We start from the raw sequence: 55,777 nt of genomic DNA on the forward strand, positions 1-55,777 counted from the left end.
TATAAACATTCTACTAAACGATTGTTTATATTTAGTTTTAATGGCGTTTTATCGCATGATTATTCCCCTGTTCCAGAAACATGTGCCCCAGCACAAAATGTATTGTGTGCACTCAAGGCTTTGTGTAGCGACCCTTGTAATATAGTATACGTGACGGGTGGTATAAACATGCAAACGATGGAAAAAAACCGTCTGCAAATAATGCCAAAAGAAATTACCTCATCCATTAAACCGATGCTTACCGCACTGAAAAATCAGTTAGAGAAAATTGATAACAAACTACACAAACTCATCGAAAGTTGTGACGAATATAAAATCAAGAATGACATTATTCAAAGCGTTCCTGGTGTCGGAAAAGTTGTTGCGTTTAATCTGATAAGTGAAATTCCAGAGCTTGGCTATATCAACAACAAAGAGGCATCTTCGTTGGTCGGTGTCGCCCCTTTTAATCGTGAAAGTGGCTCGTATAAAGGTAAGCGAATGATACGTGGTGGACGGTCACAAATAAGAACTGCGATGTATATGGCTATGATGTCAGCCATTCAATGTAATCCAATATTTAAAGCCATATATCAACGATTAATTACAGCAGGAAAACCAAAGAAAGTCGCAATAATTGCCTGTATTAGGAAGCTAGTTATCACACTTAATTCGATGGTGAGAGATGGTGTCTATTGGGATCCTAAAATGAATTAATATTAAGGTTTGACACCATAGTCACTTGTTAGGTTTACTTATAAACCGCTAGTACAACTTTTTCACTTTTATCTAACTCGATAACACATTGATTAGTGACAAAATTGAGCTTGCTACTAAACGCAATAATTGCCCCGTTTTCATTGATAGTATTTTTATAGCTAGACAGGTTTGCTGTTTCTAATTGCCTAATTACACTTGATTTCTTTACACCAACAGAGAAATTACCGCAAAGATAGAAAATTTCATCTTTAGCTATTTTCCAAAAAATGGCACCTGTAATGATGAATACTAATACAACCAAAAGGCTGATAAGTATTTTTTTATTTTTCGATTTCATACTGATGCTTCCAGATATTCCTGTAAACCTAACGCCAAGTTAAGCGGCGCAAAATAGTTTGCTAAAATGTTGAGGTACGAAACGCAGCAAACTGTTTTGCGTCCGACTTTAAGTTCTTGTTATGTTTACATTTACGCCAGTTTATATATATATATTTAAACCATTACCTAAAGCATGAACAAAAGATGTGAATATATACGCTTTATTTTCGCCGTGTTTATTATTTTGTTTATTGTAACAGTAAGCGAAAACAAGTCCTGCAACAAATGTATATGAAAATGTGTACCACCCACTAGAATCTTTTAGTAAATGATAAGCACCTAATACTGCACCACTAACAAAAATAAAGTAAACGTTCGTTATTTTTATTTTTTTACAAAGGCGATACAGTAATACACAAAAAAACAATGTTTCAAACAATGGCGAAAGAATAATAGGTGAGAGAATGTTTTCGAAATTTTTAACAATATTTTGATTTCTAAAAATTAGAGAGTATGACCATTGTTCTGACTCCATTGTGTTGTGAATTAATATGTAAAGGGTTGTAATGAATTTGGTCGTCAGAAAGACCAATACTGCGTAAAACGGTAACTCAATTAAAAGCAGATCTCTATACTTGTGCATACACATCCTTGTAAACATAACGCCCCGTTAACGGGCGAGCGTAGTTTGCGAGTCCGTGCCAGCGTTGTTTGCTGGCGTTTTCGTTAAACGGTTTGTTAGGTAACACTACTCATCCCAATCAGGATATTGCTCTGGTTTAATACCACTTTCAAGCGCTACTCTAGGGTAAAAAGTGTCAGGCTTTTCACTAAAACGTTTTTTCCGGCTTTTGCTTATTTGAAACAACCAGCTATCGCCGTAATCAAACATATAAAAGAGTTTTTTGCCTTTTGCTTTTAAGAATATTGTATCAACTGTTTCTTGAGTTACTTTGTCGTCATCGCATGATATGCGTTCCGAACTTCTTGAATAGTAAGAGTTAGCAATACAAAATTCATACATGTGGTCATTGTCAAAGCCTATCGCACTTAAGATTGCCTGATGTAATTCATCCAAGCTGTGATCAATAGGAATTTCCAATGCACATTCCCATTCATTGTGAGCATGCATGCCATCTAGTAATTTTATTTTTAAAGTTTCAATCATACTCAGAGCTTACCGTGATACCTAACGCTTTTTATAAATGGCGCGCGTTTTTTGCGCGTCCAGTGAAGGCCGTTTTTTGGCCGTAACGATATTTAATAAACTTGTTAGCCCTTATGTTAAGTCTACTGGATATTTGGCTACAGACATGCCAACAATTAAGACAACTAAGAAAGGCATTGCATGACACAACAATGCCGGACATTCTTTTACTGCTGCTTTAGTTGGGACGAAAAAATAAGGATCATGTTTATCTAAAAATCTATAAAAAGGTTTGAATACTGGTTTAAGCCATACATGAAAGTAGTAGCTCCCAATTGCGATGACTTGTGCCTGAAGAAGCATTACAAACATTTCTAATCCTATCGCATCAATAAACAATCCTAGAGCGATCAATTCAGGTTTTGACAATAAAAGGCAGACCGTAAAAAAAGCTAAAATTTTCGATAATGTTTTAGGGGACTTCATTAATCTTCCTTAAAAGGGCTAACGCTTCAAAGCAGCGGCGCGCGCATTTTGCGCGTCCGATGGCTTTGTTTGTTAGGGCTGCGATTACGCATGCCAGTTGATATCGATTTTTTTATGTGTTGCAACACAGTCACGTAAATATAAATTTATGAGGCTTTGATAAGGAACACCAGACTCTTCAGCCATACTTTTGAAGTAAGAAATAACATCTTCTCCAAGACGCATAGTCACAGATTTTTTTAATTTACTTGCGTAAGGGTTTTTACGCGATTTCATTGCTGATAAATCATATTCATCTTTCATAATTAATGCCCTCGCAGATAATTTTTACTTTCATTTTTTGTCGCTTTTCTAGCGGAAATAACTCTAATTGTGTTTCCATCATCACGCTCACAGTGACAAACGAGCAACAAGTTGGTTTGATTGCTCATTCCAAGCATCAAAAAGCGGTCTTCAGTTTTGGAGTTATCTTGATCAAAGAACTGAAGCGCAAATTCATCAAAAAATACAGATTTAGCTTCCTCAAAAGAAACTCCGTGTTTTTTAATGTTTGCTGCAGCTTTAGCCGCATTCCATTCGAATTTAATCATATGTACATTGTATGTACGAGAGGTGGGATTGTCAAAGAAGCCCTAACGCTTTTTATAAATGGCGCGCGTTTTTTGCGCGTCCAGTGAAGGCCGTTTTTTGGCCGAAACGAAGTTTAATAAATTTGTTATGTGTTGGATTTATCCCAAATGTTTTTACCTGTTTTTAACTTGTAAATAAGGTGAATACCAGAGATTGAGGTGACTAAACCACAAAAGGCCCAAAAATAATCACCTGTCTGAATCCCTACGATTAAACCAAAAATCCCAATGATAAAAATAAATATCTGACCAAACATTCTAAATCTCCATACTCTATTTTTTTACTCTGAGTAAATTACTATAAAAGTTTATATGCAAAAGATTATGAAACACATAACGCCCGGTTAAGCCGCCGGAACGGAGTTGATTGTTTTGCGTTAGCGTAGCGATTAAACGCAAAACGAGCAACGCAGTGTAGGTCGGCTTGAACCGTTTGTTAAGTGACTAATCTCTAACCAATGCGTATGAATCTACCTTGTTGCCTACAATTTTAAACACTAACCACTCGGAATCTATGGCTATTGCTTGGCGCTCACGACCTAAATAATAAACCATATCATAACTCTGAAAATATGGCGTATCATCAGGCTCTCCGAGCAAGGCTATAACAGAAGATTTATTCATCCCATTAATGATCTCATTTTCAATTAAATCATCTACCATTTTTAAGCGAACTGATTCCCAGCTCATAGTAGGTTCAGTGTTTTTCCAGATAGTGGAATCAAATTTTTGAGGCTCAAAATCAATAGCTCCAATTGTGAACCAATAGTAGAACGCAGAAAAACTTAAAACAAGGAGTAAGGCTAATGTTCCAAGGATTACTCCTATAATCTTCAATGACTTCTTCATGTTCATGAGTGAATACACCTAACGCTTAACATATGGGGATTTTAGGAGCGCTTTACCAGCGAGTAAAATTCCCACCATGATGTTTTTGTTATACGTTTTTACCACAATTTTAAAGCCATCAAAGAATAAAGAACTGCAAAATTACTATATGCAATGAAAGGACAAACTAACGATTCCAAAGTTTTTGTTTCTTTATGTGCATTAGCCGCCTTAAGAGTTCCATACACAACGGGAGCTGGATAGCTAAGTAGCAGAATCAGTACAACCCAATTAATTATTTTTGCCATTGAGCCAGGTGCGTCGAACAGAAATACTGACATATACAGCGCTACTGGCCAAAGCAAAAGACTTAAGCACGATAAGGCACTTAAGCCTAAGCATAAAAATGTTATCGGGTTACCGTACATCCATGATTCCCATTGAACGTATAACGCCGCTATAAAAGGCGCGCGTTAGCGCGTCCAGTGGAGGCCGTATTTTTGGCCGGAACGATTTTTGATAGCTTTGTTATGAGTTTTTCTTGCACGATTTTTTGCTCTCGCGTTTGTTCCGCCAACTGGCTGAAAACGACCCTAATTTGCTTCGTACATTTTTGAATACTGGCTTACTTGGTACTTTAGGTTTACGCCAACGATACAATGCAACTATCAGCTCGAACAAAAGTAAGATGACCCAAAATACCACCTCAGTAAATAATATAAATAGAGGAGCTACCACTTCCGCAGCTGGTGCCAGAAGTGCTGACACTAATTCAACGACAATCATAATTATAGCCATGATTGCATCTACGATTATTTCAAAGAAAGCAGTTCACTCCTGTTGACTCATAACAATATTAATAGCCGGAAAAGTTCCGTGTTTAAACACGGAACTTTTCCGGCTTTCTACATGACTCATTTCTATCACAGCCACTAACCCTTTGTACAGGTTAACTTTATTACCGACTCCCAATTTTACAACTGGGGAAACACGGAACTTTTCCTAGATCTTGCTGTTATCCGGAAGTCTTACCTGAACTGTGTAAAAACACAGTTTTGTTGTGAGAACTTATTAAGACTCACGTAGAAATAAACTCTAATAGACTAAGACAGTTATCGGCGAAGCCGATGCTTTTGATTACCCTCGACTCAAAGCTCGCCGCTAAACTACTCATTTTTGTAGGGCAATCGCCAAGGACAGGCAATTGAGTAATGCCTCGTCTGGAACGAATCATTACGACCTGCAAAAATGAGTAGTTTAGTGGATGAAGAGTTTTGCCCTCGAGCGGCTTTTTTTGCTTACTTTTTGCAGCTGTAGGCGAAAAGTAAGTCGTTCAGCAAAGATGCTGTTTGAAAAAAGCCATGGATGGCGGTAAGCGACAGCGCATGCTTTAACTGCTTGCGCGAGATGCCAATCGAAAAACCGCATGCGACCGACATGGATGTCGGAAGGTAAAATAACGCAGGAGTAGTTATCGGACAGCGCATTGATGCAAGCGCCCGCTAGGGCATATAAACCATCCCAATATGCATAATCCCCCCATCATCATACACCTCACCAACCTCAACAAACCCCAACCGCTGATAAAACTCACTGGCATCAATCTGTGAAGACAAGGTAATTTTTGCTAAAGGATATTCACTTTGAATATCCTTTAGCATAGTGACCATCAAAGACTTACCCAAGCCGAGCCCCCTAGCCTGCGCAGCCAACACCACTCGCTCAATTTTCACTTCATCTAACTGCAATATTTTTCTATATCGAGCGTAGACAATTAAGTTGTCTTGTTGACCAAAATCCAAATAATGCATGGCCGATTGGTCATAATCATCGAGGTCAGAATAAATACTATTTTGTTCAATAATAAATACCTGTTGGCGTAATTTCGCCAAAGAGTAAAGCTCATTTTTAGTTAATTGTTCAAAGGTTTTTGTATACATATTGGCATGTGACTAGCGAATTGTTCGTTCTGTTGTTAGCATACGTCAACAGCTAAAAACTTCATATCTTTTCGTCACTTACTTCTAAGGTAACTTTAATGGATCCCTTTACTTTTATCTCCCTCGGCCTGTACTTTTTAGTGATGCTTGGCATTGGCTTATATTCTTTTAAACAATCCAGTACTGACGTTGAAGGTTATATGTTGGGTGGCAGAAGCTTAAGTCCTAAAGTAACCGCTCTTTCAGCTGGCGCATCGGACATGAGTGGATGGATGTTAATGGGCTTACCGGGTGCAATGTATGTATCTGGGCTTTCTAGTGCTTGGATTGCAGTAGGTTTAGCCATTGGTGCTTATCTTAATTATTTGTGGGTGGCCCCTCGTCTGCGGATTTATACCGAACTGGCAAAAAACGCGCTGACTATTCCTGATTATTTTGCCAACCGGTTTAATGACACAAGCCATAGCTTAAGGCTTATCTCTTCTATAGTTATTGTCATATTTTTCACTTTGTATACCTCTTCAGGCGTAGTTGCCGGAGGAAAATTATTTGAGTCCTCATTTGGTTTAAGTTACGAAATGGGCTTATATGTTACTGCAGGTGTGGTTGTGGCCTATACCCTATTAGGCGGCTTTATGGCGGTCAGTATTACCGACTTTGTACAAGGCTGTATCATGCTTGTCTCTTTAATACTGGTGCCTATAGTCGTGTTGTTTGACCTCGAAGGATTTAGCGGCGCGGCAACACAATTGGCGACTTATGATGCGGACTTTTTAGACCTATTTATAAACGCTTCCAACGGGCAAGCGATGACGGCCATAGGCATCATATCGCTACTGTCCTGGGGATTAGGTTATTTTGGTCAACCCCACATTATTGTGCGTTTTATGGCAATCCGTTCGGTACATGATATAAAAACGGCGCGCAGAATAGGCATTAGTTGGATGTTAATTACTATTACAGGCGCCCTTGCCACCGGAATACTGGGCCTTGCCTATGTGACAAAAACTCAAGGTGATATGCAAGATCCAGAAACCATCTTTATTTACCTGTCACAAATACTTTTTCATCCATTAATTAGTGGCTTTTTATTAGGGGCTATTTTAGCGGCAATCATGAGTACTATTTCATCACAATTATTAGTCACCTCAAGCTCGTTAACCGGTGATTTTTATCAAGCTTTCTTACGTAAAGATGCCAGCCAAAAAGAATTAGTTACTGCAGGCAGAATATCTGTTGCGTTGGTGGCCTTAGTTGCCATTTATCTGGCCTACGACCGCAACAGCACTATTCTCGACTTAGTCAGTAATGCTTGGGCAGGATTTGGTGCCGCTTTTGGTCCTTTGGTACTGATTAGCCTAGTCTGGAAAAGAATGACCAAATTAGCGGCGATATTAGGTATGTTGTCTGGGGCTACTACTGTATTAATTTGGATTTATGTACCTATCACTATAAATGGCCAAGTATTAAGTAATTGGATTTATGAAATTGTGCCGGGCTTTATAGTCTCTAGCTTGACCATTTTTGTTGTCAGCTTGTTAGGAAAACAAGATGACCAACTGGTAGCTGATACGTTCGACGAAGTACAAACCACCCTTAACCAACTTGATTAGTGGGTTAGAATATTCCACATAAGAATGTGGTCTCTGAGAAAATATAAGTCGATTTTAGCCAAGACGTCGCTACTTGAACGGCAATCCCCTTTCAAGTAGCGAAAGCGCAGTACAAAATCGGCTGTAGCTTTTTCGAATGACGAGGTTTAAACAAGCTTGTTTAAACCTCGCTGAATGGTCACTTTTTAACCGAATTGGTATTACCTACTTTTTCAGGTCATTTGGGACTGTAATAGCACAAATAAGAATACAACTTAAACTCGATTTTTGTTATTGTTCTAAACATAGAATTTTTTAATATAAACAACTAATTTGCGTGAGAAAGCCATGTCTAATTCGATCCCGACCGTATCCCATTTAAAGCAACTTGAAGCTGAAAGTATTCATATTTTTCGCGAAGTGGCAGCTGAATTCGACAATCCAGTAATGTTATATTCTGTGGGTAAGGATTCATCAGTATTATTACATTTAGCACGTAAAGCCTTTGGTCCAGGAAAAATTCCTTTTCCGTTATTACATGTAGACACCACTTGGAAATTCCATGAAATGATTTCGTTTCGTGATGAGATGGCCAAGAAACATGACCTGAACCTACTAGTACATATTAACCCTGAAGGTTTAAAAATGAATGTCGGTCCATTCAGTCATGGTAGTTCTAAACATACAGACATCATGAAAACACAAGGCTTAAAACAGGCACTTGATCATTATAAATTTGATGCGGCTTTTGGTGGAGCTAGGCGCGACGAAGAAAAATCTCGAGCTAAAGAGCGTGTGTATTCTTTCCGTGATGAAAATCACAGATGGGATCCTAAAAATCAACGTCCAGAATTATGGAACGTATACAACGCTCAAATAAACAAAGGCGAAAGCATTCGTGTATTCCCTATGTCGAACTGGACTGAACTAGACATCTGGCAATATATCTACATGGAAGGCATCGAAATTCCTTCATTGTATTTAGCCAAACCTCGCCCTGTTGTTAAACGCGACGGTGTGTACTTTATGGTTGATGATGATCGTATGCCCTTGGAAGAAGGCGAAACACCTGAAATGCGTTCTGTACGTTTTAGAACCTTAGGCTGTTATCCACTAACCGGCGCAGTAGAATCTACAGCAGCTACCTTGCCAGAAGTGATCCAAGAGATGTTATTAACCAAAACGTCTGAGCGCCAAGGTCGCGTGATTGATCATGACTCTTCAGGTTCAATGGAGAAGAAAAAAATGGAAGGATATTTCTAATGGCGAATAATATTATATGGCATCAACACGATGTAGATAAAGCGCGCAGAGCAGAAGCAAAAAAACAGAAACCTTGCGTATTATGGCTCACAGGCCTTAGCGGTTCAGGGAAATCCACCATTGCTAATTTGTTAGAAAAAAAATTAGCTGAACATGGCAAACACACCTATTTGCTTGACGGTGATAACGTACGTCACGGTTTGTGTGGTGACTTAACCTTCAGCGATAAAGACCGAGTTGAAAACATCAGACGTATTGGTGAAGTGTCTAAACTTTTTGTCGACGCAGGCACCATAGTGTTAACGGCCTTTATTTCACCGTTTAAAAGTGAAAGAGATTTTTGCCGTCATTTATTAGCGGATGGCGAATTTGTCGAAATTTTTGTTGATACTCCAATAGAAGAATGTGAAAAACGTGATCCTAAAGGCCTGTATCAAAAAGCCAGACAAGGCGATATTAAAGACTTTACCGGTATCGACTCGCCTTATGAAGCGCCAGAAAATGCAGAAATCACCTTAACTTATACTGAGCAAACGGCTGAACAATCTGCAGAGCAACTTTTTGACATATTAAAGCAAAAAGGAATTGTGGCTTAATGTTAAACCCAGAACTAATTCAAAGTATTGTTGATATCAGTCACCTAGCAGGCGACAAAATCATGGATATCTACCAGAAAGATTTTGCTATCTACGAAAAGTCAGATGAAAGTCCACTAACTGAAGCTGATTTAGCCGCCCACAACTGTATTGTTGAAGGCTTAAGTAAAGTATCTGAATTACCTGTTTTATCTGAAGAATCCGCAGATATTTCATGGCAAGAACGCAACAGTTGGGACACCTATTGGTTAGTAGACCCACTTGATGGCACCAAAGAATTCATTAAGAAAAATGGTGAGTTCACGGTAAATATCGCCTTAATCAAAGATGGCGTGCCGGTTTTTGGTGTGGTGTATGCACCCGTTTTAGAACAAACCTATGTAGGTGTGCTCGGTGAAGGTGCGTTTAAGATAACAGCTGGTGTAAAAGCAGCTATCTCTCCCAAAGCTTGGACCAAAGGCGAAACCTGGAAAATAGTCGGTAGTCGTTCACATCAAAGCCCTGAGATACAAGCTTTGCTTGACTCTCTAGAAGGCGAAACTGAGTTGGTGGCCATGGGCAGCTCACTTAAGTTATGCCTAGTGGCTGAAGGTGCCGCGCATCTTTATCCGCGTTTGGGCCCCACATCTGAGTGGGACACCGGCGCTGCGCAAGCTGTGGTAGAAGCGGCTGGCGGCAAAGTGACGATAATCGAAAGTGCGTCTGAACCGTTAAAAGCTGATGCCCAGCCCCTTAGATACAATCAAAAAGAATCCGTTTTAAATCCTTATTTTTTGGTGAGTTGCTAATTATGAATGGCGAAAATACATTATTACAGTCTGATATTTTGGGCTATCTAGATCAACATGAAAAGAAAGATATGTTACGTTTTTTAACCTGTGGCAGTGTTGATGACGGTAAAAGTACATTAATTGGTCGTTTGTTACACGACTCAAAAATGATTTTTGAAGACCAACTTGCCGCTATCACCAAAGACAGTAAAAAAGTTGGTACCACTGGCGACAAAGTAGATTTGGCTTTATTAGTGGATGGTTTACAGTCTGAACGTGAGCAAGGCATTACCATTGATGTGGCATACCGCTACTACTCTACTGATAAACGTAAATTTATCATTGCTGATACACCTGGACACGAGCAGTACACCCGCAATATGGTAACAGGTGCATCTAATTGTGATGTAGCCATCATCCTGATTGATGCGCGCGCTGGGGTTAAAACGCAAACCCGTCGTCATTCGTTTTTAGTGTCTTTGTTAGGCATCAAACACGTTATTGTGGCCGTCAACAAAATGGACTTAAAAGACTACAGCGAAACAGTCTACGAAGAAATCAAAGCAGACTATCTTGAGTTCTCTAAACAATTAGAAATTCCAGATATCCAGTTTATCCCGTTGTCAGCTTTAGATGGCGATAATGTTGTGAACGTTAGTGACAACACGCCTTGGTACAAGGGTGAAACCTTGATGACTATGCTAGAAAACGTTGAAATTAATGACGACATCAACGCAGACGATTTCCGTTTTCCTGTGCAATATGTGACTCGACCCAATCTGAACTTCCGTGGTTTTGCAGGTACGGTAGTATCTGGCCAGATTAAACCCGGTGATAGCATTACTGCCCTACCCTCAGGCAAGCAGTCTAAAGTGAAAGCCTTGGTTAATTTTGAAGGTGAGCAAGAGGTAGCCTTTGCACCTCTTACTACCACTATCACGTTAGAAGATGAAATAGATATTTCTCGTGGTGACATGATAGTCAAAAGCGACAATTTACCTCTACATAGCAACACTTATAGAACGAATTTAGTTTGGATGGATGAAGAACCTATGATGCCTAATAAGCAATACGGTTTTAAGTTTGCTACTAAATTTGTACCGGGTAGCGTCACAGATGTTGAATATCAAATTGACGTTAACTCTATGGAGCACAAAAATACTGTGCGTCTGGCGTTGAATGAAATTGCCGTAGGCAAAATCAAACTAACCCAACCTGTTGCATGTGACCCGTACAAGAAAAACCGCTCTACAGGTGCTTTTATCATCATTGATAGGGTAACCAATGGCACAGTTGGCGCTGGCATGATCATCGACGTAGCAGAAGATACTAGTGCAGGTCAGTTTTCTGAATTTGAATTAGAATTTAATGACTTGGTCAGAAAACATTTCCCTCATTGGAATGCGACTGACATTAGTAAACTGTAATTTTTAGTTAAACTAAATAAGAAAAAGAATAAGACAATATGGACATTAATCAGTATCTGGTATTAGCCATTTTTGCAGGTACTATATTGGCGCTTGTTACCACTAACAAGCGCCCGTCTTTGATCTTTTCAAGCGCACTTTTAGCCTTGATAGCTAGCCAACAACTAGTGATTGGTGATGTGATTAATAACTTCACTAATCAGGGTTTAATCACCTTAGTTTTACTTCTGTTAGTCAGTTCAGCTGTTGATAAAACCTCACTAATCAAACGTTTAGGTAGAACATTAGTTACGACTAGTTTTAACACCAGTTATTGGCGGTTATTTGGTTTAACCTTCTTCTCTTCCGCACTTTTGAATAATACCGCCATAGTGGCAAGTTTGATTGGCCCAGTAAAACAAAACCAATACCATCATGCATCTAGGTTGCTAATCCCCCTGTCTTATTCAGCTATTCTAGGCGGTACCGTTACCTTAATAGGCACCTCAACTAACCTAATTGTTGATAGTTTCTTAATTGAACATGGTCATGCTGGTTTCAATTTTTGGGACTTTACTCTGTATGGTTTAGTCGCTGGTTTGAGTTGTGGCTTACTAATGTTTATAATGACCCCATTATTGCCAGAAATCGCCAATAAAAACACAGAGTATAAAAGCTATTTTATCGAAGCTGATGTGGAACCAGACTGTGAATTAATTGGCAAAAGTGTCGAAGAAAACCACTTAAGAAATTTGCCTGAATTATTTTTGATTGAGATAGCACGTGACGGAAAACTGATCACACCCGTTACCCCTGAAATGGTTATTCAAACAGGCGACAAGTTGATATTTTCTGGCAACATTCAACATGTCGGCAACTTAAACCATATAAAAGGTTTAAAACTCTTCGCCGAGTCAAACGGCTTATTGCGCGAAAACCTCACCGAAGTCATCATTTCCAATCGAGCACAAATCATTGGGCAAACGATCAAAGCCCTTGGCTTTAGAGCGCTTTTTGACGCGGCTGTAGTGGCTATCAGGCGAGATGGTGAATCGTTATCTGGCAAACTAGGTGAAATTAAACTTCAGTCAGGTGACTTTTTGTTACTCGCCACTGGCCCAGATTTTATGCAGAGACATAACCTCGCCAAAAACTTTTTTATCTTGTCTGAAAAGAAGATGGAAACTAAGCTGAGTGGTCGACAGGATTGGATTACATTAGGCGGATTTTTAATCACAGTAGCCTTAGCAGCCACCTCCGTTTTGAACTTAGCCACAGGTTTACTGTTTTTTATAGCCATCTTAGTTTTAGCTGGTGTGACGTCGAACAACGAAATTAAGCGCAGTATCCCAATTAATTTGATTGTTGTGATCGTGGGTGCCCTAAGCCTTGCCACTGCTCTTGAAAAATCAGGTGTAATTGACCAAATAATGCAAATGATTGGCCCGTGGGCAGCCAGTGTAAGCCCCATATGGGCGCTAGTTATGGTGTACGTATTAACCTTACTACTTACCGAACTCGTCACTAATAACGCCGCTGCCGCGTTAATGTTCCCCTTAGCTTATGGACTTGTTCAAACCTTAGGCGTGCCAATTATGCCTTTCGCTTTAGCCGTAGCATTTGCTGCCAGTGCCAGTTTTATCTCTCCTTATGGCTACCAAACCAACCTATTGGTATTCAGCGCCAGTAACTATAAATTCATCCATTTTATAAAGTTTGGTTTACCCATATCCATTTGTTACTCAAGCATAGTGTTAACGTTACTGGCTTATACCTATGACCTTTAACTAGGTATTCAGAAGAGTGCGCTGAACAGCTTTTTAACAATACAAATACTCGGCGGCCATATACCGCCAATAATCTTAATATTTTCTTCTATTCAGCAATTTGAATATCAAATTCAGGCATCGCCTGAATCACTTTTTTGACCGTACAAGTATTGGCTGCGGCAAGTAATGCCTTTTTATATTTTTCAGGAAAACCTTCAGGCAATGACACCTTAATGGAAAAACGTTTGTGATATTTATCTTCGCCAATAGTCGAATGTTCTTGGGTAAGACTTATCCCTTGTGTACTGATGTCCCTTGCTTCACAAAATTTTCGAATATAAAAACCCGCACATAAAGGCATACTCGCCAAAAAATAATCAAAAGGCTCTGGGTGGGATTCATCTCCTCCTACCGATACGCTTTGATCACTTATGACCTGATGTTTGCCAAAATTGGCTTGTAATTTTTGTCCATCAAGTAGACTAACTTCTATTTTCATATCAAATACCTATTGAGTGATGTAAACCTAATACTAAACCCATACCAGCTCAAAATTCGCATTTTGAGCTGGTATGGGTATAGAGTGTAAATGATACTGGGATCAACAGAGTCATCAGTCAAGAACATATTCTGCTAATACGACATTAAGAAAGGAAATTGATTGCTACATTTACCGCTTAGTTTATTATGCGCCACCCAAAATATTTCAGCTAAAATAACTAAGCAAAAATGTCGACTAACGCACTATATAAAGACCTTTCAGGCTATTACGACTTAATGTGTGTCGATATAGATTACCACGCTCAAAGCCAGCACATTCAAAGGCTTAATCAGATTTTTGGTAACAAGGGCAATACACATCTTGATGTGGCCTGTGGAACCGGTCCACATATACGGCACTTTATAAATTTTGGTTTTCACAGTAATGGTCTTGATATCAATCAGCCCATGCTCGACATAGCTAAAGCCCGTTGCCCAGAAGCGCATTTTTCTTTGGCCAACATGAGTGAATTTAGCTTAATTGAGCCGGTAGATTTAATCACTTGTTTCTTGTATTCCATACATTACAACGAAAACATTGAAAAATTGAAAAACTGCATCGCTAGTGTACATAGAGCATTAAAAGCGAACGGAGTTTTTTGTTTTAACGTGGTCGACAAAAATCAAATTGATAACAAATTAATTGTTAAACACACCGCCAAACAAGAAAACGATTTATTTACTTTTAGCTCTGGCTGGCAATACTCTGGAAGTGGCGATAAGCAGTCTCTTAAAGTCAGTATTGAAAAAACGGCAGATAAAGAAACCCAAATATGGAATGACGAACATACAATGGTGGCATTCAGTTTTGCTCAATTGATAGAAATATTAAAACCTTACTTTGAAGTTCATGTATTTACGCACGACTATGAAAAGCTTATCTCATATGACAACAACTCAGGAAATGCCATTTTTACTTGTGTGAAAATTTAAACCTTGAATTAGATATGTCATAAAAAACTGCCAATATTAGGCGTTATGCGGTAATCCATTAACTATCAAACATGGCGTTAAATATTCTAATCTTCAATCAAATGTGAAGCTTCCATTTGACCAATCACCGTTAATCCCTTGCCGGTTTTTTTCGCTTGATACATTAATTTGTCTGCCTGGCTAACCATGTCACTCATCTTCACACTTTGTGGCATGTGAGTAATGACAGAGCCAATGCTCGCCCCAATCTCAATTGGATTTCCTTCAACATTAGTGATGGATGAAATCTGACTGATCAACCGGTCTAAATAACTTTTTAAATGAGCACTGTTGCCAATATCATAGAAACAAATGATAAATTCATCCCCACCAACACGAGCAATAATATCGCTAGTTCTCACATTATGTCTTAGATGGCTAGCGACTTCACAAATAACGACATCTCCAATGTGATGGCCAAATTGATCGTTAATAGGTTTAAAATTATCCAAATCAATAAACGCAATTGAAATACTTTTATTATTGCGGATCGCTAGTTTGTGTAATTTTTCACTATATTCATCAAACACTTTTCGATTAGGCAAACCAGTCAATGGATCATTTGAACTTGAGGGTTTGATTATTTCGTTACTCGACTCGATACAGGATAATAATAGGTATTTATCATCAAGAGGCGTGATGCCAATTTGAAGAGAGAATTCACCCCCACCTTTTTTTAGCCCGGTCACTACTCGTCCACTATTCATTGCCATGTTTTGTGGGTTAGCTGCATAGTTCTCCCTCAAAACCATATGTGACCTATGATATCTTTCTGGAATTAGGTCTTCGACATTATGACCAAGCGATTCTTCGTTATTGTAGCCAAATATATCTTCAGCTTTAGGATTGGCATAGGCTATCTTTCCGTCATCTTTGGCAACTAAAATAACGCCTAACGGTAATTTTGTGGCGATTGAAATGGCGAGATCTTTATTCAACGTTAATTTCGACATTATGAATGCAGTTCCTATTTCCAGCCATGAGACGACAATATATTGGCTTAAATATACAACCAAACGAAAAACAGCGAGTTATTTTTTGTTCTTCACTTGAACAACAAATATACGTTGATTATTTTAGTTGAAATTTTTATCAACCAGAAAGTTCTATATAACAATAATGTCATGGGAAATTTTAGTACGCAAAGTTTTAATCGCGAAATATAGCTCAATGTTGCTGAGCGATACCTACAGACTTGTATAAAAAGTTGGCTTTACCCGTTGCTTTGGTATTGATGTATTGCGCACCATAAGAGTTGTGCTAAGTAAAATTAACCAGCCATCCATTTTGTCTGCTTCAAATAAGTAGAGCTATTTGACAATATTACAATGGGTGACTGGATCATCCGATTTTTATAGGCACTAAGCACTGTAACGGCGAGATTTCAGAGGTGCTAATAGCAAGTAAAAAACCCATGCAAACCAAGACACAAAAATGACAGCTAGGATCCAAGCAAACTTTTCACCACCGCTAGTTCGATTAGACACACCTATAAGGATAATGGGAATAATCCAACCCACAAACAATATGACACCACATAAAAAACTAAACATGTTTAATACTCCATTTATACCAACGTTAGTGAAAATCTAGTTGGAATAAACATACATAGCAAAGACTGTTCCAGAATTAAAACTCAACATTATCAATTAGATAGAATTACTAAGACAAATCGACCTTGGGCTTTTTCGCCAAATGATCACAGTTTTCACCAATCGGTGTTCACTCTCAAATACAGTCTTGTCGCTAAACGTCCCCATAAAATTAAGCCGCATTGAATAGGAATTAATACTCAACCCTGTATTATCCCATTTTTCAGTGATTATCTAAAAGTGCCAGTGGGTAGTTTGAATGTGGATGAATAAAGAACAAACAACCGATTCCGCGATAAACGCATATCGAAAATCATTAAAACGCGCTTGCCCCAACCATATTGTGATTGATGGCCTATTCAACCCAACGAAACTGGATAACGTAGTCAAGGTTTTGCAACGACCTCATGCTTGGCAAACTCAAAAACATACCTACTCCGCCTTGTATGTTGATGACAACCAATGGCAAAAAACCAACACCGAACAACGCTTTGTGCAACGGGATGTGTGGCAACGTAATGCTGTTACCTCCAATAACGCCAGTGCCTATAATCTCGAATCAAACTTAGCTTTAGAGTTTCTAACATACTTACGCGGTAACGAATTTATGGCCGTATTATCACGCATTTTTAAAGTGCCACTTACCGATTTGAATGTGGCCGTGCCTGAAATTAATACTAACTACTTCCGACTAGGGCCCACCGACTTTGTTTGTGAACACGCCGATGACTCCCCCGGACGAGAAGTCTGTATGTTATTGTATTTAAACAAAAACTGGAACAAAGAAGCCGGTGGAGAGCTGATATTTACAGGTAAGAATAATAAACCGATTAGTATTGCACCACTGCATAACCGCTGCGTATTGTTTGATCCCTCATCAGAGGGCTCTGAACATTGGGTGAAGAGTTTAAACTCTGAATTTGCAGATACGTTTCGCTATAACGTTACCAGTTGGTATTGGTCTGAATAGTGTGTTTTCTGAAAGTGATTTAGGCACCGGCTTTAAAATAAATCGGCACTGTTCGAAAAACTTAATCAAAAAGCAGAAACTATATAGGGTGGCAAAGCAATGAGGAGACGCTTAGTGGATTAAGAGTTTTGCCCTCGAGCGGCTTTTTTGCTTACTTTTTGCAGCTGTAGGCAAAAAGTAAGTAGTTTAACAGGGCTGCCAATCGAAAAACCGCTGGGAAGCGGGTGCCCGTTAGGGCATAAATATCACAAACAGCGCCTAAACCGCCGTTTTACTGGATCCCTCAACAGCCCCATTAATCTCATCCATCTCCTGGGCAGTTAAATCCCGCCACTGCCCAACCTTTAGCCCTGCCAACCGTACAGACATAATTCGCGTGCGTTTAAGTTTGACGACTTCATAACCCAAATATTCACACATCCGCCGAATTTGTCGGTTCAAACCTTGGGTCAAGACTATGCGAAACACCATTTTACTTTGCATGGTTACTTCACAAGGTTTAGTCACGGTGTCTAAGATAGGCACACCTTTAGCCATTTTCTGAATAAAGCGATCTGTTAGCGGCCGGTCAACGGTCACCACATATTCTTTATCATGGGCGTTTTCAGCCCGTAGAATTTTATTAACGATATCGCCATCACTGGTCAAAAAGATCAAACCTTCAGAAGGTTTATCTAAACGACCAATGGGAAATATTCTTTGTTTATGCCCGATAGCATCGACAATATTGCCTTGAATATGTAACTCAGTAGTACAAGTGATACCTATAGGCTTGTGATAGGCGATATACACCCTATCTGCCTTATCAATTGCACTGGCTTGGATAAGTTGTCCATCGACCGTCACAACATCACCTGGGGACACTTTAGTGCCTAATTCCGGGATGCTATCGTTTATTCTGACTCTTTGTTGTTCAATTAATTTATCGGCTTCACGTCTGGAACTAAAACCAGAATCGCTGATAAATTTGTTCAGCCGAATCAAAGCACTCATGAGTTGACAAACAAGGGTTTGATTCGTTTAAGCATAGTCAGGTCAGTTTTACTTAAGCTGCCCGCTCGGATCCAATCTTTGAGCAAAGACAACAAGTCTAGGCTATCTCCAGATTGTAACTTTTGCGCCATCAATTGCATTTGAATCATTTGGCGTTTCTCTGCATCTTTTTTGAGTGAATCCTTTTGCGCCACTATTTCCATTTTTATGGTTAATTCATGTCTATCATTACCTTTAGACACTTCACGGAAACACTGTTGCCATTGTTTGTTTAAGCTAGCTGCGCTTGCGGGTATTTCGTCATCCGATTGCCACTCTTTTAACGCACTAAACAAATCTAGGTAGGTTTGACTTTTGGCAGCTTTTGCAAGCTCGGCCAATTTAGCTTGCTGTTGTTCAACAACACTTTGTACCCTTTGTTCTAACGCTCTGCGATCACGTGTTGGCAAGGTATTGATGGCATCAATAACTCCTTGTTTTTCTTGCATAGCACTTTGCACACTAGCCTTATCAGCAGCATTACCAAGTGATGCCTCAAACTGTGTGACTTGCTGTTTGATCAGCTCCACTTGCTCTCTCACTTTGGCAATCTGTTGTTGATTCACCTCAGATTTTTTAGCGAACAGGCTATCATTGGCCTTTCTGAACAGTGGCCACAATTGAGCTTCGGCTTTTTTGCCGGCATGCTCGATGGTTTTCCACGTCTGTTGTAATTTTTTGGCTTGTTCTATTGCCTCATCCACAGATTCCAACTCTGAGAGTTTTTCGGCTTTGGTTAACAGTGCCTGCTTTTGCTCAGCATTGTATTGATAGAAGGCCGATACTTTATCCCTTAAGGGGTTAAGTAATTTTTGATAACTATCGTATAAAGCATTACGTTGTTTGAAGTCCACTTCACCAATGTTTTTCCACTTTTGCTGCACACTTCCTAGCGCTTTCGCCAATTCGGTTACGCTTCCTTCTCGCTCACCTAGTGCTTTAATCTCCGCTAACAATTGTTGCTTAGCCAACATGTTTTGTTCACGTTGTTTTTGTTGTTGATCATAAAACTCACGGCATGGCGCAAATGCTTTTTCAATTGCACTTTCAAAGGCCACATTTAATGCATTGTCAGACTCTGAATCTATTTTACCTAAGCTATTCCATTGTGAACGCAACGACTTAATAGCGGTTGATTGGGCTTCAATCTCTAAAGGCTGGGCAATTAATGCTTCAACTTCAGTTAACAATGCGGGTTTGCGCGGGGCAGCAATGTATTCCTGCCAGTCTTTTAGGTTTTCAATTTGTTCTTTAACTGAAGTAAACGTACGTTCCAACTGCCCTTGTTGTCTCTCTGGTAACTCAGTGAACCAACGTTGTACTTTTTGGTAAAGAACCATTGCCGCTTTGAACTTACCTTGGTTTATCAGACTTTCAACCGCTCTGATTTTATTTCTACAACGAGACACATCGCCGTCTACTTGGTTTCTTAAGGCTTTTGTTGCTTGCTGCCATTGTTTTAGTAATTCGTTCCATTGCTGCGTTAATGCTACGGGAACATGTGCTTGGTAGCTGGCTATAGACGCACGCCATTGTGCTCTTTGCTCTCTAAGGTATTCTTCGGCGGCTTCAATTTGGCTGGCATCATTAGGCAATGCTAACCCAGCAAATTTTTCTATTAACTCTTGGCATGTTTGAATAGCCTGTTGAAAATCAGCAAGACTTTCCAGAGTATTTAAACTAGATCTCAACTGATTATTCAGTTGTTCTAAACGTCTATGCTCACTCGACTGAGTTGCTGGTAACTGGCGGGTTAAACTGTGTAACTTTTCAGTTTGCTGATGTATTGTTTTTACAAACACATCCACTTCAGATGTGCTGATTTCAGTGATTCGAGTGGTTAACTGTTTAGACACTTCAGCCAAACTTTGCTCTACCTCGGCCACCAAAGCTTGCATACTTTGACTTAACACTAGCTCAGCTTGTTGTGCTTCCCATTGAGGCTTCAACAAAGCAATTGTGCGCTCTACACGCAAAGAAATGTCGGAATGTTTTTGCTGGATTTCAGTTCGTTTAAGCTCTGTTAAACAATCAAACCGTTCTGCTAGTTGAGTGTACTGTTGGGTTAGTTCTGATTGTTGTTGCTGAATGTATAATAAATCGCTCTGATCTTTCAGCGCCAGCAAACGAGACAACACCATTTTCACTTGCTGCTCAACTTCAATCGGCGCTTGTTCTGCTGCCTGCCAGCTTTTAAGTGTGTCATTCGCCAATGCAATCACTTCACTTGCAGCTATCTTCTTCTGTACTTTATTAAGTAATTTACGAGTCTGCACACTATCGGTAAAGGTACTTAATATGGCAATTTGCAAACTCTCGTTTTGGCTATCAAACAACAGTTTTTCTTGTAATTGTGGCTTATCTGCTTTTTGCAGCAAACTCATAGCCAGTTGCATGTCTTGTTGTACCCAAGGTTGTACCAGTAATTTTTCGACTATGCGAATATCCCGCGTTTCTAATATAAACTTGCGTTTTTCATCTTCAGATAAGGCGCTATTATTCTCATCCAACAAGGTATTTTCAACGAACTGTTGTGATTTTTTTTGCACTCTTTCGTTTTTGGCAATCTCAGACATTTTGTACCACAGTACAAAGCTATCGAGTTTCTGTAAGGCAGCCAGACTGACACCTACATCTGAATCGTTAAAAGCCAATTCGTGCAACACAGACTTTTGCTGAGGATCTTGTTGATTTAGGTTTTCTATTGCTTGAAGGCGTACCTGAGGATCAGGATTTTGATGTTTGGAACGAAAAAGGTGCTTAAAGATCATCCTGTTTAAACCGCGCTATTGTTTGAATGTTATTAGAATTTTGTTTGAGTTCTTGCTGCAGTGATTCTCGGCTTCGGTGCACAATTTCGCCGTCTGGGCCAACTGTCATATGTTGATCTGATTTTAACACTTTGGCTTGATAATACATCACCGCTTGCATTGACGTTTCTCTTTGTTGCTCAGTAAGCGGCGAACCGTCTAACCACTTACCTGTTTCTACTGCTTGCAGCAATTTTTGATAAACCGGTTCAGACATTGAACTTAATAACCCAGTATTATCCATAACTAATCAGACCTTTTTAAAAGTATCAAACGCACTCGATTAACGATGTACCAAATAAAACCAACAATACTAAGACCGATTGCAAGGTTATATTGCACACCAGCTGGTTCAGCTCCACCCCAGTACATAAAACCAAACCCCGCCACAAATAACAACATGGCTATCATGGACTGTGTTTGAATTTTTTGATTTTTTAGATACTTATTTAAACTTTGTTTACGTGCAATATCCTCAGCATCTGCTGTACCGAGAGAAAAACTGCAGTGTTGGCAGCTTTGTGCTTTATCGGATATTTTTTTATTACAAGAAGGGCAATCTATTAATGCCATATCTTTTCCTCCAAAATTTGATATCCCTAAATTGGGACAAAATAGAAAAGCGCGACTAATAGCCGCGCCTCACTCAAACCATCAAAGGTTATTTGTTTTCTTTATTAAACTTTTCCCAGTATTCAGCAACGGAGTCTTTCATTTCTTTACGCAGTAGGAAAATACCAAATAAGTTAGGTAAGGTCATTACCACTATAGCCACCGCAGACAATGTCCATACCAAGGTAGTGTCAGATACTGCAGCCCATACAAATCCAGCTACATAGACTACTCGATAGGGCATAACCGAACGTGGACCAAACAAATAGGTCATTGCCCTGTCGCCATAATAAGACCACGCAATCGCCGTAGAAAAGGCAAACAACAGTAAACCAATAGATACGACATATTTGCCCGACTCACCAAAAAATCCCTTAGTGAAAGCTAAGGCGGTAAGACTTGCTGAGTGAATTAATGACTCACCTCTTACAATAATATTATCTTTACTCAGGTTGCCATCCACTACTTTTAATGTGCCAGTGAAATTGTCCTCTGGATCACCCAAAGAAAAAACAACATTATCAGCAAACGAACGGGCATTAAAAATCGTAAAGCCTTTACTTACCGCTTTACCGTTAACCACTTGTATCTCACCCGTAAAGTCGGAAACACCATGGCCTTCTATATCATTAATGTACGCATACAGAGTTTCTTTATCTTCTTGGCTTGATTCAACATAGTCTCCCGCCAAAATATACATATCTGTGCGATCGAAGGTGTTCTCATGTTTGTCTTTCCACACACCTGAAGAAAGGATTACCAAGCCCGTTATAGTACAAATAAGGATAGTATCGATAAACGGTTCAAGAATAGACACCATACCTTCAGCGACAGGCTCATCAGTTTTTGCCGCAGCATGAGCGATAGGCGCAGAACCTTGCCCTGCTTCATTTGAGAACAAGCCTCGGTTAACACCACGGTTAAAGGCGTAGGCGATAGTCGCACCTAAAAATCCACCAGTAGCAGCAGATCCGGTAAAGACATCTGAAAACACCGATACAAAAGCCGGTCCAACATTTTCAATATTGGCAAAGATTACGGTAAACGCACCCAATATGTATATCAAGGCCATAATTGGTACAATTTTCGAGGTAACAGCTGCAATACGCGTGATACCACCTAAAATAACTAAGGCTAAAAGTACACCAAGAATACTGCCAACAATTAAGGGGTCAAAACCAAAAGTGGCTTCAATACTGGTAGCAATACTATTACTTTGCGGCAAGTTGCCTGTACCAAACGAACTAATGACAGTCGCCACAGCAAACGCCACGGCTAACCATTTCATGTTTAATCGTTTGTCCATGTAGTACATGGGGCCACCAGCCATAGAGCCATCTGGTGTTTTATCACGATATTTGTGTGACAAGGTCACTTCGACAAACTTAGTTGTCATACCAAAAAAGGCTGTTGCCCACATCCAGAACAAGGCAGCTGGACCACCTAAAAATAATGCGAACGCTACACCACCAATATTACCTGTACCCACTGTGCCCGAAAGCGCCGTCGTTAAGGCTCTAAAATGGGTGGTGTCACCAGGCGCATCAGGTTTGTCATATTTACCTGTGACTACCTTCCAAGCGTGTTTGAAATAACGCACCTGTGGAAATTTTAAGTAGATAGTGAAAAATAAGCCTGTACCAAGCAACACGTAAGGGAACCACCAAGCGCCCCCTAACATGCCATCCATCGATTTCAGTAAATTATGAAAAGCTTCCAACGGTTTTCCCCTTAATTATTATTGTGTTTTTATTTTTATATTTGTTTTTACAAAAATACCTAACGAAGAGTATCAACTACTGCCCGCATGGCAATCAATACGTCTTCACCTAATTGTTTACTACGAGCCGGAGACCAACCATAAGCTGGGTCTGGCAAATCAATATTGTCTTTAAATGGCATTTCTAAGGTATACGACAAACAATCAAATTCATGTCCAACCGCGTTGGCCGCTACTGTTAAGTTTGCTTTACCCGGTTCATCTTTATCATAGCCGTGTACGTCTTGAAATTCAGGAGTAGCTGTCAATAAGGCTGTTTTAAACGACTCTTCTAGATTTTTCAATCGCGCATCGTAATTTGGATTACCTTCACAGCCGGCGACGAAATTATAAGGCAAAGCTTCATCTCCATGCGCATCCAAAAACATATCCACACCCACTGCTTGCATTTTCTGCTTAACCAAAAATACTTCAGGGCTATTTTCCATGCTAGGTGCTTGCCATTCACGGTTTAAATTCACACCTTTAGCGTTAGTCCGCAAGTGACCTCGCGCTGAACCATCAGGGTTCATATTAGGCACAATATAAAACACTGCTTTATCAAGCAAAAATCGTGATAAGCCATCGTCTTCGTCTAATAAACGCTCCAAAAACCCTTCTACTAACCATTCGGCCATCGTTTCGCCGGGGTGCTGGCGTGCTGTCACCCAAATCGCTTTTTTGCCTTCTTCTGGTTGACCAACCACCAGCAAAGACATGTCCCTTCCATCTAGAGTTTCGCCTAAAAACTCTTGACGACAATCAGCTGACTTTTGCGCCCAGCTAATCAGGTCCAAATGACGTTCGTAACTGTAAGGGGCAAAATAGGCGTAGTAGATATTTTCAAATTCAGGGGTATGGGCAATGGTTAACGTATCACCATCAAATTCGCACTCCACTCTAAACCATTCTTGTCTGTCATAAGAAGCAACGGCTTGATAGTTTTGCCATCCTCCAGGATAAGCCGACTTTTCGAGATCTGTTATACTTATCTGGTGGGAAATAAAGCTTTGAGTTTCTAATTTAAAATGAAACCACTGATAAAACTCAGATTGGTTATCTTTACGAATACTTAATTGAATATTTAATGGATCTTCTGCGCGGATAACTTGAATATTTCCGCTATCAAAATTGCTACTGATTCTCACTTTTAAGTCCCATGGAGATATGCCCCGAGTAATTTATCACAGTCACTATAAAAAAAGGACTACAGATAAACGTTTATGCCGAAAAAAACTGTCTTATTTTCAATCCCAAAGCCGTTGAATAGCCGAATGATTTAGCCAACACTTTTTGTTGCTCATCCAGAATATAGTAGGTTGGGTAACCTTGAATTTTAAATTGTTGTTTTAACGCCTCATGACCTAACAAAATCTGACTTGATATATTGTGTTTATCAGCAAAATTCTGGACTTCTTCGACATTTGAATAATCTAGCGCGACTCTTACAATATTCACTTTATCAGTGTCTAAATACTCAAGATTACCTATGCTGAGTGAACAGATTTTGCACCAAGGCGCAAAAAAATAAATCAGCGTCGGTTTGTCAGATTTGATTAAACTGTTTGTTTGTCCGTCAAGCCCGACCAACAATTGACCATTTACCTCGAGGTTGCTCTCACTATCGAGCATATTACGTGATTGCCACGCACTTATTGCAAAAACAAAGACCCCCAAAAACAACAAATCTCTTAACCATATATGCCATTTAATAGATCTAAATTTATTAAAAACTTTATTCAAAATGAAATCTCTTATTTCCTTTTTACAATAAAACCCGCCGAAGCGGGTTTTATTGCATTATTTTTGACTCAATTATTCGCTACTATACCTTACTAGGTAAAGGCTGTGGCAATGTTGGATAAACTAAGTCAGCCATATGCTGCAATACTTTCATTACCTGACAACTATAACCAAATTCATTGTCATACCACACGTATAATGTGGCTCTATTACCAGCGACTATTGTCGCTTGCGAATCAACAACCGAAGGCGCTCGTGTGCCCACTAAGTCAGTGGATACAATTTCCTTTGAGGCTGTGTAGTTGATTTGATGTTGCAAGGGAGAGAATAATGCGATGTCGCGTAAATATTCATTAATTGCCGCTTTATCGGTTGACTCTCCTAAGTGTAAATTTAATATTGCCAAAGATACGTTAGGTGTAGGCACTCTAATGGAGCTACCGGTCAATTTACCTAGTAATTGAGGATATGCCTTAGCAACAGCAGTCGCCGCGCCAGTTTCAGTGATCACCATGTTTAATGGTGCGCTGCGCCCACGTCGATCGCCTTTATGAAAATTATCAATCAGGTTTTGATCATTAGTATAGGAATGCACCGTTTCAACATGACCACTTTCAATCACATATTTTTGATCTAACGCTTTTAAAACAGGTGTAATTGCATTGGTGGTGCAACTCGCCGCTGACAAAATCTTATCCGAAGACAAAATATCCTTATCATTTACCCCGTAAACAATATTTTTGATATCGCCCTTACCCGGAGCAGTCAACAGGACTTTCTTTGCGCCTTTGGATTGTAAATGCTGACTCAAGCCCTCTTCATCACGCCACATGCCGGTATTATCAACTACAATAGCTTGATCAATACCATATTGAGTGTAATCAACTTCAGTGGGGTTATTGGCATAAATGACTTGAATATAAGAGCCGTTAGCCTTAATCGCATTTTTTTCTAAATCGATTGTGATACTGCCATTAAAAGGCCCATGCACTGAATCACGACGTAATAAACTCGCTCGTTTTTCAAGATCCCCTTCTTTACCACCACGAACAACAATCGCTTTTAGTCGTAACTTATTATTCGTACCTTGTCTTTCAATAAGCAATCGCGCTAATAACCGGCCAATTCTGCCAAATCCATACAACACCACATCTTGTGATTCTTGTTGATCTTTAACATTAACAATACTTTTAAGCTGACTAGAAAGATAATCTTCAATTGATAGTGATTTATATGCGGGATCATAGTGATAAGCGTAGGCTAATCTGCCCAAATCAATATGCGCTGGAGCCAGCTCCATTTCATTCAAGGCTTGCAGCAACGGCCAACTTTCTCTTAACCTAAGTTTGCTTTGCTCTTTTAACCTAACAGTACGATGGGCCTTAATAATCTCTATTGCACTAGCGCCTAAAAGGGGTCTTCCATAAACCGATATCTCAATGGCACGATTACGATAAAGTTTACCCAATACAGGCTGCATTTGTTCTGCGTATTCTTGCCTTTCCTGCCAACTACTAATGAGTTCTTGCTCTAACTGCTGATTCATAACCTGTTGCCTAATCCCCGATAGTCATATCAAATTCGCGGGCATTCTAATCAAGGAAACACAAAGAACCAAATTGTTGAAAAATTACCAATTTTCTAAAAAAGTACACTTAATGCTCTATTTTTAGGTAATTAATCTTCATTATGAGAAATAATTGTTCAAAGGAGAGGTTAAGTTTTAAAAATCAACATGATCAGCGCTCAAACAAGTATTTTTCCTAAGCAATAATGAAATTAACTTTCACTAAAAAACATTAATATTAATCAGTATACGTATCTGTACAGACATTTCGAATGTTTAGAGGGCCACTTATTACTACTATTCATCATAAGAATCATTAATAGCCCCGTGACCGAATAAACGAATGAAGCTGAAAAAATTGATTGGCTTGATGCGTATCTATACTTACATCTATATTCGATAACCAGGTAATGGCTGAATTAATATCGCTTAAAAACGCAAAATCCACCTCTGCGGCTTGATAGGCTTTGGTTAATTGACTTTGAATTGTGTTGGCAATATCTGAATCCTGGATCACTACCGCTAGTCCAGTTAACCCCATAGATTTTCGGATTTTAGTGTGTTTTGCAAATGCCTTAAAAGTGGAAGGTGGCATTAAACTCTCGCCATACAAACAACTTAGACAGCCCCAAGGTTTAGATAAATCTAACTGTCCAATGTTCTGACCCATTTCTTTGGCCCCGCGTATCATGGTTTCATCGTTCCATGGGCCTCGAGCAGAGAAAATAATAGTTTGCTGGGAACGACTCACTACATAATCCCCGTGCTCCTGAGAATAGTTCACTTTATTTGTAATCAATCATTAAACTTCACATCAAACCAACCATCTTATGTTTGACTGTAGGCATAAAATACTCAGTTATCAACAGAACACTTAAACACACAAATACTTTTAAATGCTTGCATATGCACTTGCCTAATAAGTAAGTCAGGTTGTTCAGACCATCTCGCATATCGGGTATCTAGCATAATTTGCCAGGCCGTATCAGCACCCAAGTCGGGTAAATGGAACCGTACATCATGGTCGCTGGCATTAAATACCAACAACCAATGTTCATGGTGTGCATTATCCGCATCACGCGGGCCACATAGTTCTAAAGCAAACGCTTGGTTATTGTGATTTTGCCAATCATCTTCTAACTTACGCTCGCCATCTGGCCGGTACCAATTAATCTTTTCGACATTATGGCCCAACGAATAATTGTCATCTTTTAAATTAAGATGATTAAGTATTTCACTACTTTTACGCAACGAAATCGCTTGCTGACAAAAGGTTAAGAAATCTTGTTTTTGTTGATTTAATGTCCAATCAAGCCAACTTATTTCATTGTCTTGGCAATAGGCATTATTGTTGCCCTGCTGAGTACGGCTTAATTCATCACCGCCAAGCACATGTGGGATACCTTGAGACAACATCAAAGTAGCAAACATGTTGCGTTTTTGTCTTTCACGTATAGCGAGTATCTGTGCATCAGAAGTTTCACCTTCAACACCATAATTAGCCGACACATTATGCCCATGGCCATCTCGGTTTTGTTCGCCATTTGCTTCATTGTGCCGTTCAGCGTAACTAACTAAATCATGCAAGGTAAATCCGTCGTGGTAACTGACGTTATTGACCGACGTAAGAATGGAACGGGCCTCCTTATGAAAAACATCACGTGAGCCTAATAGCCGAGTAGCAAAATCGCTAGTGTGGCCTTTATCGCCTCGCCAAAACGAGCGTACAGTGTCTCGATATTTGTCATTACACTCTAACCAATTAGACGGAAATTGGCCTAGACGATAACCGCCATGACCTATGTCCCAAGGTTCGGCAATCAGTTTACTTTTAATTAATATTGGATCTTGACGAATGGTGCGAAAAAATCCAGACAACGATGAAAATTCATAAGGGTCACGGCCTAAACTAGCGGCTAAATCAAATCGAAAACCATCCACCCCCATTTCTGTTGTCCAATAACGCAGTGCATCCATGACCATTTTAAGCACATACGGAAAAGCCGTATTCACACTGTTGCCACAGCCTGAATTATTGACATATTTGTTGTAATCAATCGCACCATATTCGTTACGATCGAATAAATAACATGACGAGTTATCAAAGCCTTTAAATGACAGTAATGGTCCGTCAAAGTCTCCCTCTGCAGTGTGATTAAACACCACATCCAAAATCACTTCGAGCCCTGCTTCATGCAGAGTATTTACCATTGTTTTAAATTCAGCTACACCGTCTTCAACTACATACCTAGGTTCGGGACAAAAGTAATTAATCGGGTTGTAGCCCCAATAATTTGTCAGCCCTTTATTGGTGATATAGGGTTCTGGCATAAATGCAGCCACAGGCATTAACTGAATAGCTGTAATGCCCAATGATTTTAGATGGCGAATAACTGAAGGGTGGCATACACCTAAAAACTTACCTTTATAGTGGTCTGGCACATCAGGGTGTAACTGGGTTAAACCTTTGACATGGGCCTCATAGATAACAGTTTGGTCAAGAGGAGTATGGGGTTTAAAGTTTTTCTGTAAGTAAGGTTCAGAGTCTTGGACTATGGCCTTAGGGATCATGTATTGGCTATCACCTTCGTACTGCGTTTTATTCCACACAGCAGGCCTATTTAAGGCTTTTGCATAAGGGTCGATGAGCAATTTCTGATGATCAAATTTCAGCCCCATATGTACATGGTTTTCACCAATCACTCTGTAGCCATACAATTGCCCAGCTTGAATATTATCAAGCTGGCAATGCCAAATCTTTCCAGTTTTTGCTGGCATCGCAATGACCGCCAACTGTTCTTCTGTATCTTTGTTAAATAAACATATTTCAACGCCATCGGCATTAGGGCAATGAACGGCAAAATTACATCCACTTTGCCCCATAGTGGCACCTAAAGGATGAGGTTGCCCATCTGAAACATCAAACTTGGACATTTGTTAGCCCTTAAATAAAATAAACATACAAGCCAAAGGCGGCAGATTAAAGCTGACAGAGTGAGATTGGTCGTTCCATGGCTCTGCAACCGCCTGCATTTTTTTACTTGTTTTGTAAGCACTACCCCAATACTTTTTGTCGTCAGTGTTTAAAACCAACTGGTAAGTGCCTTCATCCTGCACGCCTAACTTAAAGTTTTCGTAGGGCATAGGCGTGAAATTAATCAACACATACATCTTCTGTTTTGCATCACTAGACTTACGTAAAACAGATAAAATACTTTGATCTGCATTTCCATGATCAATCCATTCAAATCCTTGTTTACTGTGATCTAATTCATACAGTGCAGGATACTTGCGATACGCTTTATTTAGGTCACGATACAAGTTTTGAATGCCTTTATGTTTATCATATTCAAGCAAATGCCAATTAATCGAGCTGTCATGATTCCACTCTGCAGCTTGGCCGATTTCATTACCCATAAAGTTAAGTTTTTTACCGGGATGAGCATACATAAAACCAGCATAAGCGCGTAAGTTTGCAGCTTGTTGCCATTCATCCCCTGGCATTTTTCGTAACAATGAACCTTTACCATGTACCACTTCATCATGGGAAATAGGCAACACAAAACTTTCGTCAAAGGCGTAAACCATAGAAAAGGTAATTTCATTGTGATGATAACGACGATAGGACGGATCTTTAGCAATATAATGCAAAGAATCATGCATCCAGCCCATATTCCATTTAAAACCAAAGCCCAAACCACCTTCAAATACAGGCCGTGAAACCTTTGGAAACGAAGTGGACTCTTCGGCGATAGTTATTGCATGGGGGAATTTTTCGTAAACTTCTTTGTTCATCCATTGCAATAAACTAATGGCTTCGTAATTATGGTTACCGCCATCTACATTAGGTATCCACTCGCCTTCTTCTCGTGAATAATCCAAATACAACATGGATGCCACAGCATCAACTCGAAGACCATCAATATGGTACTTATCCACCCAGAATAATGCATTGGCCACTAGAAACTGACGTACCGTGTCCTTGCCAAAATCGTAAATGCAGGAGTTCCAATCTGGATGCCAACCTTTGCGAGGATCTTCGTATTCGTAAACGTGAGTTCCGTCAAATCTAGCCAAACCGTGGCCATCTTCAGGAAAATGCGCAGGCACCCAGTCAATGATTACGGCTATACCGTTCTGATGACACTGATCGACAAAATATTTAAAGTCATCAGGCGAACCAAAACGACTAGTAGGAGCAAACAATCCCACCGGCTGATAACCCCACGAGCCATCAAAAGGAAACTCTGAAATCGGTAACAGTTCAATGTGGGTATAACCCATGTCTTTAATATACGGAATTAATTTTTCTGCTAACTCCCGGTAACTTAGGTACCTTTCACCCGAATCTTGCTCAGGCCGTTTCCACGAGGCCATGTGTAATTCATAAATACTCATGGGTTGCTGGTATTTGTCTTTCTTAGCTTTTTTTAACCAAGCTTTATCTTGCCATTGATATTGTTCGTGATCGTAAACCACTGAAGTATGTGATGGGTATTGTTCTGCGTAAAAACCTACTGGATCTGCTTTGTGCGGTAAATTATTACCCGCAGCATCTTTTAATTGATATTTGTATTTCGCCCCAGCTTCGATACCTGGTACGACTAACACCCAATAACCAAAATCGGTTTTTTGCATGGGTAAACACGATCCATCCCAAAAATTAAATTCACCAATTAACGACACCGCACTAGCATTAGGTGCAAACACAGCAAAACGAGTGGCTTGAATGGGTGCAGCTAGACCTACATCCAAAGAAATAAGTTGCGCACCTAATTGTTGATATACATTTTGTGCACTGTGATCGATAAAATGCACAGCATGATAAGCCTGTTCTTGAAACTGGTAAGGATCAATAACCTGATACAGCCCCTGTTTGTTTGTGACTTCGAAGGCATAAACTTGCGGTGCTTGTTTAACCTTAAACTCACCACGAAACAAATGACTATCAGCTACTTTTGTTAAGCTGCCGATTGGCTTACCAGATGCTAAGTCAATTACCTTGACTGTTTCAGCATTGAGTAACCAAGTTGTGACTGTAAAAATAGAATTTGAGGGCTGAAAATGAGCGCCCAGATGAGCAAAAGGAAAAGTACATGTGGCATGTTTGAGTAAGTGTTCTAGCTGCATTTTTTCGCCTTAGTAAGGGTGACTCACAGAATAAGTGAGCCACTGTCTGTTTTACTTAGAGGCGATTTTTCGTGCCTCAGATAAATTAGCTGCAAGATTATTTAACGAACTATCATCAAATATATCCTGTAAATTCCGTGTTAGTTTGCGTCGCCAATTAGGGTATTCGTTAAAGGTGCCAGGAATATTAACTGGCTTATCCATTTCTAACCAATCTTCCAATTGTAAGCTGAGAAGTTCACTTGAACCTCCAGCCATATGTATCTGCATACCAAAATTAAGCGCCTTGCTCATGCCAACATTATGCACATCATGGCCCACTTCGTCATTAACCGAATGATGGCCATGCAAGGTATCTAAAATAGCCTGCTTGTTTTCGTGTCTACTGGTATAGAGAGTACTTAAAATTTCTTCTGTAGGATATAAACCTAACTCTTTTCCTAACTCTAAATCATGACAATGCCAATAACCAGACAAGGTTGGCATATCGTGCGTGGTAAGAGTTGACATAGATTGTTCAGGGTAATGAGAAGGAGAGAAAAAACCACCATCTTTAGATTGCTCAAAAAAGAACACACGATAAGAATACACACCATTATCGGCTAGTTTGGTTCTAATCTCTTCTGGTACGGTACCTAAATCTTCGCCAATCACCAAACTTTGATGTCTGTGGCTTTCCAAGGCCAAAATAGCCAATAAATCATCTACAGGATAATAGACATATCCGCCCTGCTTAGCATTGTCACCTTTAGCAACCCACCATAATCGTAGTAGAGCCATCACATGATCAATACGAAGAGCACCTGTAGCGCGCATGTTAGAATCAAACAATTCAATTATGGGTTGGTATTGTTGTTGATAAAGTATTTCTGGGTCCATTGGCGGTAAACCCCAATTCTGCCCTAGTGGGCCCAAGATATCTGGGGGAGCACCGACACTTGCATCTGTACAATATAAGTCTTTATTACCCCAAATTTCTGCACTACCTTCACTTACGCCTACGGCAAGATCGCGGTATAAACCAATTAACATGTCATTTTTTTGTGCGACTTGATTGGCCAGTTCTAGTTGCAGCGCGGCTTGCCATTGCAACCAGAGGAAAAACTTCACACGCTTGACATGTTTTTTAGTAAAGGTCTTAACTGCAGGATTGTGAAAGTCGGAGAATTCCTTTGGAAACACAGGCCAGCCCCACGACTCTTTGCCTTGTACCGCTAAACTCTCTTGTAAAGCATCATATACCGCCAAGGTCTGTAAACTATCACCACCTTCAGCTACAAAGGCTTTGAATGACTTGTTTAACTTGGTGTTTTTAGACAGATACTGGCTATTCTGATATTCAAAGACTTTGTCTAGTGCTTGTAACTTTAGTTCAGTAACAATTTCATAATCGACTAAATCAGTGGCTCTAGCCTGCTGTAACTTATGCTGAAAATCTTGGTCATTGATGACTGCCTGTGTGTCAGCTTGCTGATATCCATCTAGGGCAGTCACATCAATATAAATAAAATTTAACCAGCGACGAGACGAGGGTCCATATGGGCTACAAGCATTGGCGTTAGCTGGATAAAGAGCATGAATAGGATTGAGTCCAACAAATTGTGCACCTTGTTTAGCCAATTTTTCAATCAGAAATGACAAATCGGTAAAATCCCCTACTCCCCAGTTGTTGTCACTGCGCAAACAATAAAGCTGAACGCTTAGCCCCCAGACTTTTTGACCTTGAGTCAGTGCTTTTGGCTTGAAACACGATGTAGGGGCAATAATCAGGCGCATACGGCCTAACACGTCGTCATCAATTACCAAAGACAATGTATGGTATCCCAAGGGTAAATCTACATTAATATCAATTAGATACTCTTGAAACTCAATCTCTTCGATATGTACAACATTTATCAATTGACCATCAATAGGAATAAATCGGTGTTGTAATATTTCACCAAGCTCAGTGTCAATCTGAGCCACATATTCATCTGTCACTAACTCAATAGGAAGGCGCACTGTAATTTGCAGAGGCTCTTTAACACGTAAAACCTGCACAGGGTTTAATACAGTCAACCATACTTTATTACTTTTATCCTGAACTTGTGCCAGTAACAAATCTGGGTCATTAACCTGATAACCCATTGCGGCTAACAACTTGCTTTTTGTTGCTGGCTCTATGGTTGTTGGATGTCCCCAAGCATCATTGTAGTTAGACTCAATTCCGCGATATTCCACCAGCTGCTCAAGTAACGAAGATGTCATTAAAATTTAATTCCTGTCTATTTAACGGAGGTCAGCGACCTTCACAATCACCTCTATTGGAGGGGCAACATTTTATATTACTGCAATAGGAACATTATCGGCGAAAACCTTACATTGATGGCAATGAATACGTTTGCAATGACAATATTGTAATTTAATAACATATTTATGGGAATATTTTGCCTTATTCTACGATTTAGTCCATAATTTTGTAATAATATTTCAGAAGGGCGTTATCGCCTTTCGTAATAAACTGATTTAATCGATTAGTTATAAAAGCTCAGAGGATTAAGACATGACAATTAAAGTAGGTATCAATGGCTTCGGCCGAATAGGTCGATTTGTATTCCGTGCCGCATGTGAACGTAACGACATTGAAATAGTCGGTATTAACGATCTATTAGATGCAGACTACATGGCGTACATGCTTAAGTATGACTCTACCCATGGAAAGTTTAACGGCACCGTTGAAGTAAAAGATGGCCAATTAGTAGTGAACGGTAAAACTGTACGCGTGACTGCCGAACGTAACCCAGCAGATTTGGCTTGGGATGCAATTGGCGCTGAGGTAGTAGTTGAATCAACCGGTCTGTTTTTAACTGACGAAACTGCACGTAAGCACATTGAAGCAGGCGCTAAAAAAGTAGTACTTTCTGCCCCTTCTAAAGATGCAACGCCTATGTTTGTAATGGGTGTTAACCATAATGAATATGCTGGTCAAGATGTGGTGTCTAATGCCTCTTGTACTACTAACTGCTTAGCGCCTTTAGCTAAAGTACTAAATGATAACTTCGGTATTGTTGACGGTCTAATGACAACTGTACACGCAACTACTGCTACGCAGAAAACCGTTGATAGCCCTTCTTCTAAAGATTGGCGCGGTGGACGTGGTGCTTCTCAGAACATCATCCCTTCATCTACTGGTGCAGCAAAAGCAGTAGGTAAAGTGATTCCAGAACTGAACGGCAAACTTACTGGTATGGCTTTCCGCGTACCCACTGCTGATGTTTCAGTGGTTGATTTAACGGTAAACTTAGCAAAACCAGCTACTTATGCAGAAATTTGTGCCGCCATGAAAGCCGCTTCTGAAGGCGATATGAAAGGCGTGATGGGTTACACCGAAGATGCGGTAGTATCTCAAGACTTTATTGGTGACGTTCGCACATCAGTGTTTGATGCCACTGCAGGTATTGCCTTAACAGATACATTTGTGAAATTGGTTTCTTGGTACGACAATGAAATTGGTTACTCAAACAAAGTATTAGATTTGGTTGCACATATCAGCAAATAAATAGCTTGGCGAATTAATTGGATCGGTTGATCTTTAATTTGGCCACTAAAACATGTTAAAAAGGCGGCTATCTTAGGCGCCTTTTTTGATCCCCCTTATAGAGAACACCGATGCTACTGACTGATTCAATAAATATACAAACGCGAGACAACATTCAGCTATTGCACATAAATAATGCCTTCGCCACAGCTGAAATCTCTTTGTTTGGTGGGCACATTTTGAGCTTCACGCCCAAACATGACAATCGTGATCGCCTTTGGCTAAGTAAAAAAGCTATTTTTGACGGCACAACGGCTATTCGTGGTGGTATCCCTGTATGTTGGCCATGGTTTGGTGCACATAAATCCAACTCTGATTTAGCTGCTCACGGGTACGTTAGAACACAAACCTGGGACATCCTCAACACCGAAGAAACGGATACCGGTACAATCATTAAACTAACACCGCAAACGAGCATAGGCGAAGGATTAGAAGGCAAGGCACAACTCACCCTAGAGGTTCACGTAGGGCAACAGTTAAAAATACAATTACATACCACTAATATTGGTGACAGCCCCTTAACCTATGACTGCGCGCTACATAGCTATTTTACTATTTCAAATATTACCCAATGCGAGTTGTTCGGCTTGTCTGAGCAGTATTCGGATAAAACCCGGGATTATCAATTGTTCGAAACGCCTAAGCCATACCGATTCAACGAGGAAACAGACAGGGTACATTTGGAAACACCAAGTACCCTGACCATAATTGATAAGCAGATAAAAACGGATATTCAATCGACGGGGCACGATAGCATAGTGGTATGGAACCCATGGCAGGATAAATCCATTAACATGCTTGATATGGAAAACGATAGTTACCTAACCATGTTATGCGTAGAAACGGCAATAACTAAGAGCCAGACAGTAAACCCTAACGAAACCCATGTTTTAGAACAAATAATCATTTAATCATCATGGATGTCTAGCTTAAGTGAGCAATACTTAGGATCAGGCTAAGCTATTTGCTTTAACCTGATCCTTTAGTTTTTAAACCGTAAGCGGATCATCCTTTGAATTATTTTCCGCTGCTGTTTCATTCTTAATGTCCTCATCTGCGACATTAATAACCTGTTCATTGTTTTTGGTTGTAGTCTCAGAAGCGGCCATATATTCACCTTCTCCCTCATTTAAGTTTGATTTTGGTGCGCCATCAGGAAAATCCATAAATGGAAACGGCATATCGTCAGTATTGAAGGTTAAAAACAAGGTGATTTGATAGATATAGGTACTTAAATTCTGACCGAAAGGTATCACCGATTCATTGACCTGCCCCTTAAAGAGCACTGTCACAAATTGAAAAACAGCCACCAAGGTTACAATTAATTTTGCTACCCCTGAAATGATGGCAAAAACCACCATGAATAAACCTCGTTTCCAAGTAGCCAGATTGGTTAATGTTGCTTTAGTTTTATCGTCCATTTGATTCTCCTCGAGTAAGGTTGTTAGTTGAGCTTTCACTTAGACAGGAGCAAATATGAGGCCAATAATTTTTATCAATAAAATCAGATAGTTAAAAATAGCTTATAATTATCAAATATGAAGAACACGACTTATTGTGTTAAATCATCAAATAGTGACAAAAATCACCAAACATTAAAGAAACAATATTAAAAAGCTGGTTCAAGCATAAAATACAGACATTAAAAAAGGGAGCCGAAGCTCCCTTTTTGGTTACCTAATATAAATTAGATAACTTATTCGTTACCTTCAGCTGCTTCTGGTGCCGCTGGCTTTTCAAGCAAATCTTTAATGCTTAAACGTACGCGGTTTTGACGGTCGATTTCAACAACCTTAACGTCTAGGATTTGGCCTTCTTCTAAGAAGTCAGATACCTTGTTAACACGTTCGTGAGCGATTTGTGAAATATGTACTAAGCCTTCTTTGCCAGGCAGGATTTCAACAAAGGCACCAAAATCAACAATACGCGTCACTTTACCTGAGTAAGTTTTACCTGACTCAACTTCAGCAGTGACTTGCTCAATCTTAGCAATAGCGATTTGCGCTTTAGCTAGTTCTGTAGCAAAAATCTTAACAGTACCGTCATCTTCGATTTCGATATTACATTCAGATTCTTCAGTAATAGCACGGATCATCGCGCCGCCTTTACCAATTACGTCACGGATTTTGTCTTTATCCACTTTCATTTTGTAGATACGTGGAGCGAACTCAGACATCTCTTCACGGTGACCAGAAATCGCTTGGTCCATCACGCCTAGAATATGCAAACGAGCTTCTTTAGCTTGCTTAAGGGCAACTTGCATGATTTCTTGAGTGATACCTTCAATTTTGATATCCATTTGTAGTGCAGTGATACCGCCAGTTGTTCCGGCTACTTTAAAGTCCATGTCACCTAAGTGATCTTCATCACCTAAAATGTCAGAAAGAACTACAAAGTTTTCATCATCTTTCACTAAGCCCATTGCGATACCCGCAACAGACGCTTTAATTGGTACACCAGCATCCATAAGCGCTAGAGACGTACCACAAACAGACGCCATTGAAGACGAACCATTTGATTCAGTGATTTCAGAAACAACACGTACCACATACGGGAATTCTTGTTCAGACGGCATAACCGCTTGAATACCACGTTTAGCTAGACGACCATGGCCGATTTCGCGACGCTTAGGAGAACCAACAAAACCAGTCTCGCCCACACAGTATGGAGGGAAGTTATAATGCAACATGAAACGGCTGTCAGTTTTACCACTAAGGCCATCAATCATCTGTGCATCACGCTCTGTACCTAAAGTAGCAGCAACGATTGCTTGGGTTTCACCACGAGTGAACAAAGCAGAACCGTGAGTACGTGGCAACAAACCAGTAGCAACGTTAAGCGCACGGATCATCGCTGGATCACGGCCATCAATACGTGGCTGACCAGCTAGAATACGTGAACGTACTACGTCACTTTCAAGCTCGTGCATCATTTCTGATACTTCTTTAGCGTTTTGAGTTTCATCAGCAGCAACAATAGTTTCAACTGTTTGACTAGTCAAAGCGTTGATAGCGTCTTTACGCTCCATTTTGTCAGAAACCTGATAGGCTTCTGTCATACCGGCTTCAGCTAATTCTTTAACTTGGTTTTTAAGCGTAGTATTTTCTGGCTCGCCTTCCCAATTCCACGAAGGAGTATTGACCTCAGCAGCAAACTCAGCTACAGCACCAATAACTGTTTGTAATTGCTCGTGACCGTACATAACCGCACCAAGCATCACTTCTTCAGATAAAATATCTGCTTCAGACTCAACCATCAATACTGCGTTTTTAGTACCAGCAACCACTAGGTCTAGCTTGCTAGCTTCAAGTTCAGAAGTACGGGTATTTAATACATATTGATCATCAGTGTAACCAACACGTGCAGCACCGATAGGACCGTTAAAAGGCATACCAGAGATAGCAAGTGCGGCAGACGCACCGATTAGAGAGATTATATCAGTAGGGATTTCAGGATTAGCTGAAACAACAGTGATGATAATTTGTACTTCGTTCATAAACCCATTTGGGAATAAAGGACGAATTGGACGGTCAATCAAACGAGACGTTAATGTTTCGTATTCAGAAGGACGGCCTTCACGTTTGAAAAAACCACCTGGAATTTTACCAGCTGCGTAAGTTTTTTCTTGATAGTTAACCGTCAATGGGAAGAAGTCTTGACCAGGCTTAGTATTCTTTTTACCAACAACAGAAACCAATACACAAGTATCATCCATACTTGCCATTACAGCTGCGGTGGCTTGACGAGCGATTACGCCCGTTTCTAGAGTAACAGTATGCTGACCATACTGAAAAGTTTTAGTAATAGGAGTCATTTTTTTCCTTTATATTATTTAAAATTGCCCCTCTTAGGACAATACACTTTTTGCTTTCTTTATATCGCTTTCAAATGCGGCGCATAGTGTATACCCAAATCCGTTTAAAATACAGATTTGGCTGGTAAATATAGGGGATTTTGCTGTGGTGGGAATTTGTTGCTTAGGTTTAAATCAGAATTAGCCCTTTCAGGGCCTAATGTCTGGGATCAATCTCTTTGATAGTCCTAATAGATGCTCTGAAATCATTCAATTCAAGTTGTCATGGTAAGGCCGGTTTCTGCAATCTAAGCTGCTCAATTTGCCTTACTCCAAGACACATCCAATTCAAAAGAAGAAAGTCACGGTTATTTAGGGAACTGACACTTAGTGCAAATTGCAGTCATTGATTAGAAGTTGTCTGACAGGCAGCTTCGAGCCTAGAAGCAGACTGTCGAGCGTTAAATCTGATGGGGATGTTTTTGCCAATTGAAGTCATTTGATATTGGATATGACACTATTTCTTTTGTCTCAAGTAGTAGTTTATAAGAGCTGAATTCAAATCAAAAAAATGTTCCGCTTCGTCACCAAAGCGGACATTGCCGTGTTTTCGTTTACTACCAGTTTGAGCAATCAACAGTTACTCAATTTAACTTAGCCGAACGGCTGCTTTGCCCAAGAAAGGGGACGTAGCTATTTATTGTGGTTTCGTCCGGTTTGAGCGAATAGCGGAAAGTCAGTTTCATTTACACCTATTTCAGGTATGAGCGAGAAGCGGAACAATAACTAAGGCATCCTGAGGATCAACCTAACTGGGAAAGCAGTCAGTCAAATTTTTTGTGACGAATCACGGAGTTTTCCCACTAATTGACGTTAATCGTCATCAATCGATTAATAACTTCCATGAAACTTATAAAACTATCAAGGTACATTGATTACCTGACCAGCTCTGAAATTTTAAACGATTTTTGAAATAAAGGTATGATCAGTAATAAAGCAGTTTCTTCCATTAGCCTTTGCTTCGTATAGATACTTATCGGATCGACTTAAAGCTACTTTAAAGGTTTCATTGGTTTTTACCATGGTATAGCCGATGCTAATGGTGATTTCACGTTCTTCTGGAATAGATTTAAAACTCAGTAAACTAATTGATGTTTGCAAACGTTTGGCCAAGTTGTGTAATCCTGATTTATCGGCGACAGGAACCACAATCGCAAATTCTTCGCCACCAATTCGTCCTACACAGTCCACTTCCCTTAAACAGCCATCAAGCGCATTTGCGACTTTTTTGAGTACTTCATCCCCCGCTTCATGACCGTAAGAATCATTAATGGACTTAAAGTAGTCTAAATCCAACATCATCACACCAACGTCATACGTCATTCTTCTGGCACGATTAAGCTCTTTTTCTGCGGTAAGGAAAAACGCCACTCGATTTGCGATGCCCGTCAGACCATCGGTATAGGCTAAATTTTCCAAGTGCTTTTGTTGAGTAAAATCATGTGCCGAGCCATGATAACCGCAAAACACGCCTTGCTCATTGAACTGTGGGGTAGCTGTTATGGTAACCCAGATTTCATCATCATTAATTGAGCGTAACTGGCAATCAATGGCTTCAATTACCGTTCTATCAGTTATTAACCTCGTTAACTTGTCTTTTATCTCGGTAGGTTCAAAAAAAGGTAGAGCATTTACAAAGCTTTGCGGTGAGCTGTTATTAATGGTTAAACCAATTAGGTTGGAAAATTCACTATTCATAGTGCTGACGTTACCAAACTGGTCTAGCTCCCACAGCCAATAACCCGTGGATTGAGTCACCTCTTTTAACTTCAACTCTTTATCTACCAATATTTTATGCAGCTCCGTCTGTGTTTTCTCAAGCGTTTTCGTTTGGCGCTTTAATTCCAGTGTGCGCTGCTCCACCAAATTCTCAAGTGAATGTGTGTGATCATGAACCAACTTGCCCATGTCATTAATTGAAGACTTTAAAAAACTAAGCTCATCTTGCGAGCTTTGTTGTTGGTTTTCGGAAATGGGAGAAAAGGGTGCATGTGGGCTAAAAGACTTTAACCAAGTTGTAATATCTTCAATGTGGCGAATGATTAATTGGCGAAATACTAATAAGATTAGAAAGGAAACACAGAAGGTTTTAATGGCTTGCGATAACAATAATAGATAAAACGTATCGTATAGATTTTTTATCACCTCGTCCTTGTCTGCAATTACTCGCAAGTAGCCTTGCAAGAATTTTCTTTCAAATAGTTCGAATTTTATAGGATATTCGAAATCGATGATGTCGTTATTCGATTTACTACCGAGGTTCATCACTTCCTCAACACCATCGTCATCTATTTTAACTAGCTCTAAATAACTGACCGACTCATTAGCTTTGATGGAATCGATTATTGTTTTAGCAGCAGGTGAATTAAGCTCCCATAAAGCTCTGGCCAACATTTCTGAATATTTATCACCAATCAATCTCACTTCTTGATTAAGAGAAGTCATGCCTTTTTTATAATCGACGAATAACTGCAAAGCAGTTATCAACAGGGTAAACGTTCCACTGATCAGCAGGATACGGATTAGTAATCTAGTCGATAATTTACTTTTAAAAATTCCATTTTTTATCATCGACATCAAACGTTCCCTTGAAAATTCACTATAATTTGAGAGTTAAACTTCTTATAAAACATCAACTTTGTCAATATTTATAAAGACAGGCAAAATAACGCGGGCTATTGGCCTACAGAGGCTAATCGATTAATTTAGTGAGAAACAGTCTCAGTAATGGAGTTTTAGTTTGCGTGTTAATTTCCAATCCAAATATTCAATTTAAATCCCCCCTGAACGTCTGGTTTTTATCCTTTTGAGGACTTGCAGTAGATGCCAAATGAAGATCTGCTTATGGCACAAAGTCCTCCTTAATGTTTAACGCTCGACCGTCTGCTATTAGGCTCTAAGGAGCCTGATAAAGCATATGTTCAGACTGGTAGGCGGTATTGATTAAGTCAATCAGCAACGCAGCTCAAATTTTTCTGATGAAATATCCATGAGTTTACATAGTGTAAAAAAACCTGACAATGCGCTATGACTTGAAAGTTCCGACTGTCCGGTATTAGGCTCACAGCAGCCTGTCAGATAACTCCTGCTTATCGACTGCAACGGCACAAACATCTCCCTCAAGTTTTGCGTTCGAATGTCCGCTTTAGGTCAGAAAGAGAAATCACGTTTATGGTGATCTAACCTCAACAATACGCACAAAGAGAAAATTTCCAGCAGAACTCGTTATGTTGGTTAATCGCTCATTCCAGCGTTTGATACTCGCTTTTCGACTGGCCGAAATTTTGGGCATAGCAGCCGTTCGGTTAAGGTAGGTCGAATGTCCGTTGATCGCACTAAGCGGAAATAAAGGTAACGAACTTCACTGTCCCCTACTGTTAAGAGCACTCTTTGGCTGAATGCTCTGAGAAAGGAGTATTTAATACCTCTAGGTGCATTAAAGAAAACAAGCTGAATTATAAGGATGATAGGTATTAGCCTTGAGTTTTATGCCCTAACGGACACCCTACTCCATGCTTTTTTGACTCGAATCTCTTCTAGCCAGCTCCCAAATTTCAAAAATAATTGGCGAACATATATGTAAGGGATGGTTTATTCATTAGGGAAAATGATAGCGGACGCAGCAAGCGTTAGCAGCGTCCGAAGCGCATTTGAGTTTACAACTTTGCGTAATCTATCACCCAGTTCACATAGAGTTCAGTGCCTGTTTTTAATGCCTTTTCATCGGCGTAAAAAAGTGGTGAATGATTACTTGGTGCAGTGACTGCGTTTTGGCCTTCAGGTGTGATGCCTAGAAATACAAATAGACCTGGGACTTCTAGTGCAAAAAACGAAAAATCTTCTGCGCCAGTGACAAGTTCACTTATGTGGACTTTATCTTTACCTGCAACGCGTTCTATTGTGGGCAGCATTTTTTGTGTGAGTTTAATATCGTTAACCGTAACCGGATAACCCTCGTCAATATGCACGTGCGCTTCGGCGCCAGTTGCTTTGGCGGTCATTTCTGCGGTGGTTTTTAAGTTTTCAAAGATTTGCGCGCGATTGTCCATATCAAAGTTACGAATGGTGCCTTCTAAGTAGACTTCATCTGGAATAATGTTATTTCGAACGCCCCCTTCAACGATGCCAAAGCTCACTACAGCTGGCGCTTTGGTAATATTCACTTGACGGCTAACGATGGTTTGTACGCTACTACCACTTATCTAGATACCACTTATCTAGACACCCATTGTAACAAACATGAAAAACAACAACTGAATCAGGTAATTACGAATAACCTCATTCTAATAAGCAAATATTTCAAAGCAGTAAATCAGTGGCGGAACCACCAAATCACTTGTCGGCACAGCCGATGCTTTTGCCCTACCCTCGCATCTAGGTTCGCCAATTATTTTTGATATTTAGTGGGGCAATTTACAAGGAAGTAAATTGAGTCGTAGAGTGCTGGGAGCACATTACGACGACCGACTAAATATCAAAAATAATTGGATGAAGAACATAACCGGCGAGCGGCTCTTTTTGCTTACTTTTTGGAGCTGCAGCGAAAAAGTAAGTCGTTTGGCAGGGATGCCAATCGAAAACCCGCATAGACGCGGGTGCCCGACAGGGCATAAAACCCAAAACCAACTCAGAAAAATATATGAAATTCTAGGGACAGAGTAAACTTTAAAATTATCAGGACTCTCATTTTAAAGTAATGTTTGAATAGCAGGTGTTACCTTCTAATTTAATGCCCTAACGGGCACCCCCTCCATACGATTTTTGACTCGAATCCCGCGCGGTGTCGGCTGTAAATTGCCCTACTAAATTTACCAGATAATTAGCGAACATACATGCGAGGATAGATCAAAAGACGAAAGTATCAGCTTCGCCAATATCATTTTGATGGCTAAGCCACTGCTTTTTTCGTCTTTAAAGTTTCAATAAAAATGGTTTGTTCTTGGATAAAATGACAGCAAACGCTGCGCGGTTAGCAGCGTCCGAAGCACATTTGAGTTTACAACTTTGCGTAATCTATCACCCAGTTCACATAGAGTTCAGTGCCTGTTTTTAATGCCTTTTCATCGGCGTAAAAAAGTGGTGAATGATTACTTGGTGCAGTGACTGCGTTTTGGCCTTCAGGTGTGATGCCTAGAAATACAAATAGACCTGGGACTTCTAGTGCAAAAAACGAAAAATCTTCTGCGCCAGTGACAAGTTCACTTATGTGGACTTTATCTTTACCTGCAACGCGTTCTATTGTGGGCAGCATTTTTTGTGTGAGTTTAATATCGTTAACCGTAACCGGATAACCCTCGTCAATATGCACGTGCGCTTCGGCGCCAGTTGCTTTGGCGGTCATTTCTGCGGTGGTTTTTAAGTTTTCAAAGATTTGCGCGCGATTGTCCATATCAAAGTTACGAATGGTGCCTTCTAAGTAGACTTCATCTGGAATAATGTTATTTCGAACGCCCCCTTCAACTATGCCAAAGCTTACTACAGCTGGCGCTTTGGTAATGTTCACTTGACGGCTAACGATGGTTTGTACGCTACCAATAATTTGACCCGCTGCAACGATTGGATCAACACCACCCCAAGGCCGTGAACCATGAGTTTGTTGACCTTTCACAGTAATTTCGAAGCGGTCGGAAGATGCCATAAGTGGCCCTTCTCTATAACTAATATGACCCACGGTACCTGCAGACCAAACGTGTATTCCAAATACCGCTTCAGGCTTATGTTGTGTAAAAACGCCCTCTTTAAGCATTAGTTCAGCACCACCTTCTTCATTACCCGGTGCGCCTTCTTCTGCCGGTTGAAATATAAAGACGACTGTACCTGCTATTTGCTCCTTCATTTTGGCAAGTTTTTCTGCCGCCCCCATAAGCATAGACATGTGCAAGTCATGTCCACAAGCATGCATAACGCCTACTTCTTTATTGCGATACTCCGCTTTAGCGGTTGATTTAAAAGCAAGATCGGTTTGTTCCACAACCGGCAAGGCATCCATGTCGGCTCGCAAGGCAACGGTCGGCCCAGGTTTGCCCCCTTTTAACACTCCCACCACGCCGGTATGTGCAACACCAGCTTGTACCTCTAAGCCAAGTGATTCTAAATGTGCCGCAATTACTTTAGCAGTACGGAACTCACGGTTACTTAACTCAGGGTGTTGATGCAAATCACGGCGCCACTCAATCACTTTTTGCTCAAGCTCAGTTGAAATACTAATTGGCTGCTGTGCACGCACACTCAATGACACTAGACTACCCGCTAAAATAGCGAGGGTGAAAGAGGATAATTTCATGGAAAACGCCTTAAAATACTTAGTGATAAACAAATTTTAGTATGCTTGTCTAAGTATGTACTGACAAGAATAAAATACATTCCTAATCACATGTTTTGTAGTAGTTTAGTTACAGTCGCGCCAACGAAAACAGCAACTGAGGCTTGTCAATTACAAAGGGGGGAAGCAACAAAAAAGTGTGAGTCATATGCTGGTGTGAATAACAAAACAATCAGAACAGATACTCTAAAAACATGTTTGAGCTGTGCATATAACCTTCTAGTTTTATGCTCAACTTGTCCCCCTTCCGATAAGTAATCAACTGCTCATTGAATACCACTTATTCCAATATTAAATACTAGGTTCTGTTAAAGCTTTTAAGTGAAAACGTAACCCGTTGAATTAACTAGGGGATATAAATCAAAACTGTTAATGTAAATAATCGCCCGCCTACAGGACCAGTTCTATGACAATGAGTACAATTAAACACTTGTTTACTAGATGTTTATTAACAACTGTTTTTTGTATGGCTTTTGTCGTAAAGGCTGATACCAAAATCAGCTTAGCGGTAACAGAAAGGTGCCCTTATATTTGTGCTGAGAATGCGCTTAATCAAGGGGTGCTGATTGATATTGTAAAACGCATCTTTGATAAAACAGATGTACAAGTTGAAATTCAATATTTTCCAATGAATCGCGCAATGCGCATGCTTGATAATAATAGTATCGATGGTGTAATCGGCATTTTGCAAAGAAATGCACCAAAACTTGTTTATCCCGATGAGAGCATCGGTCAAGTTCAATATTCAATGTACAGATCAGAAAAAAGTGACTGGCTTTATACCGGATTAAATTCACTAAAGGGCCAAATATTAGGTGTTGAGGTGGGAAAATCTTACGGCATCGCCGACAGTTACATTCAACGATATGCCAATGACGAGCGTTTTATATACCAATATTATGGAGATAATTCGACAACGAACTTAATGAAGTTACTCGAAAACGGCTACATAGATGTATTATTAGAAGACAAAAACATTCTCGACTTCCATACTAAAAATGTGCAAGGAGGGAAGCTTGAGGAAGGTGGAACAATTCCTTCAGACCATTTATATATCGGTTTCTCACCAAGCAACAAACAAGCTCAAGAATTTGCAGATCTCGTGACAGCTGGGATCACAAACATGAGAAACACACAGGTGAACTGGCGAAGGTATTAGCGACTTATGGTTTGTCAGACTGGGAAAGTTGGTCACCTACCCACCGAGACCCATTTTCAGGTAATTACCTTGAACGACTAGAAAAAAAATTCTTATACAATAACAAAGCTAAAAAAATTGATACTGCCACCATGGTATTTGAAGGCTCAACCGCTAAAGAAGGTGGTTACTGGAAATATGCGACAAAATTCAAAGAGTCCTTAGAGCGCCTTTCTGGCGGTAAATTGAAAGTACAACTCAAGTTTGGCGTAACAACCGAACATGACATTGTGATGAATATTGCCGAAGGAAAAAGTCACATGGGTATGGTGGCGACGAATAACTTAACCCCTTTTGCACCTTCGTTAGGGTTTCTTGCCTTACCCTATATGTTCCCTAATGAGGCAGGTATCAAAAAATTATTTCACTCTCCCTTGATGAGTGAAATTGCCGATAGAGCTGGTTTGGAGTCAAATGTTCGACCACTGAGTTTCTTTATTGGCGGTTATCGAGTATTGGCCAACAGTAAAAAAACAGTGAGAAAAACCACTGATTTACAAGGATTGCGTATTCGAGTTCCGCGCAATCAGTTAATGATTGAAGCGTTTAGAGCATGGGGTATTGAACCCGTCCCCTTACCCTGGACTGAAGTATGGCCAGCGTTGGAATCAGGAGTTATCCAGGGTCAAGAAAATCCAATTAATATTATTTTTGATGGAGTGAATAAGACTCAAGAGGTGTGGGATATATTAAAATATGTGACTAACATTCGCTATTTTATGTTTACCGCTCCGCATATGCTGTCCGAATCATTTTATCGCCAATTAAGTAAACAAAGTCAGGCTTTAGTCAGACAAGCCGCAAGGGAGGCTGAAGTGTATAGTTGGGAATTGGTCAAAAAAGAAGATCTCAAAATGACTCAATTTGCCAAAAGTAAGGGAATGATATTTACTGACCCACTCAATGAAAAAGACGACTGGCAAGCAAAAGCCCGCTCAATTTGGCCTGATTTCTATTTCAGAGTCGGAGGAAAAGAACTCGTCGATAATGTATTAGAGGTCATTAATGAAAAATAACCCTTTAATTTATTACTCCACATCTTAAATTTTAGGGTTAGAGCCAACTTTAAAACAAGTTATATTCAATTTTAGAGCGATCCAAGTGACTGGAGACAGTGAACAAAAGTCTGCCTATATGATTAATATTTTTATCTCCACCAGCAACAAACCCTAGCTTGTTTAGCCCAATTTCTTTTACACTAACGTCTTATAAGACTCTGTTTAAAATACTGTTTTTATAAGAACTAGTTAAGAATTATGCAAATGTGCCCTACTTGCAAGCTGTTATAAACTTTGTTTAGATAGGGCCCTTTTTTACTTCAAAGAATTCGATATGCACCCATCTTATTTTACACAAGCCCTTTTATTGGGTTCGGCACTGCTCATAAGTGCTTGTTCGCCTCCCGACAATAGTTCGCAAACAGCCGAAGTCACTTCTATTAAAAAACAAGCAGCTAAAACCATGCAATATACCACCCCAGGTCAGACCGATGCGGATCACTTATACCTAGAAGAAGTATTAGGTGACAAAGCCCTTGAAGAAGTGAAAGCCTGGAATAGCAGTACATTAGCCCGTCTGACCGCTGATCCACTGTTTAAAACTTTGGAAGCTGAGGCCCTGTCGATACTGCAAAGTAAGGACAAAATCCCCTATGTATCTTATCGTGGCGGTGCTGTTCATAATTTTTGGCAAGACGCACAGCATGTGCGGGGAATTTGGCGTACATCAAGCCTAGAGAGTTACCTCACCGAGTCACCAAAGTGGGAAACCGTACTCGATATTGATGCCCTTTCTAAAGCCGAAGATAAAAACTGGGTTTATAAAGGCATGACATGTCTGCCCCCCAAATATGAACGCTGCATAATTAATCTTTCAGATGGTGGCAAAGATGCAGTTGTTCGCCGGGAATTTAATACCAGTACTCAATCTTTTATTGAAAATGGCTTTATCACCGAAGAATCAAAAGGTGGCATGAGCTGGTTGAGTGAAGATGCCATGGTAGTTGGTGTTGATTTTGGTGAAGGCAGCATGACGGATTCTGGCTACCCTATGCTGGCTAAATTGTGGCAACGAGGTACACCTTTATCCAGCGCAGTAGAGTTTGCTCGGGGTGAACAAGCCGATGTAGGTTATTGGGCTGGTGTATGGGAGTTGTCTAATGGTAGTCGAGAAATTGTCGCTACTCGCGCCATTACCTTCTACGATTCTGAAACCTATTGGTTTCCACGGAATGCCGACGGTAGCATTGCTCAAACGGTGAAGTTCCCGGTGCCGCTCAAATCTTCAGTATCCGGTGAATTTAAAGGCCAAGTAATAGTAAAATTAGCAGAAGACTGGCGTGAGTTTAAATCCGGTGCCTTAGTCAGTTTTGGCATGGAAGATTTCATGGATGATGGTGAAATTGGAAAGCTGAATTTAGTGTTTAGTCCAGATGAAAAATCGTCAATTGAAAATTTTGGGTCAACTCGGTCTAAGTTATTGGTGAGCATTTATCGTGATGTCACAGGTGCGGCCTATGAATTTGATTGGAACGGCGAACAGTGGAACTCGAAAAAACTCGATTTTCCGACCAATGGCTCGGTTTCTATAGGTAGTACTACCGACAAAGAAGATGTCGCCTTTATTTCGACTGAAAGCTTTTTAACGCCTGACACGCTGTATACCTACAATACTCAAACCGGTAAAAAAGCCATCGCTAAGTCTTTGCCAAGCTGGTTTGACGCAGAGAGTATGATTAGCGAACAATTTTTTGCCACCTCGACAGATGGAACCCAAGTTCCTTATTTTGTGGTACGTAAAAAAGATTTAAAACTGGATGGCAGTAATCCAACACTGCTTTATGGATATGGCGGTTTTGAAGTGTCACTTAATCCAAGTTATTCAGCAACCCGTGGAAAGCTATGGATTGAACGGGGTGGTGTTTTTGTACTGTCGAATATCCGTGGCGGCGGTGAATATGGACCAAGCTGGCATCAAGCAGGCTTAAAAACCCTACGTCAAAATATCTATGATGACTTTATCGCTGTAGCCGAAGACCTGATTGCCAAAAACATTACCTCAGAAAAACATCTTGGTATTGAAGGTGGGTCTAATGGTGGATTATTGATGGGGGTAATGTTTACTCAACGTCCTGACTTATTTAATGCTGTAGTGTGCGCGGTGCCGTTATTGGACATGTTGCGCTACCACAAGTTGCTAGCTGGAGCATCTTGGATGGGTGAGTACGGTGACCCAGAAGATGAAACTGAAGGCGCATTTTTACGCAAAATTTCGCCTTATCACAATGTTGATCCACAAGCCGATTATCCAGAAGTGTTTTTTATTACTTCAACCAAAGACGATCGAGTTCATCCTGCACATGCACGTAAAGTCGCAAAACGTATGGAAGACCAGGGACATGCGTTTTTGTATTACGAAAATATCGATGGTGGACATTCTGCCGCGGCTAACCTAAAAGAAACCGCCAAGCGATTAGCCTTACAACATGTTTATTTGATGCAAAAATTGCAAGGCGGCAAATAGTTTATCAATACATTTTAAGCTAAATATTATTGCTCGGCTTAATCAAGTCGAGCAATAATACTAATCTAAACGTAAGAAAATCTCGTTTAATCCACCACCGCATTGCTCACCGTTTTCTATTTTTAATCCAAAAACACATTTAAGTCTTTGCGCCTAGGTCATCGACTGGTAAATTTTTGCCAGTATTTTTTGCCAGCGCTGTCAGCAAGTCAAAAGCCTTCTGTTCACTGAATCAAGGTCTATTGCATAGTGCGGGATTACTATTTATTCTTCTCTGACTCACGATCTAAGTTGTTAGATGTTTAGCGATTTAAACAATAGGCTATTAGCAACCACTCATGATCCATTTATATTTTACGTTTTATTTAGTATCCCTGCTCAGTGGTGTGGCCTTAATTACTAATCAGAATTCACGGCATAAAAATTCGCCCGCATTTAAAGAATCATTAGCCATTTATTTAGTACTCACCTTGTTTATGATTTTGGGTACGGGAAGTCTGTATATCACGGCTAATGTGGTGAATAGCCCTTATATTATGCAGACATTTTTATCTGGTGCTTGTGTGATGATTGGTAGCCTTGTTTATCTATTACCACGTTATAACCATATTTTATTCCAACTTGATTTCACTCAACAAAAACAGTTTATATTTTTAGGATTGCTACTAATCTGCTTTTTAATTGGGATTGCAATTTGGTATGTTCCTACTACCCAATATTTAGTCGTATCAGGCATTCCCATTTGTATTTTGATTGTTGTGGTTATCTATACTCAACAGTTATATTTTCGCTATTACCAGCAAGTTTTCACTTCAACCAAACCCAAACTAATTTCCAGCGCAATGCCTTTGATATCAATTGGCTTAGCGATAACAGAGGTATTATTTTGGGGCAGTGAAACAATGACTCATGGCGTGACCCTAAGTTTACCATTGATCTATTTACTGAATAACTGTGTGATGTGGTATTTTCAAAATGAACTCTATCCGGCTCCCGTGGCTAAGCCCAAAACGTCCGATTCGCAATTTGAATTACCTGATTGTCTTACCAGAAAAGAGCAAGAAGTAGTGATGGCGGTAACCAGTGGTTTAAGCAATAAACAAGTTGCAGATAAACTTTGCATTTCACCCAGCACCGTAAAAAATCACCTATCGAGTATATTCAAAAAGATGGAAGTGACAAATAGAGTCGCGCTCATCAATCGAATCTCTTCACCTCTAAGTGAATAAGACGTAAATCCACTAATAGGACGATTTTCCTAGTTGTTTTAGCCCATATTGGGAGGTATTTCCTATATTACCTGCCCATCCTGCCGTTTAAGCTGAGCCTCACTTCTTAAATACCTTGGAATTTACATGCACCATCAAACTAGGTTTAATTTTACCTCCGCTCTTCAATTACTAATTAAAACCATTGGGCTTAGCCTTTGACATTTTATCGCATTGATTGTAGCAGCCACATTAGTTGGCATGTTTACAACCGCATCTAGCGCTAACCAAGAAGAGCTGGATGGATTGGCATTCGCTTCTGTTAGTGTGATCGAAACCTTAACCATGATGTGGTTGCTGAGTCGTATTAACCTAACTGGCGTAAAACTGACCTGTGTTGCCATTTTGTTTTTTCACGGTACTAAAGTGTTTATGATGATGATTGAAGCTGCTTTTTTTCTAAACATTTGGACAACCACGCCATTGATGTCTTTAGCAGAGATTAATGCGATGGAATTACAAGGTTTAGTCATGGCGTTACTGTACTGCCCAGTTTTAGTCTGGTCTATGGGGAAATGGGGTGACAAAAAATCAAATGCTGCATCCTTAGCATTTCCCCAACGGTCTGCTTTGGGTAACCTAACAACCTTGACTAAACGTTTGCTCGTAGTAAGTGTAGTTTATGCGACTTGCTACATATTAGCGGGTATGTTTATTTTAATTCCCCTAGCAGGCGAGTCATTTCAACCCACTTATGAACACTTACAGGTTCCCGTTTGGATGCCTTTATTTCAAGTAGCCAGAGGCGTGTTGTGGGGACTGATATTGTTACCCATAGTGATACATTTTTCAGGTACAAAGCGTCAACTGCGCATTAGCGTTGGTTTGGGATTAGCGGCACTGGGGTCAGCACAACTGCTATACCCCAATCCACATATGAATGAAGCATTGCGATACGCACATATTGTAGATATAACAGTTTCCATGTTTGTTTTTGGTTGGATAGCATGCTGGATTTTCGCTCTTCGAAAATAATACCCTAAAGGGCCATAATGTATTTTGAATGGCTGGTTTATTAAATAACCTAAACTCAGGTTATTTAATAAACCAGTTCCTTCTTATCAATTTTCGAAGCATAACCTTGCGATATGCAGTCCAATCATTCAAATCAACTTGCCCCCTTCTCAACTCTGTTTAAACTGTCGGCTCGAATAAAATGTTAAGGGGATGTGATGAGGTTTATTTTTGGGTTAATGCTTTGCTGTTCGTTAATGGCTTGCCAGTCAACTGTTGTCGACGCAAAAAATACAGCTAACTTAGCTGAATCAGTAGGATTTTCAACCGAACGACTTGACCGGATCGCACCGGTTATGCAGTCTTATATTGACCAAGGAAAATTAGCCGGCACTTTGACCTTAGTTGCCAAAGACGGAAAAATTGTATATCTCAACGCTCAAGGTATGCAGGATAAAGAAGCTGGTAAATCTATGAGTGAAGATACCATCTTCAGAATTTACTCTATGAGTAAACCCATTACAGCCGTTGCCGCCATGACACTCTGGGAACAAGGCAAGTTTCACATGTTTGACCCCATTTCTAAATACCTACCTGAATTCAAGGACATGAAGGTCTATGTGAGTGGGGCTGGAGACGATATGGTGCTTGAAGATGCCAAAAGCCCCATTCGTATAATCGACTTATTTATGCATACCTCTGGTTTAAGTTATGGTTTTACTGGTAGCGAAGTAGACAAACTGTATCAACAATTGTTATCTAAACCTGACGAATTGAACCGCAGTAATATACTCAGTAAAATGGCTGCACTGCCTCTCGTCCACCAGCCTGGCACAGCATGGAATTATGGTGTATCAACCGATATCATTGGTTTTTTAATGGAAAAACTTAGTGGTAAAAGACTGGGTGAATATATGCAAGAAACTATATTTTCACCTTTAGGAATGAAAGACACGGGCTTCCATGTACCGGCTAATAAAGTTGATAGACTCACGCAGATTTACACTGCTGATAGAAAAACGGGTAAAACCATCGTCATGCAGAATGAGCCTTTAGGTGACTACATGAGCGATCCAGAAATCCACAATGCTGGCGGTGGATTAGTCTCCACAATGCAAGATTATTTTACCTTTGCACAAATGATGCTGAATGGCGGTGAAATCAATGGTGTAAGGATTTTAGGTAGAAAAACGGTTGAATACATGAGCAGTAACCACTTGCCTAACAACTTAATTCCTTTTAACGCAGATTCACAAGGCGAAGGTTATGGCCTTGCGATGTCGGTCACAGTCGATCCAGGTATGTCAGGGTTTATGAGTTCAAAGGGTAACTTTGGTTGGGGAGGAGCTGCCTCGACTTATTTCCGAGTCGACCCAGTAGAGAAAATCATATTAATATCAATGGCCCAATTTATACCAATGGGTTTCCATCGCTATCATGATGATTTCAGAAACCTTGTCTATCAAGCATTAGTAGAATAAAAAAATTGTGGTGCGCCTTAACTGGCGCATCAATATCACTTAATAATTGTTCAATTGACTTTTAGCCAATTAATAATGGGGTCATACAGGTCTACGATAGTTTGCCCTGGACGTCTTTTTTCATACAACCGAGTCAACTCTTTATTAAATGTCTTAAATTTATAAAACCCGCGTTTATTCACCATAAAATTTTCGACATAATTTTTTATCATTAAATATTCATCCGTAGAATATTTGTCCATGGCGTATAACAAAAATACTGACCATGTCATGTATTCGTTAAATGTGGAATAAGGTTTATTGTAGCCCCCACCTTTGTACCATGTACTTAAGTCCGGCAAAGCTAGGTCAATATCTTCAATGTAGTTATCTGAAACCGGGTTAACATAAGCATGATCAATTTCAGTAAAAAACGAACGGCTTAATTTTATTGCCCGAAGCGACGCAGAATCTGCTGCTTTCTCGTAACGATTGGGGCCACTGATAAACATCACCGATTCTTTAAAATCACCGTCTGTATACATACGCGCGCTATGATTGCCCGCCCCTAGAGGCGAGAAAAACACTTTGTAACTTTGATATTTGGCGGGGAACTGCGACTCTAACCATTTCCAGATATTTTTCGGTTGGGTGTCTGTTAGAAACTGCTTGGTTAAGCCCAGATAATAAAGCTGTTGCTGCTGGTAAAACGTCCTAAAATTACTGGTTTCAGCAAAGTTCTCTAACAGTTCTAAGTTGTCTGCCACAGCGTCTTGCGCTCTAAAACCATTGTAAATATCTGAACTTTCTATTTTATCATTAACAAAAACATACGCTGGACCGTTTTCAACAAGGGAATAATAATCAACATTGTTCAATGCGCTAAACAACGCATGGTCTTTGAAAGGAGCAAACCATTTAATCATCTGAAGATAATAATCTCCTTCCGAGTGACTACCATAATTTGTTTGATGAAACTTATCTGCTAACGCCAAGACTATATTGGTTAGCTCGTAAACCTCAGGGACCTCGGCTGTTACTTTTCCTCTGTGCTGTTGAATATAGGTATTGTCATACTGAGCAGGTTTACCTTGGATGCTGAATGAAATGGACTTTGTTATATTGTTTAGCTTTAAATATACTTTTTCCGTCTCTTTACCTTGGTAAAAAATAGACAATCGTTGCTCACCATACTTAAATTCAGCCGTTGGACTTGCTCCCCAATGGGTCAGATATATCACTTGCTCATTTGGCAAAGAATCAAAATCCAGCTTACGACTAAAATAGCGATAAGTAACTAATTCAAAATTAGAGTCTTCCAAGGTAATTGTGTGTTGGTGAACAGGTGTTTCTGCACAACCGAAGAACATAAAAATAAGGCTATGTTTGTATTAACTGTTGTTGAACACTAAACATACTGTTTTTATTGAACTTTTCATCATTGTCCAAATAT

45 protein-coding genes and 2 pseudogenes are annotated in these 55,777 nt (G+C 39.9%); 17 read left to right on the top strand and 30 right to left on the bottom strand.

Features of this window, described 5'->3' with window-relative positions; all coding sequences use genetic code 11:
- Positions 1-696 (top strand): transposase (locus QZ488_RS04670; RefSeq protein WP_293746642.1); only part of this gene is annotated, 696 nt, incomplete at its 5' end.
- Between the two features lie 34 nt (positions 697-730).
- Here QZ488_RS04670 and QZ488_RS04675 read toward each other — a convergent pair.
- The 9 genes from QZ488_RS04675 to QZ488_RS04710 form a co-directional block, all read right to left on the bottom strand.
- Positions 731-1,036 (bottom strand): hypothetical protein, encoded by a 306-nt coding sequence (locus QZ488_RS04675; protein WP_293746643.1) that lies wholly within the window; start codon positions 1,034-1,036, stop codon positions 731-733.
- A gap of 141 nt (positions 1,037-1,177) precedes the next feature.
- Complete coding sequence (locus QZ488_RS21480) at positions 1,178-1,678, bottom strand: CPBP family intramembrane glutamic endopeptidase (RefSeq protein ID WP_366508983.1); 501 nt, start codon at positions 1,676-1,678, stop codon at positions 1,178-1,180.
- Between the two features lie 87 nt (positions 1,679-1,765).
- Positions 1,766-2,185, bottom strand: coding sequence for a hypothetical protein (locus QZ488_RS04680; protein WP_293746644.1), 420 nt, complete (start codon positions 2,183-2,185; stop codon positions 1,766-1,768).
- 111 nt (positions 2,186-2,296) lie between these two features.
- Entirely contained in the window at positions 2,297-2,650 is a 354-nt protein-coding gene (locus tag QZ488_RS04685; RefSeq protein ID WP_293746645.1) for a hypothetical protein, read from the bottom strand.
- Between the two features lie 84 nt (positions 2,651-2,734).
- Complete coding sequence (locus tag QZ488_RS04690; RefSeq protein ID WP_033078690.1) at positions 2,735-2,953, bottom strand: BrnA antitoxin family protein; 219 nt, start codon at positions 2,951-2,953, stop codon at positions 2,735-2,737.
- Between the two features lie 2 nt (positions 2,954-2,955).
- Complete coding sequence (locus tag QZ488_RS04695; RefSeq protein ID WP_293746646.1) at positions 2,956-3,240, bottom strand: BrnT family toxin; 285 nt, start codon at positions 3,238-3,240, stop codon at positions 2,956-2,958.
- Between the two features lie 125 nt (positions 3,241-3,365).
- Positions 3,366-3,536, bottom strand: a complete 171-nt coding sequence (locus QZ488_RS04700; RefSeq protein WP_293746647.1) for a hypothetical protein — start codon at positions 3,534-3,536, stop codon at positions 3,366-3,368.
- 187 nt (positions 3,537-3,723) lie between these two features.
- Positions 3,724-4,128, bottom strand: a complete 405-nt coding sequence (locus QZ488_RS04705) for a hypothetical protein (RefSeq protein ID WP_293746648.1) — start codon at positions 4,126-4,128, stop codon at positions 3,724-3,726.
- A gap of 1,481 nt (positions 4,129-5,609) precedes the next feature.
- Positions 5,610-6,047, bottom strand: a complete 438-nt coding sequence (locus QZ488_RS04710; RefSeq protein WP_293746649.1) for a GNAT family N-acetyltransferase — start codon at positions 6,045-6,047, stop codon at positions 5,610-5,612.
- A gap of 98 nt (positions 6,048-6,145) precedes the next feature.
- Here QZ488_RS04710 and putP point away from each other — a divergent pair, with 98 nt between their 5' ends.
- From putP to QZ488_RS04740, 6 genes are all read left to right on the top strand, one after another.
- Entirely contained in the window at positions 6,146-7,660 is a 1,515-nt protein-coding gene (putP, locus tag QZ488_RS04715; protein ID WP_293746650.1) for a sodium/proline symporter PutP, read from the top strand.
- A gap of 327 nt (positions 7,661-7,987) precedes the next feature.
- Positions 7,988-8,902, top strand: coding sequence for a sulfate adenylyltransferase subunit CysD (cysD, locus tag QZ488_RS04720; protein WP_293746651.1), 915 nt, complete (start codon positions 7,988-7,990; stop codon positions 8,900-8,902).
- Positions 8,902-9,498 (top strand): adenylyl-sulfate kinase, encoded by a 597-nt coding sequence (gene cysC, locus QZ488_RS04725; RefSeq protein ID WP_293746652.1) that lies wholly within the window; start codon positions 8,902-8,904, stop codon positions 9,496-9,498. The genes cysD and cysC overlap by 1 nt, the downstream gene beginning before the upstream one ends.
- Positions 9,498-10,286, top strand: coding sequence for a 3'(2'),5'-bisphosphate nucleotidase CysQ (gene cysQ / locus QZ488_RS04730; protein ID WP_293746653.1), 789 nt, complete (start codon positions 9,498-9,500; stop codon positions 10,284-10,286). The genes cysC and cysQ overlap by 1 nt, the downstream gene beginning before the upstream one ends.
- A 2-nt stretch (positions 10,287-10,288) precedes the next feature.
- Entirely contained in the window at positions 10,289-11,695 is a 1,407-nt protein-coding gene (gene cysN / locus QZ488_RS04735; protein ID WP_293746654.1) for a sulfate adenylyltransferase subunit CysN, read from the top strand.
- Between the two features lie 38 nt (positions 11,696-11,733).
- On the top strand, positions 11,734-13,461 hold the full coding sequence (locus QZ488_RS04740) for an SLC13 family permease (RefSeq protein ID WP_293746655.1): 1,728 nt from the start codon (positions 11,734-11,736) through the stop codon (positions 13,459-13,461).
- A gap of 88 nt (positions 13,462-13,549) precedes the next feature.
- On the opposite strand, the gene QZ488_RS04745 is transcribed toward QZ488_RS04740, so the two are convergent.
- Positions 13,550-13,942, bottom strand: coding sequence for an OsmC family protein (locus tag QZ488_RS04745; RefSeq protein WP_293746656.1), 393 nt, complete (start codon positions 13,940-13,942; stop codon positions 13,550-13,552).
- A 230-nt stretch (positions 13,943-14,172) separates the two neighbouring features.
- Here QZ488_RS04745 and QZ488_RS04750 point away from each other — a divergent pair, with 230 nt between their 5' ends.
- Positions 14,173-14,916 (top strand): class I SAM-dependent methyltransferase, encoded by a 744-nt coding sequence (locus tag QZ488_RS04750; protein ID WP_293746657.1) that lies wholly within the window; start codon positions 14,173-14,175, stop codon positions 14,914-14,916.
- An 86-nt stretch (positions 14,917-15,002) separates the two neighbouring features.
- Here QZ488_RS04750 and QZ488_RS04755 read toward each other — a convergent pair whose 3' ends face one another.
- Together QZ488_RS04755 and QZ488_RS04760 are read right to left on the bottom strand one after the other, a co-directional pair.
- Positions 15,003-15,908 carry a GGDEF domain-containing protein gene (locus tag QZ488_RS04755; RefSeq protein WP_293746658.1) on the bottom strand — a complete coding sequence of 302 codons (906 nt, stop codon included), beginning with the start codon at positions 15,906-15,908 and terminating at the stop codon, positions 15,003-15,005.
- Positions 15,909-16,316: 408 nt separating this feature from the next.
- Entirely contained in the window at positions 16,317-16,508 is a 192-nt protein-coding gene (locus tag QZ488_RS04760) for a hypothetical protein (protein WP_293746659.1), read from the bottom strand.
- Between the two features lie 298 nt (positions 16,509-16,806).
- On the opposite strand from QZ488_RS04760, the gene QZ488_RS04765 reads away from it, so the two are divergent.
- The gene (locus tag QZ488_RS04765; protein ID WP_293746660.1) at positions 16,807-17,517 is read left to right on the top strand and encodes a 2OG-Fe(II) oxygenase; all 711 of its coding nucleotides are present in this window, start codon (positions 16,807-16,809) and stop codon (positions 17,515-17,517) included.
- Between the two features lie 261 nt (positions 17,518-17,778).
- Here the strand turns inward: QZ488_RS04765 and rluF are convergent.
- The 12 genes and pseudogenes from rluF to malQ form a co-directional block, all read right to left on the bottom strand.
- Positions 17,779-18,510, bottom strand: a pseudogene (rluF, locus tag QZ488_RS04770) (23S rRNA pseudouridine(2604) synthase RluF); the annotation flags it as partial.
- Positions 18,507-21,320: a DUF349 domain-containing protein gene (locus tag QZ488_RS04775; protein ID WP_293746661.1), complete on the bottom strand. Its 2,814-nt coding sequence runs from the start codon at positions 21,318-21,320 to the stop codon at positions 18,507-18,509. The gene QZ488_RS04775 and the pseudogene rluF, both read right to left, overlap by 4 nt.
- Positions 21,310-21,603 (bottom strand): DUF1315 family protein, encoded by a 294-nt coding sequence (locus tag QZ488_RS04780; RefSeq protein ID WP_293746662.1) that lies wholly within the window; start codon positions 21,601-21,603, stop codon positions 21,310-21,312. Before QZ488_RS04780 ends, QZ488_RS04775 begins: the two co-directional genes overlap by 11 nt.
- Before the next feature lie 2 nt (positions 21,604-21,605).
- The gene (locus QZ488_RS04785; RefSeq protein WP_293746663.1) at positions 21,606-21,932 is read right to left on the bottom strand and encodes a hypothetical protein; all 327 of its coding nucleotides are present in this window, start codon (positions 21,930-21,932) and stop codon (positions 21,606-21,608) included.
- A gap of 88 nt (positions 21,933-22,020) precedes the next feature.
- Positions 22,021-23,691 carry an AGCS family amino acid carrier protein gene (locus QZ488_RS04790; protein WP_293746664.1) on the bottom strand — a complete coding sequence of 557 codons (1,671 nt, stop codon included), beginning with the start codon at positions 23,689-23,691 and terminating at the stop codon, positions 22,021-22,023.
- Between the two features lie 59 nt (positions 23,692-23,750).
- Positions 23,751-24,878: a M14-type cytosolic carboxypeptidase gene (locus QZ488_RS04795; RefSeq protein WP_293746665.1), complete on the bottom strand. Its 1,128-nt coding sequence runs from the start codon at positions 24,876-24,878 to the stop codon at positions 23,751-23,753.
- A 73-nt stretch (positions 24,879-24,951) separates the two neighbouring features.
- Positions 24,952-25,473, bottom strand: a complete 522-nt coding sequence (locus QZ488_RS04800; protein ID WP_293746666.1) for a TlpA disulfide reductase family protein — start codon at positions 25,471-25,473, stop codon at positions 24,952-24,954.
- Between the two features lie 82 nt (positions 25,474-25,555).
- A complete protein-coding gene (locus QZ488_RS04805; protein ID WP_293746667.1) occupies positions 25,556-27,019 on the bottom strand; it encodes a glyceraldehyde-3-phosphate dehydrogenase in 1,464 nt (487 codons plus the stop codon).
- 337 nt (positions 27,020-27,356) lie between these two features.
- Complete coding sequence (locus QZ488_RS04810; RefSeq protein WP_293746668.1) at positions 27,357-27,839, bottom strand: hypothetical protein; 483 nt, start codon at positions 27,837-27,839, stop codon at positions 27,357-27,359.
- Between the two features lie 56 nt (positions 27,840-27,895).
- Positions 27,896-29,974 carry a glycogen debranching protein GlgX gene (gene glgX / locus QZ488_RS04815; protein WP_293746669.1) on the bottom strand — a complete coding sequence of 693 codons (2,079 nt, stop codon included), beginning with the start codon at positions 29,972-29,974 and terminating at the stop codon, positions 27,896-27,898.
- A gap of 3 nt (positions 29,975-29,977) precedes the next feature.
- Positions 29,978-32,170, bottom strand: coding sequence for a 1,4-alpha-glucan branching protein GlgB (glgB, locus tag QZ488_RS04820; RefSeq protein WP_293746670.1), 2,193 nt, complete (start codon positions 32,168-32,170; stop codon positions 29,978-29,980).
- A 51-nt stretch (positions 32,171-32,221) separates the two neighbouring features.
- Positions 32,222-34,417 carry a 4-alpha-glucanotransferase gene (malQ, locus tag QZ488_RS04825; RefSeq protein WP_293746671.1) on the bottom strand — a complete coding sequence of 732 codons (2,196 nt, stop codon included), beginning with the start codon at positions 34,415-34,417 and terminating at the stop codon, positions 32,222-32,224.
- 295 nt (positions 34,418-34,712) lie between these two features.
- Here malQ and gap point away from each other — a divergent pair, with 295 nt between their 5' ends.
- Together gap and QZ488_RS04835 are read left to right on the top strand one after the other, a co-directional pair.
- Positions 34,713-35,708, top strand: coding sequence for a type I glyceraldehyde-3-phosphate dehydrogenase (gene gap, locus QZ488_RS04830; protein ID WP_293746672.1), 996 nt, complete (start codon positions 34,713-34,715; stop codon positions 35,706-35,708).
- A 110-nt stretch (positions 35,709-35,818) separates the two neighbouring features.
- Positions 35,819-36,658 carry a D-hexose-6-phosphate mutarotase gene (locus tag QZ488_RS04835; protein ID WP_293746673.1) on the top strand — a complete coding sequence of 280 codons (840 nt, stop codon included), beginning with the start codon at positions 35,819-35,821 and terminating at the stop codon, positions 36,656-36,658.
- 78 nt (positions 36,659-36,736) lie between these two features.
- Here QZ488_RS04835 and QZ488_RS04840 read toward each other — a convergent pair whose 3' ends face one another.
- The 5 genes and pseudogenes from QZ488_RS04840 to QZ488_RS04860 all read right to left on the bottom strand — a co-directional run bounded on the left by QZ488_RS04840 (position 36,737) and on the right by QZ488_RS04860 (position 45,883).
- Positions 36,737-37,168: a DUF4389 domain-containing protein gene (locus QZ488_RS04840; RefSeq protein ID WP_293746674.1), complete on the bottom strand. Its 432-nt coding sequence runs from the start codon at positions 37,166-37,168 to the stop codon at positions 36,737-36,739.
- Positions 37,169-37,443: 275 nt separating this feature from the next.
- A complete protein-coding gene (gene pnp, locus QZ488_RS04845; RefSeq protein WP_293746675.1) occupies positions 37,444-39,561 on the bottom strand; it encodes a polyribonucleotide nucleotidyltransferase in 2,118 nt (705 codons plus the stop codon).
- A gap of 936 nt (positions 39,562-40,497) precedes the next feature.
- Positions 40,498-42,177 (bottom strand): GGDEF domain-containing protein, encoded by a 1,680-nt coding sequence (locus QZ488_RS04850; protein ID WP_293746676.1) that lies wholly within the window; start codon positions 42,175-42,177, stop codon positions 40,498-40,500.
- Positions 42,178-43,256: 1,079 nt separating this feature from the next.
- Positions 43,257-43,787, bottom strand: a pseudogene (locus QZ488_RS04855) (M20/M25/M40 family metallo-hydrolase); the annotation flags it as partial.
- A gap of 809 nt (positions 43,788-44,596) precedes the next feature.
- Positions 44,597-45,883, bottom strand: coding sequence for an amidohydrolase (locus QZ488_RS04860; protein ID WP_293746677.1), 1,287 nt, complete (start codon positions 45,881-45,883; stop codon positions 44,597-44,599).
- A gap of 445 nt (positions 45,884-46,328) precedes the next feature.
- On the opposite strand from QZ488_RS04860, the gene QZ488_RS04865 reads away from it, so the two are divergent.
- The 6 genes from QZ488_RS04865 (at position 46,329) to QZ488_RS04890 (ending at position 54,345) form a co-directional block, all read left to right on the top strand.
- Positions 46,329-47,081: a transporter substrate-binding domain-containing protein gene (locus tag QZ488_RS04865; RefSeq protein ID WP_293746678.1), complete on the top strand. Its 753-nt coding sequence runs from the start codon at positions 46,329-46,331 to the stop codon at positions 47,079-47,081.
- Positions 47,082-47,092: 11 nt separating this feature from the next.
- Positions 47,093-48,136 (top strand): TRAP transporter substrate-binding protein, encoded by a 1,044-nt coding sequence (locus tag QZ488_RS04870; protein WP_293746679.1) that lies wholly within the window; start codon positions 47,093-47,095, stop codon positions 48,134-48,136.
- Between the two features lie 316 nt (positions 48,137-48,452).
- Positions 48,453-50,642, top strand: a complete 2,190-nt coding sequence (locus tag QZ488_RS04875) for a prolyl oligopeptidase family serine peptidase (RefSeq protein ID WP_293746680.1) — start codon at positions 48,453-48,455, stop codon at positions 50,640-50,642.
- 338 nt (positions 50,643-50,980) lie between these two features.
- Entirely contained in the window at positions 50,981-51,871 is an 891-nt protein-coding gene (locus QZ488_RS04880) for a LuxR C-terminal-related transcriptional regulator (RefSeq protein WP_293746681.1), read from the top strand.
- 240 nt (positions 51,872-52,111) lie between these two features.
- The gene (locus QZ488_RS04885; RefSeq protein ID WP_293746682.1) at positions 52,112-52,885 is read left to right on the top strand and encodes a hypothetical protein; all 774 of its coding nucleotides are present in this window, start codon (positions 52,112-52,114) and stop codon (positions 52,883-52,885) included.
- A 197-nt stretch (positions 52,886-53,082) separates the two neighbouring features.
- A complete protein-coding gene (locus QZ488_RS04890; RefSeq protein WP_293746683.1) occupies positions 53,083-54,345 on the top strand; it encodes a serine hydrolase domain-containing protein in 1,263 nt (420 codons plus the stop codon).
- A gap of 50 nt (positions 54,346-54,395) precedes the next feature.
- Here QZ488_RS04890 and QZ488_RS04895 read toward each other — a convergent pair whose 3' ends face one another.
- The gene (locus tag QZ488_RS04895) at positions 54,396-55,694 is read right to left on the bottom strand and encodes a DUF4932 domain-containing protein (RefSeq protein WP_293746684.1); all 1,299 of its coding nucleotides are present in this window, start codon (positions 55,692-55,694) and stop codon (positions 54,396-54,398) included.
- Between the last annotated feature and the right edge of the window lie 83 nt (positions 55,695-55,777).

Source organism: uncultured Paraglaciecola sp., from assembly GCF_913020055.1.
Classification (GTDB): domain Bacteria; phylum Pseudomonadota; class Gammaproteobacteria; order Enterobacterales; family Alteromonadaceae; genus Paraglaciecola.

Coding starts and splice junctions, on each gene's coding strand:
- malQ (WP_293746671.1), bottom strand. CDS start 34,417: ATGACATCTTCGTTACTTGAGCAGCTGGTGGAATATCGCGGAATTGAG.
- QZ488_RS04760 (WP_293746659.1), bottom strand. CDS start 16,508: ATGTTTAGTTTTTTATGTGGTGTCATATTGTTTGTGGGTTGGATTATT.
- QZ488_RS04785 (WP_293746663.1), bottom strand. CDS start 21,932: ATGGCATTAATAGATTGCCCTTCTTGTAATAAAAAAATATCCGATAAA.
- cysQ (WP_293746653.1), top strand. CDS start 9,498: ATGTTAAACCCAGAACTAATTCAAAGTATTGTTGATATCAGTCACCTA.
- QZ488_RS04675 (WP_293746643.1), bottom strand. CDS start 1,036: ATGAAATCGAAAAATAAAAAAATACTTATCAGCCTTTTGGTTGTATTA.
- QZ488_RS04835 (WP_293746673.1), top strand. CDS start 35,819: ATGCTACTGACTGATTCAATAAATATACAAACGCGAGACAACATTCAG.
- QZ488_RS04805 (WP_293746667.1), bottom strand. CDS start 27,019: ATGAATCAGCAGTTAGAGCAAGAACTCATTAGTAGTTGGCAGGAAAGG.
- putP (WP_293746650.1), top strand. CDS start 6,146: ATGGATCCCTTTACTTTTATCTCCCTCGGCCTGTACTTTTTAGTGATG.
- QZ488_RS04700 (WP_293746647.1), bottom strand. CDS start 3,536: ATGTTTGGTCAGATATTTATTTTTATCATTGGGATTTTTGGTTTAATC.
- QZ488_RS04895 (WP_293746684.1), bottom strand. CDS start 55,694: ATGTTCTTCGGTTGTGCAGAAACACCTGTTCACCAACACACAATTACC.
- QZ488_RS04705 (WP_293746648.1), bottom strand. CDS start 4,128: ATGAAGAAGTCATTGAAGATTATAGGAGTAATCCTTGGAACATTAGCC.
- gap (WP_293746672.1), top strand. CDS start 34,713: ATGACAATTAAAGTAGGTATCAATGGCTTCGGCCGAATAGGTCGATTT.
- QZ488_RS04755 (WP_293746658.1), bottom strand. CDS start 15,908: ATGTCGAAATTAACGTTGAATAAAGATCTCGCCATTTCAATCGCCACA.
- QZ488_RS04745 (WP_293746656.1), bottom strand. CDS start 13,942: ATGAAAATAGAAGTTAGTCTACTTGATGGACAAAAATTACAAGCCAAT.
- QZ488_RS04695 (WP_293746646.1), bottom strand. CDS start 3,240: ATGATTAAATTCGAATGGAATGCGGCTAAAGCTGCAGCAAACATTAAA.
- QZ488_RS04890 (WP_293746683.1), top strand. CDS start 53,083: ATGAGGTTTATTTTTGGGTTAATGCTTTGCTGTTCGTTAATGGCTTGC.
- cysD (WP_293746651.1), top strand. CDS start 7,988: ATGTCTAATTCGATCCCGACCGTATCCCATTTAAAGCAACTTGAAGCT.
- QZ488_RS04780 (WP_293746662.1), bottom strand. CDS start 21,603: ATGGATAATACTGGGTTATTAAGTTCAATGTCTGAACCGGTTTATCAA.
- glgX (WP_293746669.1), bottom strand. CDS start 29,974: ATGTCCAAGTTTGATGTTTCAGATGGGCAACCTCATCCTTTAGGTGCC.
- QZ488_RS04765 (WP_293746660.1), top strand. CDS start 16,807: ATGTGGATGAATAAAGAACAAACAACCGATTCCGCGATAAACGCATAT.
- glgB (WP_293746670.1), bottom strand. CDS start 32,170: ATGCAGCTAGAACACTTACTCAAACATGCCACATGTACTTTTCCTTTT.
- QZ488_RS04860 (WP_293746677.1), bottom strand. CDS start 45,883: ATGAAATTATCCTCTTTCACCCTCGCTATTTTAGCGGGTAGTCTAGTG.
- cysN (WP_293746654.1), top strand. CDS start 10,289: ATGAATGGCGAAAATACATTATTACAGTCTGATATTTTGGGCTATCTA.
- QZ488_RS04880 (WP_293746681.1), top strand. CDS start 50,981: ATGATCCATTTATATTTTACGTTTTATTTAGTATCCCTGCTCAGTGGT.
- QZ488_RS04710 (WP_293746649.1), bottom strand. CDS start 6,047: ATGTATACAAAAACCTTTGAACAATTAACTAAAAATGAGCTTTACTCT.
- QZ488_RS21480 (WP_366508983.1), bottom strand. CDS start 1,678: ATGTTTACAAGGATGTGTATGCACAAGTATAGAGATCTGCTTTTAATT.
- cysC (WP_293746652.1), top strand. CDS start 8,902: ATGGCGAATAATATTATATGGCATCAACACGATGTAGATAAAGCGCGC.
- QZ488_RS04750 (WP_293746657.1), top strand. CDS start 14,173: ATGTCGACTAACGCACTATATAAAGACCTTTCAGGCTATTACGACTTA.
- QZ488_RS04685 (WP_293746645.1), bottom strand. CDS start 2,650: ATGAAGTCCCCTAAAACATTATCGAAAATTTTAGCTTTTTTTACGGTC.
- QZ488_RS04680 (WP_293746644.1), bottom strand. CDS start 2,185: ATGATTGAAACTTTAAAAATAAAATTACTAGATGGCATGCATGCTCAC.
- QZ488_RS04690 (WP_033078690.1), bottom strand. CDS start 2,953: ATGAAAGATGAATATGATTTATCAGCAATGAAATCGCGTAAAAACCCT.
- QZ488_RS04840 (WP_293746674.1), bottom strand. CDS start 37,168: ATGGACGATAAAACTAAAGCAACATTAACCAATCTGGCTACTTGGAAA.
- QZ488_RS04885 (WP_293746682.1), top strand. CDS start 52,112: ATGTTTACAACCGCATCTAGCGCTAACCAAGAAGAGCTGGATGGATTG.
- QZ488_RS04775 (WP_293746661.1), bottom strand. CDS start 21,320: ATGATCTTTAAGCACCTTTTTCGTTCCAAACATCAAAATCCTGATCCT.
- QZ488_RS04875 (WP_293746680.1), top strand. CDS start 48,453: ATGCACCCATCTTATTTTACACAAGCCCTTTTATTGGGTTCGGCACTG.
- QZ488_RS04850 (WP_293746676.1), bottom strand. CDS start 42,177: ATGTCGATGATAAAAAATGGAATTTTTAAAAGTAAATTATCGACTAGA.
- QZ488_RS04865 (WP_293746678.1), top strand. CDS start 46,329: ATGACAATGAGTACAATTAAACACTTGTTTACTAGATGTTTATTAACA.
- QZ488_RS04740 (WP_293746655.1), top strand. CDS start 11,734: ATGGACATTAATCAGTATCTGGTATTAGCCATTTTTGCAGGTACTATA.
- pnp (WP_293746675.1), bottom strand. CDS start 39,561: ATGACTCCTATTACTAAAACTTTTCAGTATGGTCAGCATACTGTTACT.